The 56,705-nt window shown below is 73.0% G+C and carries 48 protein-coding genes and 2 pseudogenes (2 of these 50 cut by a window edge); 26 read left to right on the forward strand and 24 right to left on the reverse strand.

Features of this window, described 5'->3' with window-relative positions; genetic code table 11:
- Together NI25_RS04770 and NI25_RS04775 are read right to left on the reverse strand one after the other, a co-directional pair.
- A protein-coding gene (locus tag NI25_RS04770; protein WP_061441240.1) for a macro domain-containing protein crosses the window boundary here: on the reverse strand, window positions 1-451 show its 5' portion. Its footprint begins 35 nt before the window's first position; 451 of the gene's 486 nt are visible here — the first part of the coding sequence; its start codon is at window positions 449-451; the stop codon falls past the left edge of the window.
- Window positions 452-493: 42 nt separating this feature from the next.
- A complete protein-coding gene (locus NI25_RS04775) occupies window positions 494-1,963 on the reverse strand; it encodes an amino acid permease (RefSeq protein WP_061441241.1) in 1,470 nt (489 codons plus the stop codon).
- Window positions 1,964-2,222: 259 nt separating this feature from the next.
- Between NI25_RS04775 and NI25_RS04780 the strand changes: the two genes are divergently transcribed.
- Window positions 2,223-2,969, forward strand: coding sequence for a MerR family transcriptional regulator (locus NI25_RS04780; protein ID WP_061441242.1), 747 nt, complete (start codon window positions 2,223-2,225; stop codon window positions 2,967-2,969).
- Between the two features lie 33 nt (window positions 2,970-3,002).
- Here NI25_RS04780 and NI25_RS04785 read toward each other — a convergent pair whose 3' ends face one another.
- The 3 genes from NI25_RS04785 to NI25_RS04795 form a co-directional block, all read right to left on the reverse strand.
- The gene (locus NI25_RS04785; protein ID WP_061441243.1) at window positions 3,003-5,183 is read right to left on the reverse strand and encodes a 3-hydroxyacyl-CoA dehydrogenase NAD-binding domain-containing protein; all 2,181 of its coding nucleotides are present in this window, start codon (window positions 5,181-5,183) and stop codon (window positions 3,003-3,005) included.
- An 88-nt stretch (window positions 5,184-5,271) separates the two neighbouring features.
- Window positions 5,272-6,486, reverse strand: a complete 1,215-nt coding sequence (locus NI25_RS04790) for an acetyl-CoA C-acetyltransferase (RefSeq protein ID WP_061441244.1) — start codon at window positions 6,484-6,486, stop codon at window positions 5,272-5,274.
- Between the two features lie 11 nt (window positions 6,487-6,497).
- Window positions 6,498-7,685 (reverse strand): CaiB/BaiF CoA transferase family protein, encoded by a 1,188-nt coding sequence (locus tag NI25_RS04795; RefSeq protein ID WP_061441245.1) that lies wholly within the window; start codon window positions 7,683-7,685, stop codon window positions 6,498-6,500.
- A 207-nt stretch (window positions 7,686-7,892) separates the two neighbouring features.
- Here NI25_RS04795 and NI25_RS04800 point away from each other — a divergent pair, with 207 nt between their 5' ends.
- The gene (locus NI25_RS04800) at window positions 7,893-9,071 is read left to right on the forward strand and encodes a saccharopine dehydrogenase family protein (protein ID WP_061441246.1); all 1,179 of its coding nucleotides are present in this window, start codon (window positions 7,893-7,895) and stop codon (window positions 9,069-9,071) included.
- Window positions 9,072-9,114: 43 nt separating this feature from the next.
- Here NI25_RS04800 and mmpA read toward each other — a convergent pair whose 3' ends face one another.
- Window positions 9,115-9,261: a morphogenic membrane protein MmpA gene (gene mmpA / locus NI25_RS38285; RefSeq protein ID WP_061446747.1), complete on the reverse strand. Its 147-nt coding sequence runs from the start codon at window positions 9,259-9,261 to the stop codon at window positions 9,115-9,117.
- 169 nt (window positions 9,262-9,430) lie between these two features.
- Here mmpA and NI25_RS04810 point away from each other — a divergent pair, with 169 nt between their 5' ends.
- Window positions 9,431-9,625 carry a hypothetical protein gene (locus NI25_RS04810; RefSeq protein WP_061441247.1) on the forward strand — a complete coding sequence of 65 codons (195 nt, stop codon included), beginning with the start codon at window positions 9,431-9,433 and terminating at the stop codon, window positions 9,623-9,625.
- On the opposite strand, the gene NI25_RS04815 is transcribed toward NI25_RS04810, so the two are convergent.
- On the reverse strand, window positions 9,613-10,314 hold the full coding sequence (locus NI25_RS04815) for an endonuclease V (protein WP_061441248.1): 702 nt from the start codon (window positions 10,312-10,314) through the stop codon (window positions 9,613-9,615). The genes NI25_RS04810 and NI25_RS04815 overlap by 13 nt on opposite strands.
- A gap of 42 nt (window positions 10,315-10,356) precedes the next feature.
- On the opposite strand from NI25_RS04815, the gene NI25_RS04820 reads away from it, so the two are divergent.
- Window positions 10,357-10,656, forward strand: coding sequence for a YciI family protein (locus NI25_RS04820; protein ID WP_061441249.1), 300 nt, complete (start codon window positions 10,357-10,359; stop codon window positions 10,654-10,656).
- A 7-nt stretch (window positions 10,657-10,663) separates the two neighbouring features.
- Here the strand turns inward: NI25_RS04820 and NI25_RS04825 are convergent, their stop codons facing one another.
- The gene (locus NI25_RS04825; RefSeq protein ID WP_052842262.1) at window positions 10,664-10,993 is read right to left on the reverse strand and encodes a hypothetical protein; all 330 of its coding nucleotides are present in this window, start codon (window positions 10,991-10,993) and stop codon (window positions 10,664-10,666) included.
- Window positions 10,994-11,076: 83 nt separating this feature from the next.
- Window positions 11,077-12,123: a WD40/YVTN/BNR-like repeat-containing protein gene (locus NI25_RS04830; protein ID WP_061441250.1), complete on the reverse strand. Its 1,047-nt coding sequence runs from the start codon at window positions 12,121-12,123 to the stop codon at window positions 11,077-11,079.
- A 347-nt stretch (window positions 12,124-12,470) separates the two neighbouring features.
- Between NI25_RS04830 and NI25_RS04835 the strand changes: the two genes are divergently transcribed.
- Window positions 12,471-12,887: an SsgA family sporulation/cell division regulator gene (locus NI25_RS04835; protein WP_061441251.1), complete on the forward strand. Its 417-nt coding sequence runs from the start codon at window positions 12,471-12,473 to the stop codon at window positions 12,885-12,887.
- A 38-nt stretch (window positions 12,888-12,925) separates the two neighbouring features.
- Here the strand turns inward: NI25_RS04835 and NI25_RS04840 are convergent, their stop codons facing one another.
- Window positions 12,926-13,600 (reverse strand): GOLPH3/VPS74 family protein, encoded by a 675-nt coding sequence (locus NI25_RS04840; RefSeq protein ID WP_061441252.1) that lies wholly within the window; start codon window positions 13,598-13,600, stop codon window positions 12,926-12,928.
- Window positions 13,601-13,922: 322 nt separating this feature from the next.
- Between NI25_RS04840 and NI25_RS04845 the strand changes: the two genes are divergently transcribed.
- The 4 genes from NI25_RS04845 (at window position 13,923) to NI25_RS04860 (ending at window position 19,890) form a co-directional block, all read left to right on the forward strand.
- Window positions 13,923-15,557, forward strand: a complete 1,635-nt coding sequence (locus tag NI25_RS04845; RefSeq protein WP_061441253.1) for an ABC-F family ATP-binding cassette domain-containing protein — start codon at window positions 13,923-13,925, stop codon at window positions 15,555-15,557.
- A 10-nt stretch (window positions 15,558-15,567) separates the two neighbouring features.
- A complete protein-coding gene (locus NI25_RS04850) occupies window positions 15,568-17,826 on the forward strand; it encodes an ATP-binding cassette domain-containing protein (RefSeq protein ID WP_061441254.1) in 2,259 nt (752 codons plus the stop codon).
- A 104-nt stretch (window positions 17,827-17,930) separates the two neighbouring features.
- Window positions 17,931-18,707 carry a dimethylargininase gene (gene ddaH, locus NI25_RS04855; RefSeq protein WP_061441255.1) on the forward strand — a complete coding sequence of 259 codons (777 nt, stop codon included), beginning with the start codon at window positions 17,931-17,933 and terminating at the stop codon, window positions 18,705-18,707.
- Window positions 18,708-18,915: 208 nt separating this feature from the next.
- On the forward strand, window positions 18,916-19,890 hold the full coding sequence (locus NI25_RS04860; RefSeq protein ID WP_061441256.1) for an acyl-ACP desaturase: 975 nt from the start codon (window positions 18,916-18,918) through the stop codon (window positions 19,888-19,890).
- Between the two features lie 50 nt (window positions 19,891-19,940).
- Here the strand turns inward: NI25_RS04860 and NI25_RS04865 are convergent, their stop codons facing one another.
- Window positions 19,941-20,186: a WhiB family transcriptional regulator gene (locus tag NI25_RS04865; RefSeq protein WP_061446748.1), complete on the reverse strand. Its 246-nt coding sequence runs from the start codon at window positions 20,184-20,186 to the stop codon at window positions 19,941-19,943.
- A gap of 191 nt (window positions 20,187-20,377) precedes the next feature.
- Between NI25_RS04865 and NI25_RS04870 the strand changes: the two genes are divergently transcribed.
- Window positions 20,378-21,163, forward strand: coding sequence for a VOC family protein (locus NI25_RS04870; RefSeq protein WP_061441257.1), 786 nt, complete (start codon window positions 20,378-20,380; stop codon window positions 21,161-21,163).
- Window positions 21,164-21,350: 187 nt separating this feature from the next.
- Here the strand turns inward: NI25_RS04870 and NI25_RS04875 are convergent, their stop codons facing one another.
- Window positions 21,351-22,406 carry a LacI family DNA-binding transcriptional regulator gene (locus NI25_RS04875; protein WP_061441258.1) on the reverse strand — a complete coding sequence of 352 codons (1,056 nt, stop codon included), beginning with the start codon at window positions 22,404-22,406 and terminating at the stop codon, window positions 21,351-21,353.
- A gap of 125 nt (window positions 22,407-22,531) precedes the next feature.
- Entirely contained in the window at window positions 22,532-23,560 is a 1,029-nt protein-coding gene (locus NI25_RS04880; RefSeq protein WP_061441259.1) for a multicopper oxidase domain-containing protein, read from the reverse strand.
- Window positions 23,561-23,760: 200 nt separating this feature from the next.
- On the opposite strand from NI25_RS04880, the gene NI25_RS04885 reads away from it, so the two are divergent.
- Together NI25_RS04885 and NI25_RS04890 are read left to right on the forward strand one after the other, a co-directional pair.
- Entirely contained in the window at window positions 23,761-26,238 is a 2,478-nt protein-coding gene (locus NI25_RS04885) for a ThuA domain-containing protein (RefSeq protein ID WP_199560823.1), read from the forward strand.
- A 14-nt stretch (window positions 26,239-26,252) separates the two neighbouring features.
- The gene (locus NI25_RS04890) at window positions 26,253-28,442 is read left to right on the forward strand and encodes an OmpL47-type beta-barrel domain-containing protein (RefSeq protein WP_061441261.1); all 2,190 of its coding nucleotides are present in this window, start codon (window positions 26,253-26,255) and stop codon (window positions 28,440-28,442) included.
- 18 nt (window positions 28,443-28,460) lie between these two features.
- Here NI25_RS04890 and ligD read toward each other — a convergent pair whose 3' ends face one another.
- Both ligD and NI25_RS04900 read right to left on the reverse strand, forming a co-directional pair.
- Window positions 28,461-29,486, reverse strand: a complete 1,026-nt coding sequence (gene ligD / locus NI25_RS04895) for a non-homologous end-joining DNA ligase (protein ID WP_061441262.1) — start codon at window positions 29,484-29,486, stop codon at window positions 28,461-28,463.
- 90 nt (window positions 29,487-29,576) lie between these two features.
- Entirely contained in the window at window positions 29,577-29,915 is a 339-nt protein-coding gene (locus NI25_RS04900; protein ID WP_061441263.1) for a hypothetical protein, read from the reverse strand.
- A gap of 209 nt (window positions 29,916-30,124) precedes the next feature.
- On the opposite strand from NI25_RS04900, the gene NI25_RS04905 reads away from it, so the two are divergent.
- Window positions 30,125-31,192 (forward strand): ATP-dependent DNA ligase, encoded by a 1,068-nt coding sequence (locus NI25_RS04905; RefSeq protein ID WP_061441264.1) that lies wholly within the window; start codon window positions 30,125-30,127, stop codon window positions 31,190-31,192.
- Between the two features lie 24 nt (window positions 31,193-31,216).
- Here the strand turns inward: NI25_RS04905 and NI25_RS04910 are convergent, their stop codons facing one another.
- Window positions 31,217-32,407: a zinc-dependent alcohol dehydrogenase gene (locus tag NI25_RS04910; protein WP_061441265.1), complete on the reverse strand. Its 1,191-nt coding sequence runs from the start codon at window positions 32,405-32,407 to the stop codon at window positions 31,217-31,219.
- Between the two features lie 199 nt (window positions 32,408-32,606).
- On the opposite strand from NI25_RS04910, the gene NI25_RS04915 reads away from it, so the two are divergent.
- A complete protein-coding gene (locus NI25_RS04915) occupies window positions 32,607-33,584 on the forward strand; it encodes a DUF3048 domain-containing protein (protein WP_383515337.1) in 978 nt (325 codons plus the stop codon).
- 31 nt (window positions 33,585-33,615) lie between these two features.
- Here NI25_RS04915 and NI25_RS04920 read toward each other — a convergent pair whose 3' ends face one another.
- Complete coding sequence (locus tag NI25_RS04920) at window positions 33,616-34,080, reverse strand: MarR family winged helix-turn-helix transcriptional regulator (RefSeq protein ID WP_061441266.1); 465 nt, start codon at window positions 34,078-34,080, stop codon at window positions 33,616-33,618.
- 209 nt (window positions 34,081-34,289) lie between these two features.
- Between NI25_RS04920 and NI25_RS04925 the strand changes: the two genes are divergently transcribed.
- From NI25_RS04925 to pcaD, 7 genes are read left to right on the forward strand one after another with little or no spacing between them, the layout of a single operon-like run.
- A complete protein-coding gene (locus NI25_RS04925) occupies window positions 34,290-35,072 on the forward strand; it encodes a CoA transferase subunit A (protein WP_061441267.1) in 783 nt (260 codons plus the stop codon).
- Window positions 35,072-35,716 (forward strand): CoA transferase subunit B, encoded by a 645-nt coding sequence (locus NI25_RS04930; RefSeq protein ID WP_061441268.1) that lies wholly within the window; start codon window positions 35,072-35,074, stop codon window positions 35,714-35,716. Before NI25_RS04925 ends, NI25_RS04930 begins: the two co-directional genes overlap by 1 nt.
- Window positions 35,713-36,915, forward strand: a complete 1,203-nt coding sequence (locus NI25_RS04935) for a thiolase family protein (protein ID WP_061441269.1) — start codon at window positions 35,713-35,715, stop codon at window positions 36,913-36,915. The genes NI25_RS04930 and NI25_RS04935 overlap by 4 nt, the downstream gene beginning before the upstream one ends.
- Window positions 36,916-36,933: 18 nt before the next feature.
- The gene (pcaH, locus tag NI25_RS04940; protein WP_061441270.1) at window positions 36,934-37,707 is read left to right on the forward strand and encodes a protocatechuate 3,4-dioxygenase subunit beta; all 774 of its coding nucleotides are present in this window, start codon (window positions 36,934-36,936) and stop codon (window positions 37,705-37,707) included.
- 6 nt (window positions 37,708-37,713) lie between these two features.
- The gene (gene pcaG / locus NI25_RS04945; RefSeq protein ID WP_061441271.1) at window positions 37,714-38,319 is read left to right on the forward strand and encodes a protocatechuate 3,4-dioxygenase subunit alpha; all 606 of its coding nucleotides are present in this window, start codon (window positions 37,714-37,716) and stop codon (window positions 38,317-38,319) included.
- Entirely contained in the window at window positions 38,316-39,668 is a 1,353-nt protein-coding gene (pcaB, locus tag NI25_RS04950; RefSeq protein WP_061441272.1) for a 3-carboxy-cis,cis-muconate cycloisomerase, read from the forward strand. Before pcaG ends, pcaB begins: the two co-directional genes overlap by 4 nt.
- Entirely contained in the window at window positions 39,665-40,792 is a 1,128-nt protein-coding gene (gene pcaD, locus NI25_RS04955; RefSeq protein WP_061441273.1) for a 3-oxoadipate enol-lactonase, read from the forward strand. The genes pcaB and pcaD overlap by 4 nt, the downstream gene beginning before the upstream one ends.
- 27 nt (window positions 40,793-40,819) lie before the next feature.
- Here pcaD and NI25_RS04960 read toward each other — a convergent pair whose 3' ends face one another.
- Window positions 40,820-43,495, reverse strand: coding sequence for an ATP-binding protein (locus NI25_RS04960; protein WP_061441274.1), 2,676 nt, complete (start codon window positions 43,493-43,495; stop codon window positions 40,820-40,822).
- 262 nt (window positions 43,496-43,757) lie between these two features.
- On the opposite strand from NI25_RS04960, the gene NI25_RS04965 reads away from it, so the two are divergent.
- On the forward strand, window positions 43,758-44,798 hold the full coding sequence (locus tag NI25_RS04965; protein WP_061441275.1) for a DUF2510 domain-containing protein: 1,041 nt from the start codon (window positions 43,758-43,760) through the stop codon (window positions 44,796-44,798).
- Between the two features lie 180 nt (window positions 44,799-44,978).
- Here NI25_RS04965 and NI25_RS04970 read toward each other — a convergent pair whose 3' ends face one another.
- Complete coding sequence (locus NI25_RS04970) at window positions 44,979-45,593, reverse strand: TetR/AcrR family transcriptional regulator (protein ID WP_061441276.1); 615 nt, start codon at window positions 45,591-45,593, stop codon at window positions 44,979-44,981.
- A gap of 230 nt (window positions 45,594-45,823) precedes the next feature.
- On the opposite strand from NI25_RS04970, the gene NI25_RS04975 reads away from it, so the two are divergent.
- On the forward strand, window positions 45,824-46,630 hold the full coding sequence (locus NI25_RS04975) for a phosphatase PAP2 family protein (RefSeq protein WP_061441277.1): 807 nt from the start codon (window positions 45,824-45,826) through the stop codon (window positions 46,628-46,630).
- A complete protein-coding gene (locus tag NI25_RS04980) occupies window positions 46,627-47,604 on the forward strand; it encodes a hypothetical protein (protein WP_061441278.1) in 978 nt (325 codons plus the stop codon). Before NI25_RS04975 ends, NI25_RS04980 begins: the two co-directional genes overlap by 4 nt.
- A gap of 19 nt (window positions 47,605-47,623) precedes the next feature.
- On the opposite strand, the gene NI25_RS04985 is transcribed toward NI25_RS04980, so the two are convergent.
- The gene (locus tag NI25_RS04985; RefSeq protein ID WP_061441279.1) at window positions 47,624-49,687 is read right to left on the reverse strand and encodes a phosphocholine-specific phospholipase C; all 2,064 of its coding nucleotides are present in this window, start codon (window positions 49,685-49,687) and stop codon (window positions 47,624-47,626) included.
- A 172-nt stretch (window positions 49,688-49,859) separates the two neighbouring features.
- Between NI25_RS04985 and NI25_RS04990 the strand changes: the two genes are divergently transcribed.
- The gene (locus NI25_RS04990; RefSeq protein WP_061441280.1) at window positions 49,860-51,161 is read left to right on the forward strand and encodes an MFS transporter; all 1,302 of its coding nucleotides are present in this window, start codon (window positions 49,860-49,862) and stop codon (window positions 51,159-51,161) included.
- Window positions 51,162-51,206: 45 nt separating this feature from the next.
- Here NI25_RS04990 and NI25_RS37230 read toward each other — a convergent pair.
- Both NI25_RS37230 and NI25_RS04995 read right to left on the reverse strand, forming a co-directional pair.
- Window positions 51,207-51,587 (reverse strand): annotated as a pseudogene (locus NI25_RS37230) (hypothetical protein); the annotation flags it as partial.
- A gap of 59 nt (window positions 51,588-51,646) precedes the next feature.
- Window positions 51,647-52,045, reverse strand: a pseudogene (locus tag NI25_RS04995) (DUF4132 domain-containing protein); the annotation flags it as partial.
- A gap of 534 nt (window positions 52,046-52,579) precedes the next feature.
- Here NI25_RS04995 and NI25_RS05000 point away from each other — a divergent pair.
- On the forward strand, window positions 52,580-53,185 hold the full coding sequence (locus NI25_RS05000; RefSeq protein ID WP_158508434.1) for a response regulator transcription factor: 606 nt from the start codon (window positions 52,580-52,582) through the stop codon (window positions 53,183-53,185).
- 137 nt (window positions 53,186-53,322) lie between these two features.
- Here the strand turns inward: NI25_RS05000 and NI25_RS05005 are convergent, their stop codons facing one another.
- Together NI25_RS05005 and NI25_RS05010 are read right to left on the reverse strand one after the other, a co-directional pair.
- Window positions 53,323-55,176 carry an ATP-binding cassette domain-containing protein gene (locus tag NI25_RS05005; protein ID WP_061441282.1) on the reverse strand — a complete coding sequence of 618 codons (1,854 nt, stop codon included), beginning with the start codon at window positions 55,174-55,176 and terminating at the stop codon, window positions 53,323-53,325.
- Window positions 55,173-56,705, reverse strand: the 3' portion of a protein-coding gene (locus NI25_RS05010) for an ATP-binding cassette domain-containing protein (RefSeq protein WP_061441283.1). 243 nt of this gene lie beyond the right edge of the window; the window shows 1,533 of its 1,776 coding nt (coding positions 244-1,776); the start codon falls outside the window, past its right edge; the stop codon is at window positions 55,173-55,175. Before NI25_RS05010 ends, NI25_RS05005 begins: the two co-directional genes overlap by 4 nt.

Genomic DNA, 56,705 nt, shown 5'->3' on the forward strand with positions numbered 1-56,705 from the left:
GGATGCCGCGCCGGACGAGGCGGTCGGATATGAGCGGCTCGACGCGGGACCACTTGCCCCCGGCCAGGCCGCAGCCTATGCGGGGCATGTGCACGGACGCGTCCAGCTCGGCCGCCTTGCCGGCGATGCGGCCGAGGGCCGTGCCGATGGCCTCGTAGCGCACGGGCGCGCCCTTGCTGCCGTGCCTCGTGCCGCGCTGGCCGATCATGTTGGCCACCCACACGTACGGCTCGACCCGGACGAACTGGACGGCGCCCAGTGCGAAGTCGTTGGACGCGCGGCCGCGGTGCCAGGCGCGGTAGGCCGCCTCCGGCTCGGGCCAGCGGCGGGAGACGGCCAGGACGAAGCCCTTGCCCCAGCCGCCCAGGTCGTTGCAGACGTGGGCGATCACCTTGACGCCCTTGACCGACGGCGCGGTGGCGTCACCCCGGACATACCTGATCTCCGACATGACGCCACCGTACGGGCCACCACTGACAGTGACGCCGGGGCGCTACTTCCGCAGTGCCGACAGCTCCTGCCCGGCGTTGCGTGCCACCCGGCGCCGGACGCCGAACCAGCCGGCCACCAGCATCACCGCGATGACGGGCACCAGCAGCACGGTCTTGCGGCCGACCTCCTCGTCGTTCCACATCAGGCCGATCACGGCCAGCAGGAAGGCGATCGTGACGATCTCCGTGACGGGGCTGCCCGGCAGCCGGAAGTGCGGCCGCTCGACCAGGCCCGCGCGCGCCCGGCGCACGAAGACCAGGTGGCAGATCATGATGATCACCCAGGTGCTGATGATGCCCAGGGAGGCGACGTTCAGGACGATCTCGAAGGCCTTGTTCGGCACCAGGTAGTTCAGCCCGACGCCGAGGACGCAGACGGCGCAGGTCAGCAGGATGCCGCCGTAGGGAACCTGGCTGCGGCTCATCACACCGGTGAACTTGGGCGCGGAGCCCGCCATCGCCATGGAGCGCAGGATGCGGCCGGTGGAGTACAGGCCGGAGTTCAGGGACGACATCGCGGCGGTGAGCACGACGAGGTTCATCACGTCACCGGCGGCCGGTACCCCGATGCCCGACAGCACCGTGACGAAGGGGCTCTCGTCGCCCGAGTACAGCGAGCTCGGCAGCAGCAGCGCCAGGAGGACGACGGAGCCGACGTAGAACAGGGCGACCCGCCACATGATCGAGTTCACCGCGCGGGGCACGATCTTGTGCGGCTCGGCGGTCTCGCCGGCGGCGACGCCGACCAGCTCCAGGGCCGCGTAGGAGAAGATCACGCCCTGCATCACGAGGACCACGGGCATCACACCGTGCGGGAGGACGCCGCCGTGATCGGTGATCATGCCGATGCCCGGGGTCTGCCCGCTCACCTCGTGCTGGGTGGCCAGCAGGAAGATGCCGATCAGCATGAAGGCGACGAGGGTGGCGACCTTGACGATCGCGAACCAGAACTCCATCTCGCCGAAGATCTTCACCGAGATGAGGTTCACGGCCAGGACCACCGCCAGGGCGATCAGGGCGAGCACCCATTGGGGGATGCTCGTGAACATGCTCCAGTAGTGCGTGTAGAGCGCGATGGCGGTGATGTCGGCGATGCCGGTGGTCGACCAGTTCAGGAAGTACATCCAGCCGGCGACGTAGGCGCCCTTCTCGCCGAGGAATTCGCGCGCGTACGACACGAAGGACCCGGAGGAGGGCCGGTAGAGCACCAGCTCACCGAGGGCCTTGACGACGAAGAAGGCGAAGACGCCGGCGACGAGGTAGGCGATGGCGAGCGCCGGGCCCGCGTCGCGCAGGCGGCCGCCGGCGCCGAGGAAGAGCCCGGTGCCGATCGCGCCGCCGATGGCGATCATGTTGACGTGGCGGGCCTTGAGGCCCTTGCTGTATCCGGCGTCGCCCGCGTCCGCGGGGATGGTGTCGGCCGCCTGGGGGTGGGTGGCGGCCTGTGCCGTGTCGACGGCGTCCTTGCTCACGGGTGGTTCCACTCTCTGGTGCGCTCGGGCGGGGTGCGCCCGAGTCGTCCGTACGTGTGTCTCGGGCCCGCACCACCCAATGACGCGGCACAGACCAAGACGGCACCTTCCCACGACACAGCGTGGGCATGCGGTGGTTCATGTCACACAGCGTGACTTCTCACAAGATCCGCCGACGGTCTGCACCAGGTGGGCAAAAGGCCTGCGACCGGTGCGGGAGAGGTTTCACAGTATTGGTGAGACAGCGATACTGCTGCACATGACGACGACCGACACCGGGGAGCCGACCCTCACGATCGACGAGCTGGCCGCGCGGGCCGGCGTCACGGTGCGCACGGTCCGCTTCTACGGCACCAGAGGACTGCTGCCGCCACCGGTGCTCGGCCCGCGCCGCGTGGGGCACTACGGCCGGGAGCACGTGGCCCGGCTGGCGCTGATCGAGGAGCTGCAGCACCAGGGCATGACGCTGGCGGCCATCGAGCGGTACCTGAAGCGGCTGCCGGACGACCTGAGCCCCCACGATTTGGCGCTGCACCGCGCGGTGGTGGCCTCCTGGGCGCCGGAGACGGTGGAGCGGGTCACCCGCGAGGAACTGGGCCGGCGGGCGGGCCGCCCGCTGACCGACGAGGAGGTGGACCGCCTGGCGGCGATGGACGTCGTCGTCCGCGACGCCGGAACGGAGGGCGGCGACGGGGAGGACGGGAGCGCCTACCGGGTGGACGCCGGGCTGCTGCGGCTCGGCGTCGAACTGCTCGACGTGCCCTTCTCCCCCGAGACGGTCCTCGCCGCCCGCACGGCGCTCCTGGAGCACTCCCGTGCCGCCGCGCGCGACCTGTCGCGGCTGCTGCGCGACGCGGTCGCCGAGCGGGACGCGCCGGACGTGCGGTCCCTGTCGGCGCACATGCACCCGCTGGTGGTGCAGGCGCTGCTGACCACGTTCCAGCGGTCGCTGCGCGAGGAGCTGCGGGAGTGGCTCGACGAGGGCGGCGCGTGCGGCGAGGACTGAGGCGCGGCCCCGGTCCCCGCCGCGGGCACCGCCTCAGCGTCCGTCGGTGAAGATCTCCCCCTTCTCGGCCTTCTCCACCAGCAGCGCGGGCGGCGTGAACCGCTCGCCGTAGCGGTCTGCCAGCTCGCGGGCGCGGGCCACGAAGCCGGGCAGGCCCCCTTCGTAGCCGTTGATGTACTGGAGGACTCCGCCGGTCCAGCCGGGGAAGCCGATGCCGAAGATCGAGCCGATGTTGGCGTCGGCGACGGAGGTCAGGACGCCTTCCTCGAGGAGCTTGACGGTGTCGAGCGCCTCCGAGAAGAGCATGCGCTCCTGCATGTCCCGGAACGGGATCTCGCGTCCGGGCTCGGTGAAGTGCTCGCGCAGGCCCGGCCAGAGTCCTGCCCGCTTCCCGTCCTCGCCGTACTCGTAGAACCCGGCGCCGCCGCTGCGCCCGGGGCGCTGGAACTCGTCGACCATGCGGTCGATGACGGCGTCGGCGGGGTGCGCGGTCCAGGTGCCGCCCGCCTCCTCCACGGCGCGCCTGGTCTCGGCCCGGATCTTCCGCGGGAGGGTGAGGGTCAGCTCGTCCATGAGGGAGAGCACCTTGGCCGGGTAGCCCGCCTGGGCCGCCGCCTGCTCCACGGACGCCGGCTCGATGCCCTCCCCCACCATGGCGACGCCCTCGTTGATGAAGTGGCCGATGACCCGGGAGGTGAAGAACCCGCGCGAGTCGTTGACCACGATCGGCGTCTTCTTGATCTGCCGGACCAGGTCGAAGGCCCGCGCCAGCGCCTCCTCCCCGGTCCGCTCGCCCTTGATGATCTCCACGAGCGGCATCTTGTCCACGGGGGAGAAGAAGTGCAGCCCGATGAAGTCGCCCTGCCGCTCGACGCCCTCGGCCAGCGCCGTGATCGGCAGGGTCGAGGTGTTGGAGCACAGCAGCGCGTCCGGGGCGACGACGTGCTCGATCTCCTGGAACACCTTGTGCTTGAGCGAGGTGTCCTCGAAGACCGCCTCGATCACCGCGTCGCACCCCGCCAGGTCGGCGACCTCGGCGGTCGGCGTGATCCGGGCGAGCAGCGCGTCGGCCTGCTCCTGACTCGTACGGCCCCTCGACACGGCCTTGGCGCACAGCTTCTCCGAGTACGCCTTGCCCTTGAGCGCCGACTCCAGCGAGACGTCCTTCAGCACGACGTCGATGCCCGCGCGGGCGCACGAGTAGGCGATGCCCGCGCCCATCATCCCCGCGCCCAGCACCGCGACCTTGGTGACCTTGCGGGGCTCGACGCCCTTGGGCCGGTTGGCGCCGGAGTTGACGGCCTGGAGGTCGAAGAAGAACGCCTGGATCATGTTCTTCGAGGTCTGCCCGGCGGCCAGTTCGACGAAGTAGCGGGCCTCGATGACCTGGGCCGTCTCGAAGTCGACCTGGGAGCCCTCGACGGCGGCGGCCATGATGTTGCGCGGGGCCGGATAGGGAGCGCCGTTGGTCTGCTTGCGCAGGTTGGCCGGGAAGGCGGGCAGGTTGGCCGCGAACTTCGGGTGGGACGGGGTGCCGCCCGGGATGCGGTAGCCGGGCCGGTCCCAGGGCTGGGCGGACTCCGGGTGGGCGTCGATGAAGGCGCGGGCCCTGGCGAGCATGTCCTCGGGGCTGTCGGCGACCTCGTCGACCAGGCCGTTCTCCTGGGCGCGGCGGGGGTTGTACTGGGTGCCCTGGAGGAGGACCTTCAGCAGCGCGTCGGTGATGCCGAGCATCCGGACGGTGCGCACGACGCCGCCGCCCCCGGGGAGCAGGCCGAGGGTGACCTCGGGGCAGCCGATCTTGGAGCCGGGGGCGTCCAGGGCGACGCGGTGGTGGCAGGCCAGCGCGATCTCGTAGCCGCCGCCGAGGGCTGCGCCGTTCAGGGCGGCGACGACGGGCTTGCCGAGGGTCTCGATGCGGCGCAGGTTCCGCTTGATGGCCATGCCGCCGTCGAAGAGGTCCTGGGCGGTCTCGGGGGTGACGCGGATGAGGTCGCGCAGGTCGCCGCCGGCGAAGAAGGTCTTCTTGGCGGAGGTGACGATGATGCCGCGGATGGCGTCCTTCTCGGCCTCCAGGCGGTCGGTGACCGCGGCCAGGGAGTCGCGGAACGCCTGGTTCATGGTGTTCGCGGACTGGTCGGGGTCGTCGAGGACGAGGGTGACGACGCCGGTGTCGTCCTGCTCCCAGCGGATGGTGGTGGGCTCGGTGCTCATGAGGTGTGCTCCAGGTGGTCCGTCGTGGCCGTCGCAGCCGTCGTGGCCGAGGCAGCCGTCGTGGCCGTCGTATCCGTCGGGAGGGGGGTCAGATGCGCTCGACGACGGTGGCGATGCCCATGCCGCCGCCCACGCACAGGGTGGCCAGGCCGTAGCGCTTGTCCTGGCGCTCGAGTTCGTCGACGAGGGTGCCGAGGATCATCGCGCCGGTGGCGCCGAGGGGGTGGCCGAGAGCGATGGCGCCGCCGTTGACGTTCACCTTGTCCAGGGACAGGCCCATGTCCTTGACGAAACGCAGGACGACCGCGGCGAACGCCTCGTTGATCTCGACCAGGTCGATGTCGTCGATGGTCAGACCGGCCTTGGCGAGGGCCTTGCGGGTGGCCGGGGCCGGGCCGGTGAGCATGATGGTGGGCTCGGAGCCGGAGACGGCGGCGGAGACGATCCGGGCGCGCGGCCGCAGACCGTAGCGGTCACCGACCTCCTTCGAACCGATGGCGACCAGGGAGGCGCCGTCGACGATGCCGGAGGAGTTGCCCGCGTGGTGGACGTGGTCGATCTTCTCGACCCAGTGGTACTTCTGCAGCGCGACGGCGTCGAACCCGCCCAGCTCGCCGATGTCGGCGAAGGACGGCTTGAGCTTCCCCAGCGAGTCCGCGGTGGTGCCGGGACGCGGGTGCTCGTCGCGGTCGAGGACGGTGAGACCGGCGCGGTCCCTCACCGGCACGACGGAGCGCTCGAAACGGCCCTCCTTCCAGGCGGTGGCCGCGCGCTCCTGGGACAGGGCCGCGTACTCGTCGACGTCGCGGCGCGAGAAGCCCTCGATGGTGGCGATCAGGTCGGCGCCGATGCCCTGCGGGACGAAGTTGGTGGCGAGGTTGGTCATCGGGTCGTTGAACCAGGCGCCGCCGTCGGAGGCCATCGGGACGCGGGACATGGACTCGACGCCGCCCGCGAGCACCAGGTCCTCCCAGCCGGAGCGGACCTTCGCGGCGGCCAGGTTGACGGCCTCCAGGCCCGAGGCGCAGAAGCGGTTCTCCTGGACGCCGGCCACGGTGTCCGGCAGCCCGGCGGCGATGGCCGCGATGCGCGCGATGTCGGAGCCCTGGTCGCCGACCGGGCCGACGACGCCGAGCACGATGTCGTCGACGGCGGCCGGGTCCAGGTCCGGGAAGCGGGCGCGGATCTCGTGGATGAGGCCGACGACCAGGTCGACGGGCTTGGTGCCGTGCAGGGCGCCGTTCGCCTTGCCGCGTCCGCGCGGGGTGCGGATCGCGTCGTACACGTACGCTTCGGTGCTCACTGGCAGGCCTTTCACTGAGGGTTGTGCACTGCGGGGTTCGGGAGGGACGCCCGGGGCGGGTCCTGCTCGCGGGGCAGGTCCCAGTCGCGGGCCACGGACTCGGCGCCGGCGCCGGGCAGGGCCGGCCCGGTGCGTACGGCGGTGGGGGTCGCGGAGAAGCGGGGCGCGGGGGCCGGCTGGGTGATGCCGCCGTGGTCGGTGAAGGTGGAGCGGGCGGCGAGGTGCGGATGGTGCGGGGCCTCGCGCAGCGACAGGACGGGCGCCGTGCAGGCGTCGGAGCCGGCGAAGACGGCCGTCCACTCGTCCCGGGTACGGGACTTGAACCGGGCTGCGACGGCCTCGCGCAGCTCGGGCCAGCGGGACACGTCGTCGCGGGCCGGTGCGAGGCCGGGGATGCCGAGCAGCCGCATGAACTCGGCGTAGAACTGCGGCTCGAGCGCGCCGACCGCCATGTGGCGGCCGTCGGCGGTCTCGTAGGTGCCGTAGAAGGGGCAGCCGCCGTCGAGGAGGTTGGCGCCGCGCCGGTCCTGCCAGCCGCCCGCCGCGAGCATGCCGTGGATCATCGAGGAGAGGTGGGCGGTGCCGTCGACGATCGCGGCGTCCACGACCTGGCCGGTGCCGCTCGCGCGCGCGTGGTGCAGGGCGGCGAGGACGCCGACGACCAGGTAGAGGGAGCCGCCGGCGTAGTCGCCGAGGAGGTTGGCGGGGGCGGGCGGCGGTGCGTCGGGGGCGCCGATCATGCCGAGGGCGCCGGTGAGGGCGATGTACCCGATGTCGTGCCCGGCGCGCTGGGCGAGCGGGCCTTCCTGGCCCCAGCCGGTCATGCGGCCGTAGACGAGGCGGGGGTTGCGGGCGTGGCAGTCCCCCGGGCCCACGCCGAGCCGTTCGGCGACGCCGGGGCGGTAGCCCTCGATCAGGACGTCGGCGCGTTCGGCGAGGTCGAGGACGCGGGCGGGGCCGTCCGGCGCCTTGAGGTCGACGACGACGGAGCGCTTGTTGCGGTTGGTGACGTCGTGGGCGGGATCGATCCCGAGTCCGGGACCGCCGGGACGGTCGACGCGCACGACGTCGGCGCCCAGGTCGCCCAGGAGCATGGCGGCGAAGGGTCCGGGACCGATGCCGGCCAGTTCCACCACGCGCACGCCGGTGAGCGGGCCGTCGGCGCCCGGCGTCCGCGTCGGGGTCTTCGCTTGCGGCATGCAGCCCCCAGCTCTGTGACACAACCGATGTAACACCAGTGATGCTAAGAACGTGTTCCACTGGACACAAGACCCGGGCGAGCAAGCGCTTAGCCAATTGTGGTCGAGGCGCCTCGCCGGGCCGCGCGCTCCTCACGCTAGCCTCAGCCACCGGCAACGGCGCGTGCTGCGGGCCCAGGGGTTGCCGACGGGTGACGGAGGGATGTCATGAGCAGGCTGAAGGCGGCCGACCGGCCGTACGACATCGTGCTGTTCGGGGCCACGGGTTTCGTCGGCGAACTGACGGCGGAGTACCTCGCCGCGCACGCGCCCGAGGGGCTGCGCTGGGCGATCGCCGGCCGCGGCGAGGACAAGCTGCGCCGCCTGCGCGACCGGTTGCCGGCCGCGGCGGACGTCGGCGTACTGCTCGCGGACGTGGCCGATCCGGACTCGCTGCGCGAACTCGCCGCGCAGGCGCGCGTGGTCGCCACGACCGTCGGCCCCTACGTCCGCCACGGCGACGCTCTGGTCGCCGCCTGCGCGGACGCCGGGACGGACTACCTCGACCTCACCGGGGAGCCCGAGTTCGTGGACCTGACGTACGTGCGCCACGACGCCCGCGCACGGGAGACCGGCGCCCGGCTGGTGCACGCCTGCGGCTTCGACTCCGTCCCGCACGACCTCGGCGTGCACTTCACCGTGGGGCAGCTGCCGGAGGGAGTGCCGCTGACCGTGGACGGTTTCGTGCGCGTCGGCGCCGCCTTCTCGGGCGGAACGCTCGCCTCCGCGCTGGGCCAGTTCGCGCGGGGGCGCCAACTGCGGGCCGCCGCGCTGGAACGCCGGCGGCACGAGCCGCGGCTGGTGGGCCGCCGCGTGGCGACGCCGACGGGGGCGCCGCGGTTCGCCGGGGAGGTCGGCGCGTGGGCGCTGCCGCTGCCGACCGTGGACGCGCAGATCGTGCGCCGGTCCGCGAAGGCCCTGGACCGCTACGGACCGGACTTCCGCTACCGCCACTACGCGGCCGTGCGGCGGCTGCCCGTCGCGGTGGGCGGGGTGGCGGCGGTGGCCGCGCTGGTGGCGGCGGCCCAGGTGCCGCCGGTACGGCGCCGGCTGTCCGGCCGGCTCGCGCCGGGCGAGGGACCGAGCGCCGAACGGCGGGCGCGGAGCTGGTTCTCGGTCCGCTTCGTGGGCGAGGGCGGCGGCCGGAAGGTGTTCACCGAGGTGTCCGGCGGCGATCCCGGGTACGACGAGACGGCCAAGATGTTCGCCGAGGCGGCGCTGTGCCTGGCCCTCGACACCCTGCCGGTGACGGCCGGGCAGGTCACGACGGCCGTGGCGATGGGCGAGGCGCTGACCGAGCGGCTGCGGGCGGCGGGCATCGGGTTCCGGGTGGCCGCGAGCCGCTGAAGGACCCCGCGAGGCGGTCGGAGGCCGGGTCCACAGGCCGTGTCTACCCGGCCCACGCGGCGATCGTGCAGATCATCCCGCCCATCCAGGCCAGCCCCGCACCCACCGCCAGCACGAGGCCCGCGACCACGGCCCGCTCGACGGGCCGGCCGGGATCGCCCGAGTTCTTGGGTGCACGGTGTGTCGTCATGCCGCCCACCCTGCCGGTGCGGCGGGATGCGGCACATCCGTACGGGTACTCAGACCCGGCTGAGCCCCCGAACCGCACGATTTGAGACTTCTCGTGCACTCCCCTCCACGCGAGCAGGCCCAGTGTGCGGCGAAGTGCCAAATAGGACTTCAATGAAACCCTTGAAGGCATGAAGTTCCTTCTCGAAGTCACCATGGACGACGGCGCGCTCGCCGAGGACCCCGCGGGTGAACTGCAGCGGATCCTGCGGTACTGGGGCGGCAACCTGAAGCACTACGGCATGAGGCCCGGAGACGGCTCCGCGGTCTACGACTCGGCCTACCGGGAGGTGGGCCGCTGGAGCATCGAGGGTCAGGCCGGATAGGCGGCCGTCCGCAGGGCCGCGCGGCACAGCGCGTCGGCCCTGCGGGTGGTCTCCGGCAGCCGGTAGGCGGGCGTCAGGGCCAGCGTGTGGGCGCAGGCGTTGCCGAGGCTCACCCGGTGCCCGACGGAGACGAACACCGGCTTCACGGCGTCGCGGGTCCGCACCGCACGCCCGACCTCCTCGGTGCCGGCGAGCAGCGGGGAGGTACTGCCGCGCGGGGCGTCCGGGTCGTCGTACGTGAAGGTGAACGGGTTCTTGGCCACGCCGATCGTGGGCAGGCCGGTGAGGACGCCCAGGTGGCTCGCGAGGCCGAAGCGGCGCGGGTGGGCCAGGCCGTACCCGTCGCACACCACCAGGCCGGGCGGGCAGGGCAGCGCCTCCAGGGCGGCGAGCACGGTCGGGATCTCCCGGAAGGCGAGCAGACCGGGCACGTAGGGGAAGGAGATCCGCCCGACGGCCGTGGCCTCGGCGACGACGGCGAGGGTCGCGGCGTCCAGCACGACGGCGGCCGCCGCGACGACGTCGCGTTCGTCGTCGTAAGCGACGTCCACGCCGGTCACCCGGCCGGTGCCGGGCGGCGGTCCGGGCTCGTCGAGCACCACGCGGGCGCGCAGTTCGTCCTGGACTGCGCGGGCCCGTTCCTCGGTCGCCGGCCAGTCGGCGGGGATCTGCACGGTCGCGGTCGTCATGGTGGCCGCAAGCCTACGGCAGCCCCGAGTAGGCTCACGATCATGTTCGTACTGGAGCTGTCCTACACCGCCCCGCTCGAAGCCGTCGACGCCGTGCTGGAGGAGCACGTGGCCTGGCTCGACGGACTGTACGAGGAAGGCGTGTTCCTGGCGTCCGGGCGCAAGGAGCCCCGCGACGGCGGGGTGATCCTCGCCGTCGCGGGGGACCGTGCGCGGATCGAGGAGATCACCGCGGGCGACCCGTTCGTCAGGGCCGGCGTGTGCGCGTACCGCGTCACCGAGTTCGTCGCCACGAAGACGGCGCCCGCGCTGGAACGCTACCGGGAAACGCTCGCCCGGTAGCCCCGGCTCACTTGCCGAGCGCCTGGCGCAGCTCGCCCTTGTTCATGCTGGAACGGCCGTGGACGTCACGGCGCTTGGCCTCCTGGTACAGCTGGTCGTAGGTGGGTCCCTGAGGCCCCTGCCGGTTCCCGGACCGCTGGCCGCCACGCTTGCTCGGCGACTTGTCCTGCGTGGACGTGCGGCTGGCGGTCTTCGACTCGCCGGACTGCGCGCGCTCCTTGTTCACCGTGCGCGCCGCGATCTCCTTGGCGCGGCCGGTGCTCTCGCCGCGGTCCTTCGCGCTCTTCTTGATGTGCTCGTACTGCCGCTCCCGTTTGGAGCTGGAACCGCTCGGCATGTCCGCTCACTTCCTCTCGCGTACGGCTCACGTACAGCGAACGGTTACCCACGTTACGGACAAACACCCCGCCCCGCCCGGCGTCAGCGCTCCAGCCGGGCGACCCGGCCCTGCTCGCCCGCGGCCCAACAGCCCAGGTCCGGGGTGCAGTCCACGGTGTCGTAGGACCCGGTGTCGACGGTGCGCCAGGTGCGGCCGCCGTCCGTGGTGAGGTCGGTGCCGGCGGGGCCCACGGTGAGGGCGGCGGTGCGGCTGTGCGGGAGCCAGGCGACGCCGGAGCGGTAGGCCGGCGGCGGCCGGTCGGCGGGGCGCCAGGTGCGGCCGGCGTCGGCGGTCCGGGCGGCGGCCCGCGGGGAGGCCTGCTCGGGGCGGTAGTCGCCGCCGACGGCGAGGCCGTGGGCGCGGTCGCGGAAGGCGAGGGCGAAGACGCCGCGGGCGGGGTCGCCGGCCGGGATCGGGGCGTCGGCGGCCGTCCAGGTGAGCCCGCGGTCGGCGGAGTGCAGCACGCGCGCGTGGGCGGCCCCGCCGGTGGCGAGCCACACGTCCCTCGGCCCGGCCGAGACCAGGCACTGGCCGCTGGCCGCGAACCCGGCCTCCCCCGGCTGAGCGGCCGGCATCCCGGCGTCGGGCAGCACCTTCCACGAGCGGCCGCCGTCACTCGTCGACAGGATGCGGAACTTCCCGTCCACCGGGTCGCTCATGGCGAGGCCGTGCCGGCGGTCGAAGAAGGTGAGGCAGTCGTAGAAGGCCCGCGCGTCGGTGTTGCGGAAGGACTCGGTCCAGGTCGCCCCGCCGTCGTCGGTGCGGTACACCCGGGACGCCTCGCCCTCGCCGATGGACAGGGCGACGGCCCGGCGGGCGTCGAAGGCCTCGATGTCCCTGAACTCCAGTTCGCCGGCGCCGGGCGGGGAGACGTCGCGCCAGGTGTCGCCGCCGTCGGTGGTGCGCAGGACCGTGCCCCCGGTGCCGGCCACCCAGGCGGTGTGCCGGCTGACGGCGGCCAGCCCGCGGAACCGGACGTCGGAGACCCCGGTGTCCTTCACGTCCCACTGCGGCCGCTGGTGCGCCTGGGCGGGTACGGCCGTCAGCGCGGCCAGCGCCGCCGCGCAGACCGCCCCCGCGAGCGCCACCCGCCCCGTACGCCTGCCGCCGGCTCGAACGGGCCGTACCGTGCGTCGCGTGCTTCCCAAGCGCCTCATGGCGGGCGAAGCTAGCCCACCGTCCGGACGCCGTCCAGAGGGCGCCGGCCGGCGCCGGCCGGTGCCGCCCGCCACGCGCGCGTGGCACACGAGTGCCGCAAGTGCCCTTCGGGGCACGCGGGGAGAGCCGTGTCACTCCCGGGTCGCCCCGGGCATGAACGCGGTGACAGAGGTCACTCGCTCGTCGTGTGCACGGATGGGCTGATTCCGACGTCTCTTCCAGTGCCCGGCCCGCACCACCTCCGAAGCCCGTCCAGCCGTCACGAGGGAGCAAGGCGTTGTCCACCGTCATCGAGCAGCCCGTCGAGGCGCGTCTCGTCGCCGCCGCGCCGCGTATGCCGAGCATCCCCGCCACCCTGCGCTACGACCGCACCGACCCGTTCGCGGTCCGCATGACCTTCCCCGCCCCGGCCACCCTCGAGGGCGTGGAGGTCTGCTGGACCTTCTCCCGCGAGCTGCTGATCGCCGGGATGCGGGAGCCGAACGGCCACGGCGACGTCCGGGTGCGCCCGTACGGGTACGACCGCACCGTGCTGGAGTTCCACGCGCCCGAGGGCACCGCCGTGATCCATGTGCGCTCGGGCGAGCTGCGCCGGTTCCTGAGTGCCACCGGCGAGCTGGTGCCGGTGGGTCTGGAGCATCTTCAACTGGATCTGGACCACGACCTGGCGGAGCTGATGCGCGGGAGCTGCTGACCGGCCGGCCGCCCGGCCGGATCCGCGGCGGCGGACCCTCAGCCCGCCGACGCCGGCGCCTGCGCCCGCGTGGTCTCGTCGCTCACCGCGCCCCGGAGTTCGCCCACGATCTTCCGCATGCCGGGGGCCGCGCTCCCGCACCGCGCGGTCAGCTCCGCGATCCGGTCCCGGCCGCGCGCTCCGCTCCCCCAGCCCTCCGGGACGCCCAGCCCGGCGGCGGCCGCCAGCACCGCCATGGCCGCGTCCCGCTCGGACACCTCCCCGGCCGGCCGCGGCCCCTGCACGACCTGCCGTGCCTCCTCGCGCAGCGCCCGCGCCACGGCGGCCCGCGCGAGCACGTGGTCCACGGACGGGAACACGCCGAGCACGCGCCTCTTCTCGGCCCTCACGTACCCCTCGGCGACGAGTTGCTCCCGCACGGCGTCGTAGGTGACCCGGGCGTACAGCCGCACCCATGTGCGCCACCGGCGCGGCATCGACTCGCGGACGAGCTCCAGCAGGCCGTCGAGGACCGCGTCCCCGGTGCGGGAGTCCAGGTCGGCGGGCGTGGCGATGCCCTCGTCGTCGGTGAGCAGACCGCGCCGGGCCAGTTCGGTGAGCGCGCCGGCGCGCACCAGGTGGTGGACCCGGCCGGAGTCGGCGGCCGTGGACCGCGCGGGGTCCCAGGCCAGCAGGCAGAGCCGGGCCGGCAGTGAGAGCGAGCCGTTGGGCACGGGGGCCTCCTCGGGCCGTGGAGCGAGTCGGTGTCCGGGTCCCGGGTAAACGCGTTGACAGGCCACCGGGTCTCTCTTAAGTTCAATACCGCTTCTGTTGCCGCCGATTGGAGAAGGACGTTGCTCGTCTGAGGTCCTGAGACACCGCGTCACACGTATCTCACGTGTGGGCGCCGCGTGCGACCTCGGCGTTCGAGCCGTCCGTGCCTCCTTGCGGAGCAGGGCTTCTTCCATGCCCTCCCTCGTCCGACGGTGGCCGCCCGCTTCCGGTGTCTCGATACGCGTTTGCCCCTGACCGCTTCGAGCAACCGCGGAGACCCGTATGTCTACTTCCCCCGCTTCCCTCACCTGTACGTCCCTGTCCTTCGCCTGGCCCGACGGCACCGCCGTCTTCGAGGGACTCGACGTCGCCTTCGGCCCCGGCAGGACCGGGCTCGTCGGCGTCAACGGCGCCGGGAAGTCCACCCTGTTGAAGCTGATCGCCGGGCAGCTCACCCCCACCGACGGCACCGTCCGGGCGGCCGGCGAGGTGGGCCATCTGCCGCAGAACGTCACACTCGACACCGCGCTGCGCGTCGACGAGGCGCTCGGCGTCGCCGACCGGCGGGCCGCGCTGCACGCCATCGAGGCGGGTGACGCGAGCGTGGAGCACTTCGAGACCCTCGGCGACGACTGGGACGTCGAGGAACGCGCGCTGGCCACCCTCGGCGAGCTGGGGCTGGGCCACCTCGGGCTCGACCGCACCGTCGGGGAGATCTCGGGCGGCGAGTCGGTGCTGCTGCGCCTGGCCGCGCTGCTGCTGCGCCGCCCCGACGCCCTGCTGCTGGACGAGCCCACCAACAACCTCGACGTGTACGCGCGCAGGCGGCTGTACGCGGCCGTCCGGTCCTGGCCGGGCGTCCTGGTCGTGGTCAGCCACGACCGCGAGCTGCTGGAGCTGGTCGACCAGATCGCCGACCTGCGCTCCGGCACGGTCACCTGGTACGGCGGCAACCTCACGGCCTACGAGGAGGCACTGGCCGTGGAGCAGGAGGCCGCCGAACGCATGGTGCGGGTCGCCGAGTCGGACCTGCGCAGGCAGAAGCGGGAGCTGGCCGACGCGCAGGTGGTGCTGGCCCGGCGCAAGCGGTACGGGCAGAAGATGTACGACACCAAGCGCGAGCCGCGGGCGGTGATGAAGCTGCGCGCCCGCACGGCGCAGCAGTCGGCCGGCAAGTACCGCGTCACGCACGAGGAGAAGCTCGCCGAGGCCAGGGAGCGGCTCGACAACGCGGTGGAGGCCGTTCGGGACGACGACGAGATCCGCGTCGACCTGCCGTACACGGCCGTGCCGCCGGGCCGGACCGTGCTCACCCTGCGCGACCTGGAGCTAGCCCACGGCGCCCGGGTCAAGGGCGGTCTGGATCTGCACGGCCCCGAGCGGATCGCGCTGGTCGGCCGCAACGGCGCGGGCAAGACCACGCTGCTGCGCACCGTCGCGGGGGAGCTGGCGCCGGTGGCCGGCGAGGCGACGGCGCACGTGCCGCTCCGGTTCCTGCCGCAGCGGCTCGACGTCCTCGACGACGAGCTGAGCGTCGCCGAGAACGTGGCCCGGTACGCGCCGGGTGCCACCGACAACCGGATCCGGGCGCGGCTGGCACGCTTCCTGTTCCGGGGCGCCCGTGCCGACCAGCAGGCGGCGACGCTGTCCGGCGGCGAACGCTTCCGGGCGGCGCTGGCGGCGCTGATGCTGGCCGAGCCCGCGCCGCAGTTGCTGATGCTGGACGAGCCGACCAACAACCTGGACATGGCGAGCGTCCGGCAGCTCACCACCGCGCTGGAGGCCTACGAGGGGGCGCTGATCGTGGCCGGCCACGACCTGCCGTTCCTGAAGTCGCTCGGCATCACGCGGTGGCTGCTGCTGGAGGAGGGGGAACTGAGGGAAATCACGCCGGAAGCTGTCGGGTATCGCGCCTAGCGTCCGTTGGATGAGCGCATTCATCAGCATCACCGGGGCCAGGGAGAACAACCTCCAGGACGTCACGCTCCGCATCCCGAAGGGCCGGCTGACCGTGTTCACCGGCGTTTCGGGATCGGGGAAGTCGTCGGTCGTGTTCGACACGATCGCGGTGGAGTCGCGGCGCCAGCTGAACGAGACGTTCACCTGGTTCGTGCGCAACCGGCTGCCCAAGTACGAGCGGCCGCACGCGGACGCCCTGGAGGATCTGACCCCCGCCATCGTCGTCGACCAGCGGCCGGTCGGCGGCCACTCCCGCTCCACGGTCGGCACGATGACCGACATCCACTCCGTGCTGCGGGTGCTGTTCTCCCGGCACGGCACCCCCAGTGCGGGAGGGGCGACGGCGTACTCCTTCAACGACCCGTCGGGCATGTGCCCCGGCTGCGACGGGCTGGGCCGCAGGGTGCAGCCCGACTGGGACCGGATCCTCGACCCGGCGCGGTCGCTGGCGGGCGGGGCGGTCCGCTTCCCGCCGTTCGCGGCCGGGACCTGGCAGGGGCAGACGTACACCAACACGGATGAGCTGGACGGGGACAAGCCGGTCGGCGACTTCACCGACGCCGAGCGCGCCTTCCTGATGCGCGGGCGGCCCGGCAGCAAGGTCACCGTCAGCGGCTCGGGCGGGACGTGGAGCACCGACTACGAGGGCCTCGCCGACCGGTTCGAACGGCTGTACCTCAAACGGGACCTGTCCGGCATGAGCGAGAAGACACGGGATCTGGTGCGCGGCTTCCTGGTCGAGGCCCGCTGCCCCGACTGCGGCGGCGCCCGGCTGAACGCGGCCGCGCTCGCGTCCCGGATCGGCGGGCGCTCCATCGCCGACTGCTCGCGGATGCAGATCACCGACCTGATCGCCGTACTGCGGGAGATCGACGACCCGGTGGCCCTGCCGGTGGCGGCCGCCGCGGTGGCCGCGCTGGAGCGGGTGGAGGCCATCGGCCTCGGCTATCTCAGCCTGGACCGGGAGACCGCCACGCTCTCCGGCGGCGAGGGGCAGCGGCTGAAGACCGTGCGGCACCTCGGGTCCAGCCTGACCGGGATGACGTACATCTTCGACGAGCCCAGCGTCGGACTGCACCCGCGTGACGTGGGGCGTCTCGGCGACCTGCTGCTGCGGCTGCGCGACAAGGGAAACACCGTGCTGGTGGTCGAGCACGACCCGGACGTCATCGCGCTGGCGGACCACGTCGTCGACATGGGGCCGGGGGCCGGCGCCGACGGCGGCCGGGTGGTGTTCGAGGGGACGCCGGACCGGCTGGCCGCCTCGGACACGCTCACCGGGCGGTGCCTGGGACGGCGTACGGCGGTGAAGGAGACCGTGCGCACGCCCACCGGCGAACTGTGGGTCAAGGGCGCGGACCGGCACAACCTGCGGGAGGTGACGGTGGCGTTCGCGACCGGGGTGCTCACCGCGGTCACCGGGGTCGCCGGGTCGGGCAAGAGCACGCTGGTCGCGGAGCTGACCGCCGCCCACCCGGACGCCGTGGTCGTCGACCAGTCGGCCATCGGCATCTCGGCCCGCTCCACCCCGGCGACGTACCTCGGGATCATGGACACGGTGCGGAAGGTCTTCGCCCGGGAGACCGGTGCCGAGCCGGGGTTCTTCAGCTTCAACTCGGCGGGGGCGTGCGGCACCTGCGAGGGGCGCGGGATCATCCACACCGACCTCGCCTTCATGGACCCGGTGACGACCACCTGTCACGACTGCGAGGGGCGCCGCTTCCGGGAGGAGGTGCTGCGGCTGACGGTGGACGGCCGGTCCGTGGCCGACGTGCTCGCGATGACCGCCGACCAGGCCCTCGGCTTCTTCGCCGACACCGGCGTACGCCGCAGGCTGCACGCCCTGCGCGACGTGGGCCTGACCTACCTCACCCTCGGGCAGCCGCTGTCCACGCTCTCCGGGGGTGAGCGGCAGCGGATCAAGCTGGCGACCCGGCTGCACCGCACCGGCGCGGTCTACGTCCTGGACGAGCCGACCACCGGACTGCACATGTCGGACGTCCAGGGCCTGCTGTCCCTGCTGGACCGGCTGGTGGACAGCGGCAACACGGTCGTGGTCGTCGAGCACAACCTGGACGTGGTGGCGCACGCCGACCGCGTGATCGACCTCGGTCCGGACGGAGGGCGGGACGGCGGCCGGGTGATCTTCGAGGGCACCCCGCGCGAGCTGCTCTCGGCCCGCGGCTCCAGCACCGCGGAGCATCTCAGGAGGGCCACGAGGGGCTGACGGGGGTTCCGTCCGCCCAGCTCCCCGCTGCATGATGGCGAACCGGCGCCGATACGTGGCGCCGGAGCAGCCAGCGCCGATTCGGAGACCCCGGAGAGCCCCTCGTGCCCAGCAAGAAGGCCCTCGTCCGCCGCCCCAGCCCGAAGCTCGCCGAAGGGCTGGTGACGCACATCGAGCGGGAGGAGGTGGACCACGGCCGTGCCGTCGAGCAGTGGGACGCCTATGTCGAGGCCCTCGGTGCGCACGGCTGGGAGACGCTGGAGGTGGACCCGGCCGACGACTGCCCGGACTCGGTCTTCGTCGAGGACATCGTCGTCGTGTACCGCAACGTCGCCCTGCTCACGCGGCCCGGCGCCGAGTCGCGGCGCGCGGAGACGGCCGGTGTCGAGGAGGCCGTGGCCCGGCTCGGCTGCTCGGTCAACTGGGTCTGGGAGCCCGGCACGCTGGACGGCGGCGACGTGCTGAAGGTCGGCGACACGATCTACGTGGGCCGCGGCGGGCGCACCAACGCGGCCGGTGTCCAGCAGGTGCGGGCGGCGTTCGAGCCGCTGGGCGCCCGGGTCGTCGCCGTGCCGGTGAGCAGGGTGCTGCACCTGAAGTCGGCGGTCACCGCGCTGCCGGACGGGACGGTGATCGGGCACATCCCGATGACCGACGTGCCCTCGCTGTTCCCCCGCTTCCTGCCCGTGCCGGAGGAGTCGGGGGCGCACGTGGTGCTGCTCGGCGGCGCCAAGCTGCTGATGGCGGCGAGCGCGCCGAAGACGGCGGAGCTGCTCGCCGACCTCGGTCACGAGCCGGTGCTCGTCGACATCGGGGAGTTCGAGAAGCTGGAGGGCTGTGTGACGTGCCTCTCGGTGCGGCTGCGGGAGCTGTACGCCTGAGCACGGCGCCGGGGACGACCGTACGGCCCCGGACCTGCGGGTCTCGGGGCCTTGTCGTACTCCGCCGGACGGTGGCTGATCAGCGGCCTTTACAGTGTGTTTAACCTACGCCCTCGTAACCTACGGTTTCGTAGCCTACGATCCCGTAGGTTCCCCGGCACCGCTCGCCGGCCGCACCGCACTGTCGTACGTCCCCATGGAGTTATTCGTGACGATCGTCTCCCCGCACCTCGGCACTTCCGCAGAATGGACCGACGCCCGGCTGCTGTACGCGCTGGAGGAAGTGGTCGAGAAGGAGCTCAACCGGCATCTGAAGGTCGCCAAGGACTGGATGCCGCACGAGTACGTGCCGTGGAGCGACGCGCGGAACTTCCCGGGGATCTTCGAGGACGGCGAGGCCTGGGAGAAGGGGCAGTCCAAGGTCACCGAGATCGGCCGGATCGCCCTCGTGGTGAACCTGCTGACGGAGGACAACCTCCCCAGCTACCACCACGAGATCGCCAGCCTCTTCGGCCGCGACGGCGCCTGGGGCACCTGGGTGCACCGCTGGACCGCGGAGGAGGGCCGGCACGGCATCGTGATGCGCGACTACCTGCTCGCCTCGCGCGCGGTGGACCCGGACCAGCTGGAGCAGTTCCGCATGGCCCACATGAGCGAGGGCTTCGAGTCGGACAACCGGCACTCGATGCTGCACTCGGTGGCGTACGTGGCCTTCCAGGAGCTGGCCACGCGCATCTCGCACCGCAACACGGGCCACCAGTCCGGCGACCCGGTCTGCGACCGCATGCTGGCCCGCATCGCGACCGACGAGAACCTGCACATGGTCTTCTACCGGAACCTGCTCAAGGCGGCCTTCGAGCTGGCGCCCGACCTGACGATGCAGGCGGTCCGGGACGTGGTGGTCAACTTCCGGATGCCGGGTCACGGCATGCCCGGCTTCGAGCGGGCCGCCGCGCAGATGGCGATCGGCGAGGTCTACAACCTGCGCATCCACCACGACGACGTGATCCAGCCCGTGCTGCGCTTCCTGAAGATCATGGAGATCGACGGCCTCGGCCCCGAGGGGCAGCAGGCGCAGGAGGAACTCGGCCTGTACATGGGCGGTCTGGACGCCGAGGCCGCCAAGTTCGACGAGAAGCTGGCGGCGCGCAAGGCCCGGATGGCGGCCCGGGCGGCGGGCTGACCGCTCCGGTTCCGGTCCGCACGGGCTCCCCGCGCCCGTGCGGACCGCGTTCAGGGAGTGGTGCGCCGCAGGGCCAGCCGCTCCTTCTCCGACAGGCCGCCCCAGACGCCGAAGCGCTCGTCGTTGCGCATGGCGAACTCCAGGCAGGTCGAGCGGATCGGGCACAGGGCGCAGATCCGCTTCGCGTCCCGTACCGAGCTGCCGGGCTCGGGGAAGAAGAAGTCTCCCCCGGTCTGCGCGCACAACGCCTGCTCCTGCCAGCTGAGGTCGGGCGTCGCGGTCGTCTCGATGTGCATGGCCAGCAGCGTGCCGGGGGACGAAAAACGTTCGATCAACGCGGCATCAACGCCGCGCGTCCGCCACCCCCAGCCGATCAGATCGTCCTTTGCCGCGCACGGCGGCGCACGGCGGCGCGCGGAAGCGGTTGCCAGTGGTCGGTGGAAGACTCGTCAGTGCAGGCAACGGGACCCTTCCGAGGAGGGCGATCATGCTCACCACCCGTTATGTCACCGGCGCCCCGAACTGGCTCGACGTCGGCACCCCGGACCTCGACGGCGCCGTGTCCTTCTACGGCGGTCTCTTCGGCTGGCGGTTCCGGTCGGCGGGACCGGAGGCCGGCGGCTACGGCTTCTTCGAGCTGGACGGCCGGATCGTGGCCGGCGGCATGCGTACGACCGAGGAGCAGGGCCCGCCGTCGTGGACCGTGTACTTCCAGGCGCCGGACGCCGGGGCCGCCGCGAAGGCCTCCGGGGAGGCCCGCGGCGGAGTTCTCGTGCAGCCGATGGACGTCATGGACCAGGGCACCATGGCGATCCTCGCCGACCGGGCCGGGGTGCCGTTCGGCATCTGGCAGCCGGGGCAGCGCAAAGGCCTGGACGTGGCCGGCGAGACCGGCGCCCTGTGCTGGGTCGAGCTGCACACGGCGGACGTCGCGGCCGCCGCCGCGTACTACCGTGCGGTGCTCGGCCTGGAGACCTCGGCCGTCTCCTTCCCCGGCGGCTCCTACACGTGCCTCAATCCGGCCGGGGAGGGCGAGGAGGCCATGTTCGGCGGCGTCGTCCCGCTCGCCGAGGACCCGGCGGACACCGGTGCCGGCTGGCTGCCCTACATCGCGGTCGACGACGCCGACGCCACGGTCGCCCGGGCCTCCGAGCTGGGCGGCTCGGTGGGGATGCCCGCGACGGACATCGAGGGCGTCGGCCGCGTGGCACGGCTCGCCGACCCCTACGGCGCCCGGTTCGCGATCCTCAGGCCGGCCCCGCGCCAGGGGTAGGGAGCGGGGGCGTGTCCGGCGCGCCCCAGGTCGCGGCCCGGCACCGGGGTACGCGCACCGGCGCGTCCCGCTCGTGCGCCCGGTCCGGTGCCCGCACGCACGGGACGGTGCCCGGCTCGCGCGCGGGCGTGCCCCGCCCGCGTCCGAGCCGGGAGCGCGGCCCGGGCGGCGCGGCGGCGCGAACGGCTCACGCCGTGGCGCGGCGCACGAGGGTGGTCGGCAGGACCACGCCGGGCGCCGTGGTGGCCGCGGCCCGGGGGGCGTCGGTGTCATCGGCGGCCGGCCCGCCGTCCAGGCCGCGCAGCAGCAGGCGGGCCATCAGCCGGCCCATGCCCTCGATGTCCTGACGGACGGTGGTCAGCGGCGGGTCGGTCTCCTCGGCGACGGGCAGCATGTCGTCGAAGCCGACGACGGCCACGTCGTCCGGCACCCGCCGCCCGCGTTCGCGCAGCACTCGCAGGGCGCCCGCCGCGGTGAGGTCGTTGGCCGCGAACACGGCGTCCAGGTCGGGGCACCGGTCGAGCAGTTCGCGCATCGCCCGTTCCCCGCCGCCCGAGGTGAAGTCGCCCCGGGCGGTCAGCTCCGCACCGGCGCCGGACCGGACGTCGCGGAAGCCCGTCAGCCGGTCGGCGGCGGAGGTCTGGTCGAGCGGGCCGGTGATGTGGGCGATCCGGGTGCGGCCGAGCCCGGCCAGGTGCCGGACGGCGGAGCGGGCGCCGCCCCGGTTGTCGCTGTCCACGTAGACCACGTCGTCCCGCCCGTCGTCCCAGTGGGGGCGTCCCCCGAAGACGGTCGGCAGGCCGGCGCCGCGGACCAGGCCGGGCAGCGGGTCGTCCAGGTGCAGGGAGAAGACGAGCGCGCCGTCGACGTGCCCGCCGGCCAGGTAGCGGCCGACGCGCGCGTGGTCCTCGCGGCCCTCGGTGAGCAGCAGCACGAGCTGGTTGTCGTGGGCCGTCAGTTCCTTGCTGATGCCGCGCAGTTGCTGGGCGAAGTAGGGGTCGGCGAAGACCCGGGTCTCCGGTTCGGCGGCGACGACGGCGACGGCCTGGTGTCGCCGGGTCACCAGGGAGCGGGCGGCCTGGTTGGGCACGTATCCCAGTTCCTCCACGGCGCGCCGGACCCGCTCGGCCAGCGCTTCCCGCACCCCGTGGGCGCCGTTGACGACGCGGGACACGGTGGCCCTGGAGACCCCGGCGCGCTCGGCCACGGCCTCGAGCGTGGGGCGCGGCGCGGTCTCGGTCACGGACGGTTCCTCCTCGGCGGCTGCGGCTCAGGATAGCGGCAGCCACCGGGCGGGAGGACGCGTGCCCGGGGTGGGGAAGGTGCTGGTGCGCGGCCGGGACGGGCTGCCCGGCCGCGGGCGCCGGCTCAGTGCTCGTGCCGGTGTTCCTGCGCCGGTGCCTCCGCATCCGGCGCCGCGCTCTTCGCGGCCGTCCCGCCGTGGTCGTGCGGCTCGTATCCGGGGATCGTGCCGTCCGGTTTCTTCACGAGGAACAGGCCCACCATCCCCATGTCGGAGTGGCTCTGCACGTGGCAGTGGTACATCCACGCCCCGGCGCCCACCCCCTCCCCCGCGATGATCTGGAAGCCGAAGGAGTCCGCCGGGCCGGTGATCTTGTTGTCGATGACGCGGGACGGGTCGTCGGGCCCGGTGAGGATGCCCGTGCGGTTGTCCGCCCAGCGGTGACCGTGCATGTGGAAGGTGTGGTAGTACTCGCCGTGCGTGATCATGACGATCTCGACGCGGTCGCCCACGGTGGCCTCGAAGTCGGGACCGGTGTGCGGGGCGCGGTTGTTGATGGTCATGTCGTTGAAGACGATCGTGTGCGTGGCGTCCGGCAGCACGTCTCCCTTGCGACGCACGATCACCGGGCCGTAGAGGCCCTTGCGGATGCCTCCGGTGCCGTGTTCGGTGCCGACCACGTGGTCGTGGTAGTGCCAGTAGCCCGCGCTGCCCGGCCGGTAGGTGCCGTCGCTGCGGCGTCCGGGTTTGTGGGTGCGCCAGGTGTACGTGCGGGTGCCGCCGGGCTCGACGTCGCTCTTGTTCATCGCGGTGCCGTCGCTGGAGATCTCGTAGTCCAGGCCGTGGACGTGCAGACTGGCCCGCACGTCCATGGTGTTGGTGAACTCGATGTGCAGCGTGTCGCCCTCGTTGAGCTCGATCAGCGGGCCGGGGACGGACGCCTTGCCCTTCTCGAAGCCGTAGCCCATCTGCCCGTCGGGCAGCTTCTCGGCGTACATCTTGAGGTGTCTCACCTCGCCCCCGGCCGGCGCCGTCCTCGCGGTGATCCCCTTGGCCGCGGGCGGCGCGCCCACGGCCTCCGGGGCGATGGACAACGATGTCGCCGCGGCCGCGCCGCCCAGCAGTACCCGTCGGTTGAAGCCTCGCCTGTCCATGCCCAACTCCCCACGCCGATACGGAATGTGCGCGCACCCAGGACCTGATTGGCTGTGACGAACCTGTGGGACCGTACCGGTTGCCGACGTGTTTATCCACACTCAGGACAAAGTTCGTTCGATCCCGGTCATACCTATTGGCGTATCGCGCAAAGAGGTCTAGCTTCCTTGGCGCTGCTGCCGTGACCGAGGAGGTGCCCATGCCCTTAAACGGGTTGAGCGCGAGAAGAAGAGGCTGGGCGGCGTGCGCCACCGCCGCTTTCGTCGCCGCGGGACTGCTGGCCGGCCCTGCCGCCAGCGCACGTCCGGCGCCGGACCCATCTCTGACAACGATGTCGATCAAGTCGCCTCCGGGCGGCGCGAACGTACGGGTGCTGATCTTCTACGGATCCGCCGCGGCCGGGGACGAGTCGCCGGTCGTGAACGCCGGGATCGCGGCCATCGAGCGGATCGGGCTCTCCGGGCCGGCCAGGGAGCGTTTCAAGGTCGAGGCCACGGACAACGCCGATGTCTTCACCAACGGGAAGAAGCTCGGCCGGTTCAACGCGGTCGTGTTCCTGACCGGCGGCGGCGACGTCCTGACGCCCGCCCAGGAGGCGGGGCTGGAGGCGTACATGGAGGCCGGGGGCGGGTTCCTCGGCATCCATGACGCGGCCCGCGCTGAGCCGTACTCGGACTGGTTCACCGGTCTGGTCGGCGCGCGTCCGGCCGCCGACAGTCCGGCGAAGGTCCAGCGGGCCACGGTCGAGGTCGGTGACCGGCGGCATCCGGCCACCAAGGACCTGCCGATGGAGTGGAAGCGCCCCGACCAGTGGCTGAACTGGAAGGAGAACCCGTCCGGCGAGGTGCACACCGTGGCCCGGGTGCGCGAGTCGACGTACGCGCCCGGGGCGAGCGCCAACGGTTGGGACCACCCGGTCAGCTGGTGCCGTGACTACGACGGCGGCCGGTCCTTCTACACCGGCATGGGCGGCACGGTGTCGTCGTACGACGAGACCGACTTCCGCAGCCATCTGCGCGGCGCCCTGATGTGGACGACCCGGCTGTCCCAGGCCGACTGCAAGGCGACCATCAACGCCAACTACAAGGCCGAGCGGCTCACCGAGCCCAACCAGCCCGGCCAGAACGACCAGATCGGCGAACCGCACGGCCTGGTCACCGCCCCCGACGGCCGCGTCCTCTACATCGGCCGCGGCGGCGCGGACTCGTCCCAGCCCGTGGTGACCGACTGGAACGACCCGGACGTCGGCAAGGGCAAGGGCCAGGTCCACGTCTGGGACCCGAAGACCGACAAGGTCACCCTCGCCGGTGAGCTGACCGTCTTCGGCAACAAGGGCGGCGGCGACGAGCTGACCAAGGTCGAGGAGGGCCTGCTCGGCATCGAACTGGACCCGGACTTCGAGGAGAACGGGTGGGTGTACCTGCACTACACCCCGCACTCCGGGATTGACCGGGACACGCACATGGCCGAGCGGCGGGTCTCCCGCTTCACGCTGGACCTCGCGACCAACAAGCTGGACCTGGGCAGCGAGAAGGTGCTGCTGAAGTGGCCGGTGCAGATCCACAGCTGCTGCCACGCGGGCGGCGGGATGGCCTGGGACTCCAAGGGGAACCTGTACATCGCCACCGGTGACAACAACTCCAGCGGCTTCAGCGACGGCTACTCCGGCAACAACCCGGAGCCCAACTTCAAGGGCGTCTCCTTCGCCGACGCGCGCCGCACGGCCGGCAACACCAACAACCTCAACGGCAAGATCCTGCGCATCCACCCGGAGCCCGACGGGACGTACACGCTCCCGGAGGGCAATCTCTTCACCGGGAAGGAGACCGCCGAGGGCGGTGGCAAGACGCGGGGCGAGATCTACGTGATGGGTGTGCGCAACCCGGCGCGCATCTCCGTCGACAAGAAGACCGACACCCTGTACGCCGGCTGGGTCGGCCCGGACGCCGGCGCCCCGTCGCCGACGTGGGGTCCGGCCAAGTACGACACGTTCGCCGTGATCACCGAGGCGAGCAACCGCGGCTGGCCGTACTGCATGGGCAACAAGCAGCCGTACCGGGACCGGAACCTGCCGGACCCGTCGAAGCCGCTGGGCTGGTACGACTGCGACCACCCGAAGAACGAGTCGCCGAACAACGACGGCCTGGTCAACCTGCCGCCGGTGACCGGCAACAACATCTGGTACTCGCCGCAGGGCGGCGGCCCCGACTACCCGCGCGACGAGAACGGCGTCCCGTCGTACCAGCAGGACGAGGCCACCTACCGGCTGCCCTGGCTCAAGGGCGGCGGCCAGGCCGCGATGAACGGCCCGGTCTACCGCTACGACGCCGACAGCACCAGTGACACCAAGTGGCCCGCGTACTGGGACGGCAAGTGGTTCGTCGGCGACTTCTACGACGCCGACCAGCCGCGCAACGCGGTGCTGATGGACCCGAAGACGCAGGGCGACGGCGGTCTGCCGGTGCACTCGGAGTCCCTGAAGAAGATCGTGCCGGTGGGCAACGACGGCATCAAGAACCTGATGGGCTGGAAGTTCGGCCCGGACGGCGCGCTGTACGTCCTGGACTACGGCCGCGGCTTCTTCACCTCGGACTCCAAGTCGGCGCTGTGGAGGGTCACCTACGAGGGCGGCGGGCCGACCCCGGCCGCCAACCAGCTTGCGAGGGGGTCCGAGTGATACGCCAACGAAGAATGTGGGCCGCGCTGTTGGCCGGCCTGCTGATGGTGCTCGGTCTGCAGGCGACGTCCGCCTCCGGACAGCCCGCGGCGGCGCCCGCCGCGGCCGCCGCCGACCAGGTGCTGACCTGGACCGCGGGCGACGACATCACCAAGTACACGTCGGCGCCCGAGACGGCGGTGGCCGGTCCCGCCACGATCGTCTTCGAGAACAGTGAGGCCACCGGCAACACCACCGGCATGCCGCACACGCTGACGTTCGTGACCGGCGATCCCGAGTACAACAGCGACGTCCAGCTGAACATCCTGGCCAACCCGTTCGACGACCAGGGCGGCAAGCACACCGCCGAAGTCACCCTCACCCCGGGCAAGTACATGTACCACTGCACGATCCCGGGCCACGGCCAGATGACGGGCGTGCTCGTGGTCACCGAGGGCGGCGGCGGCGAGGACACCACGGCGCCGGAGACCTCGGCCGAGGTGGGCGGCACGCAGAACGCCGACGGCGCGTACGTCGGTTCCGCGACGGTGACGCTCGCCGCGTCCGACGAGGGCGGCTCCGGGGTCGAGCGGATCGAGTACGCGATCGGTGCCGACGGCGCCTGGCAGCCGTACACCACGCCGGTCGTCGTCGACCAGGTCGGCGAGCACACGGTGCGCTACCGGGCGTTCGACAAGGCGGGCAACGCCGCCGAGGAGAAGAGCGTCACGTTCGCGGTGGCCGCGCCGGACACCGACGACACGACCGCGCCGGAGACCTCGGCGACGGTCAGCGGCGAGAAGAACGCCGACGGCGCCTACATCGACATGGCGACGGTGACCGTCACCGCCTCCGACACCGGTTCCGGCGTCAACACCATCGAGTACGCGGTCGGCGACGGCGCCTGGACGGCGTACACGGCGCCGGTCATGGTGCACGAGGTCGGCGAGCACACCGTGCGCTACCGGGCCACCGACAAGGCGGGCAACGTCGCGGCGGAGAAGAGCGTCGCCTTCACCGTGGCCGCCGCTCCCCCGCAGGACACCACCCCGCCGGTGACCGGCGCGACCGTGGACGGCACCAGGAACTCCGACGGCGCCTACGTCGGCAGTGCGACGGTGACCGTGAACGCCGCGGACGAGGGCGGTTCCGGCGTCGCCGGTGTGGAGTACTCGCTGGACGCCGGGCCCTACCTGGCGTACACCGACCCGGTGGTCGTGGACCGCGTGGGCCGGCACACCGTGGCGTACCGGGCCAGCGACAAGGCGGGCAACACCTCCGAGCCGCTGACCGTGAGCTTCACGGTGGTGGCGGGACAGGTGCCGCCGCCGCCCTGCCCGGAGTACGACGAGCGCCAGACGGTGATCGTCGGCACGGTCGACTCGGGGGTGCCGAACCGGGTCACCGACAACCGGTGCCGGATCGGCGAGATGATCGAGGACGAGAAGGAGTGGACGTCCCAGGCGCTCTTCCTCAAGCACGTCCGTGAGGTGCTGGACGGCCTCCTGGACGAGGGCGTCATAGACAAGCGCGAGTACCGCGCGATCAACAAGGCCGCCCGCCAGTCCAAGATCGGCAGGCCCGGACAGACCGAGGGCTACCGCACGATCCTCGACGGCAGTCAGGATTCCTTCGCCAAGTGGGAACAGGTGGGCGGCGGTTCGTTCGCGCTGAACGAGGACGGGTCGATCACCTCCAGCACCAGCACGCCCGGCATGGGCATGCTGTGGTTCCCCGAGCGCAAGTACGGGGACTTCTCGCTGAAGCTCCAGTGGCGTGACGACGCGGCGGGTACGGCGAACACCAACGGCGGCGTCTTCGTGCGCTTCCCGCAGGTGCACGACCACCCGGAGGAGTCGCGGCCGGAGTGGGTCGCCATCAAGTACGGGCACGAGATCCAGGTGTTCGACAGCCCGACCGGCGACATGTACAAGACGGGCTCCGTCTACGGCTTCGACCGGGTCGGCCTGGCCGGCGCGGGTGTGACGGAGAAGGGGACCTGGAACGACTACGAGATCCGTGTGGTGGACCAGCACTTCTCGGTCTACCGCAACGGCGTGCTGATCAACGAGTTCGACAACTTCGGCGGCCAGACCTTCTACCCCGAGCGCTCGGACGACCCGGGCACGGACGGGCGGCGGTTCGCGGCCGGCTACATCGGGCTCCAGGTGCACAGCACGTCGGACGTGGTCTCGTACCGGGACGTCCGGATCAAGGAGCTGTAGCCATCCGGTAGTCGTGGCTCAGTCCGGGCCGGGAGCCTTCTTCCTGGCCCGGCTGGGCTGGACCCGGCTCGGCTCGCCCGGCATCTTCGGATACTCGGGCGGGTAGGGCAGATCGCCGAGCCCGTGGTCGTGTTCGTCCTTCGTCGCCAGCTCCAGCAGCGCGTCGAGGGAGTGTCTCGTGTCGTCCATGCCCGCGTGCACGTCGCCGAGTTCGGCGAAGCGCGCGGGCATCGTCGTGATGTCGAAGTCCCGCGGGTGCGCGACGCCCACCTCGTCCCAGGTCAGCGGCGCGGAGACCGGCGCGCCCGGGCGGGGCCGCACGGAGTAGGCGGAGGCGATGGTGCGGTCGCGGGCGGTCTGGTTGTAGTCGATGAAGATGCGCTCGCCGCGCTCCTCCTTCCACCACTTGATGGTGACCCGGTCGGGCATCCGCCGTTCCATCTCGCGGCCGACGGCGATCGCGGCACGCCGCACCTGGGTGAAGGTCCAGCGCGGCTCGATCGGCACGAAGACGTGGATGCCGCGCCCGCCGGAGGTCTTGGGCCAGCCGCGCAGCCCGCCGAACTCCTCCAGCACGGCGCGCAGTTCGTGGGCGGCGCGGGCGGCGTCGTCGTAGTCGGTGCCGGGCTGCGGGTCGAGGTCGATGCGCAGCTCGTCGGGATGGTCGACGTCGTCGCGGCGCACCGGCCAGGGGTGGAAGGTGAGGGTGCCGTACTGGGCGGCCCACAGCACGGCCGCCTCCTCGGTGGGACACATCTCGTCGGCGCTGCGCCCGCTGGGGAAAGTGATGTGCGCGGTCGGGATCCAGTCGGGCATGCCCTTGGGAGCGCGCTTCTGGTAGAACCACTCGCCGGTGATGCCGTCCGGGTAGCGCTGCAGGGTGGTGGGCCGGTCCCTCAGGGCGCGCAGGATGCCGGGTGCGACGGCCTGGTAGTACCGGGCCACGTCGAGCTTGGTGTACCCGTGCTCCGGGAAGAACACCTTCCCCGGGCTGGACAGCCGCACGGTCCGGCCGCCCGCCTCCAGTTCCACCGCTTCCGCCATGCGAGCCACGGTAGGCGCAGCGTCTTTGCTCCGCATATCGGACGTCAGGAAGGGGGCACGCAGACCACGGCCGGCGCGACCGGCAGGTACCTACTTGCCGATGCTGATCCTCTCGCTGTCGAGGAGCGCGGTGTGCGTGGCAGCAGTGATGATCAACAGGACCATGAGGAATCCCGGGACGGGGTTGGTGTCGTCGGCGCCGGGGCTGATCGCCATGGCGACGGAGAAGACGGCGATTTCCCCGACGATGTACACCCCCGCCAGCCAGGGCTTCACTACACCCTTGACAGCCGCCACGACGAACGGAACGGCGGCGGCGAGTCCCAGGGTGACGATCGGGACGAGCGTCCAGACCACCTTGGCCGGGATCGATGCGTACATGCGCGGGCGGGCGGGCGTGAGCGGGGCGTTGATGTAGGGACTGGCCACGGGTTCTTCCTCTGTGTCGACAACGTGTAGGAAGTGTGAGGCCAAGGTGTCGTACTGTCCGTCGATTCGACAGGATGGACCCGTTCGAGTGATTGGGTGGGAAAGTGGCTCCGATCAAGCGGCACGAGACGCGATCGATCCCCTGATGCCGACGTCCAGGCGTCGGTTCGACAGGCGGAGTGCCACCAGCGGCGTACAGAATCGGACCCATGGACCTCCCCGTCATGCCGCCCGTGAAGCCGATGCTCGCCAAGTCCGTGGCGAAGATCCCGCCGGGGATGCACTACGAGGCGAAGTGGGACGGGTTTCGGGCGATCGTGTTCCGCGACGGGGACGAGGTGGAGCTGGGGAGTCGGACCGGGAAGCCGTTGACCAGGTATTTCCCGGAGCTGGTGGCTGCGGTGCGGGAGCGGCTGCCCGAGCGGTGCGTGGTGGACGGGGAGATCGTGATCGCGCGGGACGGGCATCTCGACTTCGACGCGCTGACCGAGCGGATCCATCCGGCGGACTCCCGGGTGCGGACCCTGGCGGAACGCACGCCGGCCTCGCTGGTCGCCTTCGATCTGCTGGCGCTGGACGACGAGTCCCTGCTCGACGTGGGGCTGGCCGACCGGCGGGCGTTGCTGGTGCGGGCGCTGGGCGGGGTGACGCCGCCGGTGCACGTGGCACCGGCGACGGACGACATCGAGGTGGCCCGGCAGTGGTTCGAGCAGTACGAGGGCGCGGGGCTCGACGGGGTCGTCGCCAAGCCGCTCGACCTGCGGTACCGGCAGGACGAGCGGGCCATGTTCAAGATCAAGCACGAGCGCACGGCGGACGTCGTGGTCGCCGGGTATCGCTTCCACAAGAGCGGGCCCGTGGTCGGCTCGCTGCTGCTCGGCCTGTACGACGACCGGGGCACCCTCCAGCACGTGGGGGTGTGCGCGGCCTTCACCATGAAGCGCCGGGCCGAGCTGGTGGAGGAGCTGGAGCCGCTGCGCATGGACGATGCGGGCGGCCATCCGTGGGCGAAGTGGGCCGAGGAGGCCGCGCACGCGTCGGCGAGGCTGCCGGGCGCGCCGAGCCGCTGGTCGGGCAAGAAGGACCTGTCCTGGGTTCCCCTGCGTCCCGAGCGGGTCGTCGAAGTGGCGTACGACCACATGGAGAACGGGGCGCGCTTCCGGCACACGGCCCGTTTCCGCCGCTGGCGCCCGGACCGGACCCCCGAGAGCTGCACCTACGCGCAGTTGGAGGAGCCGGTCCGCTACGACCTGGCGGAGATCCTGGGCGGAGCCTGAGCGTCGGGGGCCGAGCCCCGGTCGCTACGGCTTCATCAGGACCTTGACCGCGCCGTCCCGCTTCTTCTGGAACATCTCGTACGCCTGCGGCGCCTGCGACAGCGGCACGTGGTGGGTGGCGAAGCCGTCGACGCCGAGGGGGTCCTCGTCGGTCAGGTACGGGACGATCTCGTCGCTCCAGCGGCGTACGTTGGCCTGGCCCATGCGCAGCTGGATCTGCTTGTCGAACATGGTGAGCATCGGCATCGGGTCGGCCATGCCGCCGTACACGCCGGACAGCGAGATGGTGCCGCCGCGGCGGACCAGGTCGATCGCCGTGTAGAGGGCGGCGAGCCGGTCGATGCTGAACCGCTCCGCCAGGGGGCTGCCGATGGCCCTGGGCATCACCGCGGCGGCCTGCTGCACCAGCTTGGCCACGGCACCGCCGTGCGCCTCGGTGCCGACCGCGTCGACCACGGCGTCGGGGCCGCGGCCGCCCGTGCGGTCCTGGATCGCGGCGACGAGTTCCTTCTCGTTGTCGAAGGACCGCAGGTCGAACGTCTCCACGCCCCGTGCGCGGGCCCGCTCGAGCCGCTCCGGAACGAGGTCGACGCCGAACACCTTGTCGACCCCCTTGAGCCGGGCGATCCGGCACGCCATGTCGCCGATCGGGCCGAGGCCCAGCACGGCGAGGCTGCCGCCCTGCGGTACGGCGGCGTACTCGACCGCCTGCCAGGCGGTGGGCAGGACGTCGGAGAGGTAGACGAAACGGTCGTCGGCCGGACCCTCGGGCACCTTGATGGGGCCGTACTGGGCCTGCGGCACGCGCAGGTATTCCGCCTGGCCGCCGGGGATCGCGCCGTACAGGCGGGTGTAACCGAACAGAGGGGCGCCCATGCCCTCACCGGTGACCTGGGTGGTCTCGCACTGGGTCGGCAGCCCGGTGTCGCACATGTAGCAGTGTCCGCACGCGATCTGGAACGGCACCACGACCCGGTCGCCGGGTTTCAGACCGGTGACTTCCGGACCGACCTCCTCGACGATGCCCATCGGCTCGTGGCCGAGGATGTCGCCCGGCGTCATGAACGGCGTGAGCACCTCGTAAAGGTGCAGGTCGGAGCCGCACAGTCCGGACGAGGTGACGCGGATGACGGCATCCGTCGGCTCCTGAATCCTCGGATCGGGCACCTCCTCGACCCGCACGTCCCGCTTGCCCTGCCACGTCACTGCCTTCATCGCCCGCGCTCCCTCCGTCGCCGTGCGCGTCGTTCTGCGTGACGGCCGGGTACCCCGGGGCTCCCGTCGCCGAACCCGGCGGTCGTTTCGGCCGAACAGCGGATTATCTGCCTCGTTCCGTGTGCCATATCGGATTCATTCAGGTATGGCACTAAATGCTTCAAGAAGCGCACAATCAATGACACGGGATGGTGGACGGATGGCCGGATTGCGAAGAGGGACGCGCAGGGGGCGCTGCGCCGCACTGCTGACGGCGGCGGTGGCGGTCTCGCTGGCCGCGGCGGGCTGCACGGCGGGCCCCGGCACGAAGGACGACGGGCGGGCGACGGAACCGGAGCGGTCGCACAGCGCGGCCCCCGCGTCCGGACCGGTGCTCGCCGTGAAGGTCGACAACGTACGCGCGGCCCGTCCCCAGACGGGACTGGAGGACGCGGACGTCGTCTACGCCGAGCCGGTGGAGGCCGGGCTGAGCCGCCTCATGGCGATGTACGCCACCGAGCTGCCCGAGTCGGTGGGGCCGGTGCGCAGCGCCCGCGAGTCCGACCTGGAACTGCTCGGCCAGTTCGACCGGCCGGTGCTGGCGTTCTCCGGTGCGCAGAGCAAGCTGCTGCCGCTCATCGACAAGGCGCCGCTGCGCGCCGAGCCCGCGGACGAGGACTCCGCGGCCTACGTGCGCGACCGGAACCGGCAGGCTCCGCACAACCTCTACCTGCGACCGGACGAACTGCTCCCGAAGCCGTCGGGGGCCGCGGCCCTCACGACCGGGTTCACCTACGGCAAGGCGCCCGCGGGCGGGCGTGCCGAGTCCTCGCACACGGTGCGCTACCCCTCGGCGAGCTTCACCTTCACCTGGTCCGACAGCCGGGACCGGTGGCTGGTCGCCATGGACGGCAGCCCCGCCCGCACGACCGACGGCGGCCGGCTGGCCCCGGCCACGGTCGTCGTGCAGCACGTGACGGTGCGCGAGTCGGACTTCCGCGACTTCCGCGGCAGCAACTCGCCCTACGTCGAGTCGGTGGGCTCGGGGCACGCGGAGGTGCTGCGCGACGGGCGCGCCTACGACGCGACCTGGAAGCGCGGGGCGGCCGAGGACGGCACGACCTTCACGACCGAGGACGGCAAGCCGCTGAACTTCGCCGAGGGGCAGGTCTGGGTGGTCTTCGCGGGCCGGTCCTGAGCCGCGTACGCACTGATCCGCGAGTCCCCGGTCAGCCAGGCGCCGTCGTCGGCTCGGCCGGGTTGCGGAGCCCTTCCGCGGCGTCCGCGACCCGGCGCACGAGGTCGATGAAGACCGCCTGCTCGTCGGGGGCGAGCGGGGCGAGGAAGACCTGGTTCATGCGCGCGATGCGCACGCCCAGCCTCCGGTGGACGCGCAGGCCCTCGCCGGTGAGCCGGAGCAGGGACCGGCGGCCGTCCTGCGGGTCACGGACCTTGTCGAGCAGCCCGCGGCGGCCGAGGCGGCTGACCACCTCCGCGATGGTGGAGCGGTCCAGCCCCACCCGCTCCCCCACGGTGCGCTGATCCAGGCCCGGCTCGGCGACCAGTGCGTTGAGGACGGCGTACTGCGGCGAGGTGGTCTCCTCGGAGACCATCGTGTTCCACAGCAGGTAGTGCGCCTGCTGCAGCCGCCTGGCCAGGTGGCCGGGGTGGGTGGTCAGATCGACCGCTGCCATGCGCGCACTCCCGTGGTCATGTTCGTCGGTGCACTGACGATACACGGAACGAACACCGACCGCCCGGAGCGACCTCATACGATCTACCTCGCGTTTTCCGGGTCTTGACGCCCCGCCCGTCCGATGGCAGCGTGTGGAAAACCTCGCTGAAATACTCAGTGCCCTGACTATCTGATCCCGGGGCGCGTGGCAGAGATGGGGCTTCTCGGATGGACAAGGTGGTGGCCACGGCCGGTGAGGCGGTGGCCGACGTGCCCGACGGCGCGTCGCTCGCGGTGGGCGGTTTCGGGCTGAGCGGCGTGCCGAACGTGCTGATCCAGGCGCTGTACGAGCGCGGGACCGGCGGGCTGTCGGTGGTCTCCAACAACTGCGGGGCGATGGACTCCGGGCTGGCCGTCCTGCTGGCCGCCGGACGCATCGCCCGCGTGACCGGGTCATACATCGGCGCGAACAAGGAGTTCGCACGCCAGTACCTGGGCGGGGAACTGGAGGTCGAGATGATCCCGCAGGGCACCCTGGCCGAGCGGCTGCGGGCCGGCGGCGCAGGCATCCCCGCCTTCTACACCCCCGCCGGGGTCGGCACCCAGGTCGCCGACGGCGGGCTGCCGTGGCGGTACGACGGTTCCGGCGGCGTGGCGCTGGCCTCGCCGCCGAAGGAGGTCCGCGAGTTCGACGGGACGGAGTACGTCCTGGAGCGCGGCATCCGCACCGACTTCGCACTGGTCCGCGCGGCGAAGGGCGACCGGCACGGCAACCTGGTCTTCGCGAAGTCGTCCCGGAACTTCAACCCGCTGGCCGCGATGGCCGGACGGGTGACGATCGCCGAGGTGGAGGAACTGGTCGAGCCCGGCGAGATCGACCCGGACGCGGTGCACCTGCCGGGGATCTTCGTCCAGCGGGTGGTGGCGCTCACCCCGGAGCAGGCCGGCGACAAGAAGATCGAGCGGCAGACGATTTCCGCGCCTCCGGCACGAGGGACGGTGAGTTCCTGATGCCCTGGACGCGTGAACAGATGGCCGCGCGGGCCGCGCTGGAGCTGAAGGACGGCCAGTACGTCAACCTCGGCATAGGCCTGCCCACCCTGATCCCGAACTACCTCCCCGAGGGCGTCGAGGTCACCCTGGAGTCGGAGAACGGCATCCTGGGCACCGGCAGGTACCCGACCGAGGCCGAGGTGGACCCCGACCTGATCAACGCGGGCAAGGAGACGGTCACGGTCCGCCCGGGCGCCGCCTTCTTCGACTCGGCCCTCTCGTTCGGCATGATCCGGGGCGGGCACATCGACGTGGCGGTGCTCGGCGCGATGCAGGTCTCGGCTGCCGGCGACCTCGCGAACTGGGCCATTCCCGGGAAGATGATCACCGGGATCGGCGGCGCGATGGACCTCGTCCACGGCGCCCGCACGGTCATCGTGGTCATGACGCACACCGCCAAGGACGGCTCCCCCAAGATCCTCGGGGAGTGCGCCCTGCCGCTCACCGGCAAGGCGTGCGTCAACCGCGTCATCACCGACCTCGGCGTCCTCGACGTCACCGCCGACGGCCTGCTCCTGGCGGAGACCGCGCCGGGCGTGGACGTCGACGAGGTCGTCGCCAAGACGGACGCCGATCTCGTCGTAGCGGAGGGACTGAAGTGAAGGACGTCTACATCGTCGACGCGGTGCGCACCCCGTTCGGCAAGTACAACGGAGGCCTGGCGGGCGTACGCCCGGACGACCTGGCCGCGCACGCGATCCGTGAACTCCTCGGCCGCACCCCCGGCCTGGACCCGTCCCGGATCGACGACGTGTACTTCGGAAACGCCAACGGCGCCGGCGAGGAGAACCGCAACGTCGCCCGCATGGCCGCGCTCCTGGCCGGCCTGCCCACCACCGTCCCCGGCGTCACCGTGAACCGGCTGTGCGCGTCCGGCCTCGAAGCGGTGGTCCAGGCGGCCCGTGCCATCGCGGTCGGCGACGCGTCGGTAGCGCTCGCGGGCGGCGTCGAGTCGATGACCCGGGCGCCGTACGTACTGCCCAAGCCGGACCGTCCCTTCCCCGCCGGGCACACCGAGATGTACTCCACCACCCTGGGCTGGCGCATGGTCAACCCGGCGATGGACCCGCAGTGGACGATCCCGCTCGGCGAGTCGGCGGAGCTGATCGCCGACAAGCACGGGATCACCCGCGAGCGGCAGGACGAGTACGCCCTCGCCTCCCACCGCAAGGCCGCCCGCGCCCAGGCCGACGGCCTCTTGGACGCCGAGCTGGCGCCCGTCCCGGTGCCGCGCCGCAAGGGCGACCCGGTCGGCTTCGCCGCCGACGAGTGCGTACGCCCGGACGCCTCCCCGGAGGCGATGGCCAAGCTCGGGCCGTCCTTCCGGAAGACCGACGGCACGGTGACCGCCGGGAACGCCTCGCCGCTCAACGACGGTGCCGCGGCGCTGCTCCTGGCCGACGAGGAGGGCCTGCGGGCCACCGGGCGAGAGCCGCTGGCCCGGGTCTCGGCGACCGGCGTCTCGGCGACCGACCCGCAGTACTTCGGACTCGCCCCCGTCGAGGCCGTGAACCGCGCGCTGGCCAGGGCCGGCCGGAGCTTCGCCGACCTGGACGTGCTCGAACTCAACGAGGCCTTCGCCGCCCAGGTGCTCGGCTGTGTCGCCCAGTGGCCCGAGTTCGACCCCGCGATCCTCAACCCGCAGGGCGGCGCCATCGCCCTCGGCCACCCGCTCGGCGCCTCGGGCGCCCGCCTCGCCGGCACCGTCGCCCACCAGCTCGCCCGCAAGGGGAGCGGCACCGGCATCGCCACCCTCTGCATCGGCGTCGGCCAGGGCCTCGCCCTGGTCCTCGACCGCTAGTCACCCACGGGATCCCCCATGACTCTCACCCAGCACGACATCGACGCGGAGATCGCGGCCGAGCACGCGGCCTACGAGAAGCGGGTCGCCGACGGCGCGCCCGTCGAACACCACCCGCGCCGCGACTACGCCCCGTACCGCTCCTCGGTGCTGCGCCACCCGAAGCAGCCGCCGATCGCCATCGACGTCACCAAGGACCCGGAGCTGGTGGAGCTGTCCTCCCCCGCCTTCGGCGAACGGGACATCACCGAGACCGACAACGACCTGACCCGGCAGCACACCGGGGAGCCGGTCGGCGAGCGCATCACCGTCTCCGGCCGCCTCCTCGACCGGCACGGCAGGCCGGTGCGCGGTCAGCTCGTGGAGATATGGCAGGCCAACTCGGCCGGGCGCTACGCCCACCAGCGCGAGCAGCACGACGCGCCGCTGGACCCGAACTTCACGGGCGTCGGCCGCACCCTGTCCGACGACGACGGCTTCTACCGCTTCACCACCGTGCAGCCCGGCCCCTACCCGTGGCGCAACCACGTCAACGCCTGGCGGCCGGCGCACATCCACTTCTCCGTGTTCGGCTCGGCGTTCACGCAGCGCCTGGTCACGCAGATGTACTTCCCGAACGACCCGCTGTTCCCGTACGACCCGATCCTGCAGTCGGTGACGGACGACGCGGCGCGCCAGCGGCTGATCGCGACGTACGACCACAGCCTGTCGGTGCCGGAGTTCTCGCTCGGCTACCACTGGGACATCGTGCTCGACGGCCCGAACGCCACCTGGATCGAAGAAGGACGCTGATCCGCCATGACGAAGATCGACACCAGCAGCCCGGAGCAGGTGCTGCCCACGCCGTCGCACACGGTCGGCCCCTTCTACGGGTACGCGCTGCCCTTCCGCGGCGGCGAGGACATCGCGCCCGCCGGGCACCCGGACACGGTCACCGTGCACGGGTACGTCTACGACGGCGGGGGCGACCCGCTGCCGGACGCCCTGCTGGAGCTGTGGGGGCCGGACAGTGAGGGCAACGTACCGACCGCCGACGGCTCGATGCGGCGCGACCCGGCCTCCGGCGGCTTCCTGGGCCGCAACGGCGTGGAGTTCACCGGTTTCGGGCGCATACAGACCGACGCGAACGGCCACTGGTACGCGCGGACGCTGCGGCCGGGGGCGCGTGGGCGGAGCGCGCCGTACCTGAGCGTGTGCGTCTTCGCGCGCGGGCTGCTCGTGCACCTGTTCACCCGGATCTACCTGCCGGGCGACGAGTCGGCGCTCGCCGCCGACCCGCTGCTGGCCCGGGTGCCGGCCGGGCGCCGCGACACGCTGATCGCGGCGGACGAGGGCCACGGGACGTACCGTTTCGACATCCGCCTTCAGGGCGAGGGCGAGACGGTCTTCCTGGAGTTCCGGTGACACCACCTGCCGAACCCGCCGGCACCGACGCCGGCACGAGCCTGCTCGCCCCCGGGTGGGCCGACTCGCCGGCCGCGTCCGCGACCGGTGACCGTGCGTATCTGCGGGCCCTGCTCGACGCGGAGGCGGCGCTGACCCGCGCCCAGGCCGCGCTCGGGCTCGTCCCGGCCGAGGCCGCGGACGCGGTGAGCGCGGCCGCGGCCGACCCCGGCGCCTTCGACGCGCGCTCCCTGGCCGAGCGGGCGAGGGGCGGCGGGAATCCGGTCATCCCCCTGGTGGCCGACCTGACGAAGGCGGTCGGCGACCCGTACGGACCGTGTGTGCACCGGGGCGCGACCAGCCAGGACATCCTGGACACGGCGACGATGCTGGTCGCCGCCCGCACCCTGGACCTGCTGCTGCCCGATCTCGCCCGTACGGAACGCGCGCTGGCGCGGCTGGCCGCCGAGCACCGGGACACCCCGATGCCGGGCCGGACCCTCACGCAGCACGCCGTGCCGACGTCCTTCGGGCTGAAGGCGGCCGGATGGCGTGCGCTGGTGCTGGACGCACGGGACCGGGTCACGGCGGTGAGGGACGCGCTGCCCGCTCAGCTCGGCGGTGCGGCGGGCACCCTGGCCGCCTTCGAGGCGTACGGCGCGACGGACCCGGTCGGACTGCCTGCGGCGTACGCGCGTGAACTGGGCCTGCGGGAACCCCTGTTGCCCTGGCACACGCTGCGCACTCCGGTCGCCGACCTGGCCGGCGCGCTCGCCTTCACCGCCGGGGCGCTCGGGAAGGTCGCCGTGGACGTGCTCACCCTGTCCCGCACCGAGATCGGCGAGGTCGCCGAGGGCAGCGGCGGCGGCTCGTCGGCGATGCCGCACAAGGCCAATCCGGTGCGGTCCACGCTGATCGCGGCGGCCGCCCGGCGCGCGCCGCAGCTCGCGGCCACGCTGTACGGCTCGCTGGCCGCCGAGGACGAGCGCCCCGCCGGGGCCTGGCACGCCGAGTGGGAGCCGCTGCGGGATCTGCTGCGGCTGACCGGCGGCGCCGCCCGTGACGCCGCCGAGCTGACCGAGGGGCTGCGGGTGCGCCCGGACGTGATGCGCGCCCACCTCGGTCTCACGCACGGGCTGATCGTGTCGGAGCGGCTCTCGGCCGAACTGGCGCCGGTGCTCGGCCGGGCCCGCGCCAAGGAGCTGCTCACCGAGCTGGCCGCGCGTACGTACGCCGAGGACCGACTCCTGGGCGAACTGCTGGCCGAGGTACCGGAGTTGCGCGACCTCGATCTGACCTCCCCGACCGACCCCGCTCGTTACACGGGTGCCGCCGGCGCCCTCACCGACCGTGCTCTGGAGCGACGTTGACGACCCTGCTCAACCACCTGTCCGAAGGCCCCGGCTCCGCTCCCCCGCTGCTGCTGGGCCCCTCGCTGGGCACCTCGTACGCGCTGTGGGACGCGGTGGCGCCCGAGCTGTCCGTCGGGCACCGGGTGATCCGCTGGGACCTGCCGGGTCACGGGGGTTCGCCGGCGGACCTGATCGGGCCCGGCGCCACCGTCGGGGACCTGGCCGAGCTGGTGCTCGCGCTCGCCGACTCGCTCGGGGTGGAGCGTTTCGCCTACGCCGGGGTGTCCCTGGGCGGCGCGGTGGGCCTGCACCTGGCCGTGCACCACCCGGAGCGGGTGTCCTCGCTGGCGGTCGTCTGCTCGTCGGCGCACTTCAACGGCGCGCGGCCGTGGCGGGAGCGGGCCGCGCAGGTGCGCGAGGAGGGGCTGGCACGGCTCGCCCGGAGCGCGGACGCGCGGTGGTTCACCCCGGGGTTCAGGGTGCCGCGGCTGGTCCGGGACCACCGGGAGGCCGACCCGGGCGCGTATGCCGCCTGCTGCGACGCGCTCGCCGCCTTCGACCTGCGGGGCCGGGTCGGGGAGATATCCGCGCCGACGCTGCTGATCGCCGGGCGCGAGGACCCGGCCACGCCGCCCGCGCATCTGCGGGAGCTGGCCGACGCGGTGCCGGGCTCGACGCTGACCGAGATCCCGGGTGCCTCGCATCTGGCGCCGGCCGAGCGGCCGGAGGCGGTGCTCACGGCGCTGCGGGCCCACTTCGGCGGCGGGGCCGGGCGGGGCATGGCGGTGCGGCGCGAGGTGCTGGGCGACGCGCACGTGGACCGGGCGCAGGAACGGCAGACGCCGTTCACGGCCCGCTTCCAGGACTTCATCTCCCGCTACGCCTGGGGCGAGATCTGGACCGACGAGACGCTGTCGCGCCGTGAGCGCAGCATGGTCACGCTGACGGCGCTGGTCGCGCACGGCCACTACGAGGAGCTGGCCATGCACGTGCGGGCGGCGCGGCGCAACGGGCTGACGCCGGACGAGATCGGTGCGGTGCTGCTCCAGACGGCGGTGTACTGCGGGGTCCCCGCCGCGAACTCGGCGTTCGCGACGGCCCAGCGGGTGCTGGCCGAGGAGGCGGACGGCGCCGGGCGGTGAAACCCCCCGGCGTGCCCGGGCCGGTCCTCAGCCCGCGTGTCCCACCGCCAGGGCCTCGCGGGCGCGGGCCACGAGCCCGTCGGCGCCGCACGAGTCGGCCAGCGCCAGTCCCCGGTTCAGCTCGGCGGCCGAGCGGGCGGCGATGCCGTACTCCACGCGGGCGGCGGCGTGCTCGTACTGGCAGGGCGAGGCCTCCAGGTAGGTGACGGCCTGGGCGGCCAGCCGGACCGCACGCTGGCCGGTCTCCAGGGCGGCGGCGCAGCGCAGGGCCTCTCCTATCGCCGTGTCCGTGCCGAAGCGCTCGGCCTGGCGGCGGGCGTCGGTGGCCAGCCGGGCGGCGCGGCCGGGGTCCTCGCCGGCCAGCGCCCGGGCCAGTTCGGTCGCCCAGGGGACCACCACCGGGTTGTGCCGGCCACGGGCGGCCGCCGCCTTCTCCGCGGCCTCCAGTTCGTTGACGCCCTCCTTGGTGCGGCCGGTGGCGATCAACAGGCGCCCGCGGACGGGGCGCGGGTCGGGCAGCACGATCGTCGACGGGTACGGCGGTGCGAAGCCGTACTGTTCGGCGACGGTCCGGGCCTCTTCGACATGGCCGCGGGCGAGCAGGGTGTCGACCAGGTTGCAGGTCGCCGACCAGTACAGCGGCAGCCCGCGGCCCACGCGTTCGGCGATGCGCAGGGACTCGCGCAGCGACTGCTCGGCCTCCCTGAGGCGGCCCCTCCTGCGGTGGCCGAGGCCGACGTAGGCGTGCGCGAGGGCGAGGTGGCCGCCGCTCCAGCCGGCGCTTTCGTAGGCGCGCAGGGCCTCCGTGAACAGGGCCTCGGCGCGGTCCAGCCGGTCGGTGTAGGCGTAGGAACTGGCCAGCATCATGGGCAGTTCCAGGCCCCACTCGGTGTCGGTCCAGCCGAGCCCGGGAGCGAGGCGGCCGTTGACGAGGGCGCGGTCGCACAGCTCGACGACCTCTTCGGCACTCTCGCCGTGGGTCATGGCGTCGAAGCCGCGCAGGATGAGCAGGGCCCGTTCGGCGTTGTCGCGGCCGGTGCAGCCGGCGGCGAGTTCGGCCAGGCGGGCGGAGCGGTGGGGCGAGGAGGTCTCGCCCGCGTGGATGCCCTCCCACATGTACTGGGCGGCCTGGAGCCGCAGCCGCGCGGAGGGGTCGGGGGTGCGGGCGGCCTCCGCCTCGACGGTGCGGACGGCCTCCTCCAGCTGGTCGTTGTGAAGCAGGGCCTGGGAGAGCCGGAACACGGCGTCGACCCGCTGCTCGCCGTCGAGTCCCGGCATGGCGAGCGCGGTGCGCAGGTGACCGATGGTGGTGGCGGGCGCGGTGAGGAGCGTGGCGCAGCCCAGTTCGAACAGCACGCGCGCGTGGGATGCCGGCAACGGCGGTTCCTGCAGGGCGCGTTCGAGGCAGCGGCGGGCCGCGTCGGGGGCTCCGACGGCGAGGTGTTCGCGGGCGGCCTCGCGCAGCTGGGCCACGACCTCCTGGTCGTCGTCGGGGTGCACCTTGAGCAGATGGCGGGAGGCGGCCGCGGCGCCGAGTCCCGAGTCGGTGACCAGCTGGGCCGCTATGCCGTGCATCGCCGTGCGCAGGGCGTCGGGGATGGAGTTGTAGACGGCGGTGGCGATGAGCGGGTGGACGAACTCCAGCTCGTCGGCGCCCGGTTGCCCGGCGTCGTCCGGTACGGACAGGATCCGGGCGCCCCGGAGCAGTTCGGCGCAGCGGGCGGCGTCGGCGCGGTCGAGGGTGGCGAGCCTGGCCACCATGTCGACGGTGATGCCGCCGCCGAGGATGGCCGCCGCCCAGGCGAACCGGGTGGAGTCGACGCCGAGTTGCTCCAGGCGGGCGACGAGGCCACCGCCGCGGGCGGAGCGGTTCAGGTCGCGCAGTTCGGCGGCTTCCGCCTCGACGGGTTGCAGTTCGCTGTCCTGGACCTTGGCGAGGAGTTCGACGGTCTCGTAGGGGTTGCCGCCGGTGACGGCCCACACCTCGCGGCAGAACGCGGCCTCGGCGTGCTCGCCCAGGGTGGCGCGGGTGAGTCCGGCCGTCGCGTCGGGAGTGAGGGCGTTGAGCGGGCCGAGCGGCCGGCCCATGGCGCCGGCCGCGTCCAGGTGGCGGGCGTTGTCACCGCTGACGTCGCCGGGGCGGCGGGCGACGACGACCAGGACGGAGGTCTCGTCGAGCCGTTCGGCGAGCGCGGCGAGCCAGCGCAGGGTCTCCTGGTCGGCCCAGTGGGCGTCGTCGATCATCAGCACCAGCGGCCACTCACGGCGGGCGAGCCGGCGTACGGCGGCGACCAGGCCGTCGCACACGCCCTGCGGGTCGGCCTGCCGCTCCCCGGGGTCCGCTATGCCGAGGGCGGGTCCGGCGATGTCGTACCAGTCGCCGAGGTACTCGCGGGCCTCCTCGGGGAGCATGGACACCAGGGCCGGCTGGAGGAGTTGGCGCACCACGTTGAAGGGGACGGACCTCAGGGTCTCGCCGCCGCGGGCCGACCAGACGGTGCAGCCCCGGGCCTCGGCGATGCGGCGGGCCTCCGCGAGCAGCGCCGTCTTTCCCACTCCGGCCTCGCCACGAGCCTCCAGCAGGGTGCCGGGCGACGAGCGGTCCGCGCACAGGGTGTCCACCGCGCGCGTGATGGTGGCGACCTCCTCGTCGCGCTCCCAGAGGGAGGCCGAGGCGGTGCCCGCCCGCCGTACCTCCGTCATCCCGCTACCTCCCCGAGTCGCCCGAATGACGTACAGAGCCTGAGCCTAGCCCTCGGATCGCGCAAGTGGTGGGTGCTGTGCCGACCAGTTGCCGTGACGGGTGACATGCGGTAAAGCGCGAACGACGCGGCGGGCCCGTCATCTGCGGCGGTGCGGTCGGGTGCCCGTCAACCCCCCGCGGCACGGGGTGCCGTACCGGCCGGTCCGGTGGTACGGGCGGGCCTCTCATCCGGCTTTCACCGACGCCTCATACGGTGGGCACATGACGCAGGCGACTCCTCCCGGGTGGTACCCCGACCCCGGACAGAAGAATGACGGTCCCGCCACCGAGCGCTGGTGGGACGGCACCGCGTGGACCGACCAGGTGCGCCCGGCGGGAGCGGCCGCCGCATGGACTCCGCCCGCGCAGCCGCCGTTCCAGCCGCCGGTGCAGAACGCCGCGCCCGGGCCGTATCCCGTGCACCCGGGGTATGCGGGCTTTCCGGTCCAGCCGCCGCCGTCGGCGCGACGGCGGCGGCTGCGTACCGGCATAGCCGTCGCGGCGGCCGTGGCGGTGCTGGCCGGTATCGGGGTCGGCGTGTACGCGCTCACCGACGACGGTTCGGGCGGCGACAGCGCGGCCGGCGCGCAGCAGGACCGGCCCGGTCCCGGCGACCGGAACGACCCCTTCGGCGACTCGGGCGGGGGCAACGGCGACAAGGACGGCGGCGAGGACAACCCGTGGCCCTCGCCCTCGTCCCCAGACTCCTCGGAGCCGCCCGAGGTGGACAGCGGCTCGGTGACGGACCCGCTCAGCGGGATCAGCCTGCCCATTCCGGACGGCTGGTACGGGCAGGAACTGGAGATCGGCGCGCAGATCACGTCGGACGACTCCTACAAGTGCCCCGGCGACACCTCCAAGACCTGCACCAAGGGCGGCGCCTACTCGGCTCCGGCGAGGCTGCTTCAGTCCGGGGGCGACACCGCCGAGGAGGTCGCGAAGGCCGACATCGCGGCGAACGCCGAGCAGTCCTACGGCCAGGACTCCTACGGCAAGATCACCTCGCACGACGAGCTGGCCTCCAAGACGGTCACGGTCGCCGGGCAGAAGGGCTACCTGGTCCGCTGGAGGGTGGTCACCGCCAAGGGCTCCGACGGTTTCGTCGAGTCGCTGGCGTTCCCCTCGCCCGCACGGCCCTCGCAGATCGTCCTCGTCCGTTTCGGTGTCGACGTCGACCAGAAGCAGGCGGTCATCGACGAGATCACCGAGGGCATCGAGGTGGACACCTCCGGCGGCGGGGGTGGCAGCGGCCAGGACGTCTGACGCGTCGGCCCCGGCCCGCGGCCCCGTCCGAGGCCGCGGGCCGGAAAGCTGTCGGCCGGGCGGGGCGCCCTTCCGCTCAAAGGGTGCCCCGCCCGGCCGGGGGTGCGCGCCGCCCCCGTCCCCACGGTGCGGCGCGGGCAGGTCACCGTCCAGTCATCCCGTGGACGGCGACCTGGGTCTTCAGGGGAGGCCGAGCGCCGGCAGCACGACGGCCTCCACGAACCGGACGAGGTACGCCGCGTCGGCCTGCTTGCCCTCCAGGACGGGGCGCATCCGCAGCATTCCGAAGAGCTGCGCGGGCACGTACTCCAGCGCCGGATGGCCGGCCGGGACCTCCCCCCGGTCCACGCCGCGCGCGAGGATCCCCCGGAGCGCGGCGATCTCCGGCTCGACGAGCGCCTCGCGCAGCGCGCACTTGAGCTCCGGGTCCTCCATGACCGCGTGGCCGAGCGCCTGGAGCAGCCCGGTGTCCTTGCCCGCCCCCTCGCCCGCGGCGGCGGCCGCCCGGCGCAGGTCCTCGGCGAGCGACCCGGTGTCGATGCCGGCGAAGCGCACCCGGCTGTTGGAGCGCAGGGCGGCGGCGACGAACTGGGGCTTGGTCTTCCACTGCCGGTAGAGCGTGGACTTGCTGCACCGGGTGCTGGCGGCGATGCCCTCCATGGTCACGGCGTCGTAGCCGCAGGAGCGGAGCTGGTCGAGCACGGCGTCGAAGAACTCCTGCTCACGCTCCGGCGTGATCTTGGAGCGGCGCGAGGTGCCGACCGTTTCCGGTCGGTCCGCGTCCTGCGACGTCATCGGCTCCGCTCCTTCTCTCCCACTCGCGCCGTCTCGCGCTTCTCCCGCGCACGCAAGCCGTGATCCGGCCCCGCACCCGGTGTGTCGCATGTCTATCGATACGCCAGTGTACCGGTACACCACCGTATCGGTACACTGGCGTATCGGAACGAGGTCGTATCGATGAGAACCGTCACACGCCCCCGTACCCGATGAGCCGCACGCACCACCGTCAGCGAAGGGGCCGGGGGATGAATGCCCGCAGCGAGCCTGCAGAAGCGGGGCCGGACGCGCCCGCGCGCCCACCGCTCGTCCGTGAGCTCCTGCTCGTGGCCGGGCTCTTCCTCGTGTACAAGTTCGGCCGCCGGCTGGCGACGGGCCACACCGCGGAGGCCTTCCGCAACGCCCATCACGTGTGGGACTGGGAGCGCGTGCTCCGCCTGCCGGACGAGGGCACGGTGCAGGACCTGCTCCTGCACGGCGACACGCTGATCCACGTGGCGAACACGTACTACGCGGCCGTCCACTTCCCGGCCACCCTGGCCTTCCTCGTCTGGCTCTACCTGCGCCGGCCCGCGCACTACGTCTGGGCCCGCCGGGCCCTGGCCGCCGTGACCGGCGCCGCGCTCGTGCTGCACCTGCTTTTCCCGCTGGCCCCGCCGCGCATGCTGGGCGCCACCGGCCTGCTCGACACGGCCAGGGCCTTCGGCCCCTCGGTGTACGGCCCGCCGCGCACGGACTCGTTGTCGAACCAGTTCGCGGCGATGCCCTCCCTGCACTTCGGCTGGGCCCTGATGCTGGCGATCGGTCTGATCGTCGCGACGCGCACGCGGTGGCGGTGGCTGTGGCTGCTGCATCCCCTGGTGACGCTGCTGGTGATCGTGGGAACGGCGAACCACTACTGGCTCGACGTGATCGTGGCCGCGGCCCTGCTCGGCCTCGCGCTCGCGGTGCATCGGGTGCCGCAGCGCCCGGGGTGCGCCCTGCCCCGTCGCCGGCCCGAGGCCCGGCGGCGGTCCTCGGCCGACCGGCCGGAGCTGGTCGGGGCGGGCCGGTGAACGCCGCGCTCGTCGCCGTACTGCTCTCGCTCGTCTCCGCCTGCGCCTACGCCGCCGCGGCCGTGGCCCAGGAACGGCTGGCCTCGCGCGCCTCCGGCGCCGGTCCGCTGCGGATGCTGGCCTCCGGTGCCTGGTGGTGGGCGGTCGCGCTCAACGCCTCGGCCGCGCTGCTGCACGTCGTGGCGCTCAAGTACGGCCCCCTCACCGTGGTCCAGCCGCTCGGCGCCCTCACGCTGGTCGCGGCGGTGCCCCTGGGGGCGCGGCTGGCGGGCCGGCGGGTGAGCGCGATCGAGTGGCGGGGCACCGGGCTGACGCTGCTGGGTCTCGGCGCGCTACTGCTCACCGCGTCCGGGCCCGCGCCGGAGGACGTCCTGAGCGTGCCGGAGGCGCTGACGGTGTCCGGCGCGACGGCGGCCCTGATCGGCATGCTGTCGTGGCCCGGCACCCGGCCGGGACTGCGCCACGCGACGGCGTCCGGCATCGCGTCCGGCGTCGCCTCGGCACTCACCCAGACCGTGACGGTCGCCGTCACCGACCGGTCGGGTCCGCTGCTGAGCGTCCAGGTGATCGGCGTGGCCGTACTGGTGGCCGCCTTCGCCGCGGGCGGGCTGCTGCTGTCCCAGACCGCGTACCGGGGTGGTCTGGGCGCCCCGCTCGCGGTGGTGACCCTGGCCAATCCGGTGGCCGCCGCGGTGATCGGCCTCTCCCTGCTCGGCGAGCGACTCAGGGGCGGCGCGGGCGGCGTGCTCCTCGCGCTGACCGGTGCTGCGCTGGCCGCCTGGGGAGTCCTCCAGCTCAGCCGGGCGACGCCGGTCCCGGACCGGCCCGAGCCGGCCGGCGCACGGCCCGCACCCGCCGGGCCGGCGCGCGGCGCGCCGACACCGGAACCGGAACCGGAGCGACCCGGGCGGGTGGGTGCCGTGCCGGCGCCCCGGCGGCCGGGATCGAAGCCGGGGCACCTCACACGGCTCTGACGCCTGTTCCGGGCCCGCCTCAGTCCGTGACGATCGCCGGGTCGCTGACCCCCGGCCGGCCGTTCTCCACGTGCCCGGCGAAGCGGCGCAGGAAGGCGGGGTCGGCCTCGGAGGTCACCGTCACGTCGTACCAGCGGCGGCTGCGCGCGAGGTCGACGGTGTGGTGCACGGTGGCACCGGGGCGGACGGCGACGGTCCGGGAGCGGCCGTCGTGGGCGTCTGCGATCCGGAGGCGCACGGTGCCGCTGCCGGGGTTGGTGAGGGTGAGCCGGAGGTCGTCGCCGCGGTGCCGGGCGGTGGCCTCGGGACCGGCGGGACCGGCGGGCTCGTTCGAGCCCCGGAAGACCCGCAGGAAGCCGGCCGGACCGTGCACGGTCAGGTCGTAGGAGCCGGCGGAGTACGCCGAGTTCCAGGTGTCGGCGAGGCTCTTGCCGGCCTCGGTGGTGTACGTCCAGGGACCGTCGGTGCGGTTGCCGGAGGTGACGAGGAAGGCGGCCCCGGCCCGGGCCCCGGAGGCGAAGGCCAGCGTGAACTTCCCGGCTTCCGTGTCGACGGCTCCGTCCACGTACGGGTCGTACCGCAGCGGGCGGGTCGGTCGCGTCCCGCGCTCCTGCCGGGGCATGCCGGGCTCCGCGGGCGGCGTCGGACGGTAGTCCGGGTGGCGGTCGCGGTCCGGCGGCTCGTAGGCGTCGGTGTCCGGCAGCCGGGCCGGCCGGCTGTCCGTGCGGGAGAAGTCGAAGGCGGAGGTCAGGTCGCCGCAGACGGTACGGCGCCAGGGTGAGATGTTCGGCTCGTGGACGCCGAAGCGGCGCTCCATGAAGCGGATCACCGAGGTGTGGTCGAAGGTCTCGGAGCAGACGAAGCCGCCCTTGCTCCACGGCGAGACGACCAGCATGGGCACGCGCGGACCCAGCCCGTAGAAACCCTCGCGGTGGGTGGCGCTGCCCTCGAAGACGTCCAGGGAGACGTCGACGGTGGAGCGGCCCTGCGCGGCGGACTTCGGCGGCAGCGGCGGCACCACGTGGTCGAAGAAGCCGTCGTTCTCGTCGTACGTGATGAACAGGGCCGTCTTCGCCCACACCGCGGGGTTGGAGGTGAGCGCGTCCAGGACCTGGGAGATGTACCAGGCGCCGTAGTTCGAGGGCCAGTTGGAGTGCTCGGAGAAGGCCTCGGGGGCGGCTATCCAGGAGATCTTCGGCAGCTTGCCCGCCCTGACGTCGGCACGGAGCCGGTCGAAGTAGCCCTCGCCGCTCTTCGCGTCGGTGCCGGTGCGGGCCTTGTCGTACAGCGGGTCGCCGGGCTTCGCGTTCCGGTACTTGTTGAAGTACAGCAGGGAGTTGTCGCCGTAGTTGCCGCGGTAGGCGTCGTCGATCCAGCCCCAGTGGCCGGCCGCGTCGAGGCCGTCGCCGACGTCCTGGTAGATCTTCCAGGAGATCCCGGCCTTCTCCAGCCGCTCGGGGTACGTCGTCCAGTCGTAGCCGAGTTCGTCGTTGCCGAGGACCGGGCCGCCGCCCGCGCCGTCGTTGCCGGTGTGACCGGACCACAGGTAGTAGCGGTTGGGGTCGGTGGAGCCGATGAAGGAGCAGTGGTAGGCGTCGCAGACGGTGAAGGTGTCGGCGAGCGCGTAGTGGAAGGGGATGTCCTCGCGGGTCAGGTAGGCCATGGTGGTGGTGCCCTTGGCAGGCAGCCAGCGGTCGTACTTGGCGTTGTGGTAGGCCTCCTGGCCGTCGGACCAGCCGTGCGGGAGCCCTTCGAGGAACTGCATGCCGAGGTCGTCGGCCTCCGGGTGGAACGGCAGCACCTCCGTGCCGTCGCCCTTGCGCTGGTGCCACACGGACCGGCCGTCGTCCAGCCGCACCGGGTGCGGGTCGCCGAAGCCGCGGACGCCGCGCAGCCGGCCGAAGTAGTGGTCGAACGAACGGTTCTCCTGCATCAGGACGACGATGTGCTCGACGTCCTCGATCGACCCCGAGCGGTGGTTCGCCGGGAGCGCGGCGGCCCGGTCGATGCTCGCGGACAGGGCGCTGAACGCCGTGGTGGCGCCCGCGAGTTGGAGGAATCTGCGCCGGTTCACTTCGGCCATGGGAGTGAGGGACCTCTCGCCTTGGGGGGGTTCAACCGGCCGGACGGTGCCGGGTGATGACGGATTGCGCGCGAAAGGAGTGTTCCAGGAGCAGCAAACGTCAGGGAAGGGTCCGGTGGCGCTCGTGTGAAAGTCACCGGTACGCGAGGTGTGCCGGGCCCGCCGTACGGGGATGGTCGCGATCATGACAGGCATGGACACGGACGCACCGCCAACCCCGACCCGCCGGCCCGTACGCCAGCTCCTCGCCGCCTCGGTGGGCAACGCCGTGGAGTGGTACGACTGGTACGCCTACACCTTCCTCGCCACCTACATCGCCGACCAGGTCTTCCCCGACAGCGCGGACAACTCCCTGGTGCCGCTGCTGTCGACGTTCGCCGTGTTCGCGGTGGGCTTCTTCATGCGGCCCGTCGGCGGGCTGCTCATGGGCGCGATCGCGGACCGTCGGGGGCGGCGCGCCGCCCTGACCGTCACCATCCTGCTGATGGGCGGCAGCAGTCTGCTGGTCGGGCTGACCCCGACGTACACGGCGGCCGGCCTGCTGGCCCCGGTGGTCCTCGTGGTCGCGCGGCTGCTCCAGGGACTGTCGGTGGGCGGTGAGTTCGCGGCCTCGACGACCTTCCTGGTGGAGTCGGCGGGGCCGGGCCGGCGCGGGCTGTTCTCCAGCTTCCAGTACGTCTCGACCACGGCGGGGCAGCTGGTGGCGTCCGGGATCGCGACGCTGCTGGTGGACACGCTGAGCGAGGACAGGATGAACGGCTGGGGGTGGCGGATCCCCTTCGTGTTCGGCGCCGTCCTGAGCCTGGTCGGGTTCTGGATCCGGCAGGGCGCGCAGGAGACCCGCAGCACCGAGCAGCAACGGGCGCCGCGCCCCGGCCTGTTCGAGGCGCTGCGCCGCCATCCGCGCGAATCCCTGCTGATCTGCGGCATCACCGCGGGCGGCACCATCGCCTATTACACGTGGACGTCGTACCTGCCGACGTACGCCGAACTCAACGCGGGCGTCGCCAAGTCGGACGCGCTGCTCGCGGGGACGGTCTCGCTGGCCTTCTTCGGGCTGCTCCAGCCGCTCGGCGGCATGCTCTCCGACCGGTTCGGGCGCCGTCCCCCGCTGCTCTTCTTCGGCGTGGGGTTCGCGCTGCTGAGCGTGCCGCTGCTGCACTCCCTGCGCGACTCCTTCGCGGTGCTGCTGCTCGTGCAGTGCGCCGGAATGGTCCTCCTGACCGGCTTCACCTCCATCAGCGCCGCCGTGAACGCCGAGGTCTTCCCGCCCCGGGTGCGGGCGGCAGGCATCGGCTTCCCCTACTCCCTCACGGTGGCGCTGTTCGGCGGCACGGCGCCGTACGTGGGCACGCTTTTCAAGGACCTGGGGCATGCGGGGCTCTTCCCCTGGTACGTCGCCGTGCTGTGCCTGCTGTCCTCACTGGTGTACCTGAGGCTGCCGGAGACGGCGCACAAGGAACTGGAGCGCTGACGGCCCGGGACGGCCGTGGCGTCGGCCGTCCCCTCCGCGCACACGTCAGCGGCGACGCTTGCGCGGTCGCGGCACCTCCAGTGCCTCCAGGCGCGGCCCCCGGCCGTCCCGGACGCGCTGCCAGGCCTCGCGGTACAGCCCGGCGACGGGCCGGGTGGGCACGATCACTCCCAGGACGGGTGACTCGCCCTCCGGCAGGCCGTACAGCGGCAGCTTCCACCGCTCCAGCGGAAGGTGCCGGATCGGCGGCTGGGTCCAGCCGCCGGGCAGGAACAGCGTGCGGCCGGCCTTGGAGCGGCTGCCCTCGACCACGAGGTCGGTGGCGGCGGGCTCGGCGCGGGCGGCACGCAGCCTGGCCGTTCCTCCCCGCCGGGTGCCCTAGCCGGTCCAGCGGGCGGTGTCGCGGTCGGCGGGGTCGGGCAGGGCGCCCCGGTGGGCCTTCCACCAGCCGGGCGGCGCCTCGAGGGTGCCGGGCAGCGGCAGCATCTCGCGCAGGCGCCGTGCGGGTTCACCACCCGCAGCTCGTCCGTCTCGTCGGCGGCGCGCAGGAAGCCGACCTCGCCGGGGCCCGCACCGGCCACGACGAGGTCACGCAGTGCCGCCCGCCAGGCCTCGTCGGGCCAGACCCGCACGAGCAGCCCGGTCGGCACGGGCAGTGAGGACACCATCCAGTTGGTCACCTGTGCCGCGCAGTCGGCGGCGTGCCGGTCCAGCCACTCGGCGAGGCGCTGGCGTTCGACCGCCTCGGGACGGTCCCGCGTCTCCGCGGGCAGGGTCCGTTCCGGCTTGCCCTCCGCCGGGGACGTCGGCGACGCGGCCCGCGCCACCACCCGGCCCTCCACCAGAGCGACTTCACAGGTGCGGCCCACTGCCAGCCAGCCCATCCGCGTCTCGCCTCTCCCCGCCACCAGGCCGCCAGGACCAACGGCACGGCATGCGGAACCCTGAATCGACACGCTCTGCCGTGCGTTGGCCAAAGGCTGGGGGCACCCGCTGACAGCGCCCGCACCGGACGGCGCGGTGCGTTTCGCGCCAGATTGGGCGACGGCGTTTTTCGGCCGGGCCCGACAGCGGCCCCACTCCGGTCGGTTCGGCCCGGGCCGGCGGGCGCTCCGGGTCGCGGGGGACGGCACCGGCCCTGGCCAGGACGCCAGGGCTCGGGACGCGGGACGGCCGCGCGTCACCGGCGCCCGCACACGTCGGCACCGTCCGCGGATTGGTGTGTTATCCGCCCTTCTTCGCTCCGGCCCGGGTCCCGTCCGTGCGCCGAACAGGGCCCTGACGACGGCGGATTGACTCCGATGCGGTTCGCACGCGCGTACGCGTCGTGTTCCACCGACCCGGATGGGGGCACATGGCCGGTGGCGCGGGGGTGCGCGGAGAGCCCGGCGGTCCGAACGGACCGCCGCTGACAAGGGGTGGGGGAGATGGTTCGCATTGTCGTGGTGCACGACGAGAAGCTGCTGCGGTCGGCACTGGTGCAACTGCTCAGGTCGGACAGCACGCTGGAGGTGTCCCCGCAGTGCGCCGACGCGACGAGGCCGGAGGGTGACGCGTTGCCGGCCGACGCCTGTGTCGTGGACGGAGAGTGCCTGACGGGACCGGAGGACGGACGCGCCGCGCTCCTGCGCGACCGGTACGGAGACCGGCTGGTCGTCCTGGCCACCGCCAAGCGGCCCGGAGTGCTGCGCCGGGCGTTCGACGGGGGTGCCCTCGGGCTGGTCGACAAGAACGCCCCGGCCGACCGGCTGATCACGGCGGTGCACACGGTCGCCAAGGGTGAGCGCTTCCTCGACGAGACGCTCACCGTGGCCCTGCTGAAGGGTGCGCAGATGCCGCTGACGACGAGGGAGCTGGGCGTGCTGGCCCTGGCCTCGCAGGGGGCGCCGATCGCCGAGATCGCGGCGCGCCTGCACCTGTCCCGGGGGACGGTCCGCAACTACCTGGCCACGGCGGTGCGGAAGGTGGGGGCGCGCAACCGGGTCGACGCGATCCGGATCGTCCAGAGCGCGGGCTGGACCTGACGCGGGCACGTCCCCGTCCACGGGGCACGCGGCGCCGGCCCGCGGTCGCGGCCGGCGCGGGGGTCACGCGCGCCGGTGGCCGTCGGGCTCGCGCGGTCCAGGACCCCTCAGAGGCACCCGTACCGGGCCCGGCACGGTCACGCGTGCCAGTGGCCCGTCAGGTCCCGGTAGAGGGGCGACCGGGCCAGGAGTTCGTCGTGCGTGCCGCACTCCGCCCGCTCGCCGTCCAGCACCAGGGTGCGGTCGGCGCGGACCGCCGAGGACAGGCGGTGCGCCACCACGAGCAGTGTGCCGGGCCGTCCCGCGAGGACCTCCTCCGCGCGGGCCTCGGAGGCCGGGTCGAGATGGCAGGTGGCCTCGTCGAGCAGCAGCAGGGGGGCCGGTGAGAGGTACGCGCGGACCAGCGCGACCAGCTGCCGCTCCGCCGGCGAGAGTTCGGCGGGCCGCACCGGGCCGTCCGGTCCGCCCAGGCGCTCGACCAGGGGGCCCAGGCCGAACGCCTCGACCGCCGCCTCGAGTTCCGCCCGGCACACGTCCGCGTTCAGGTAGGCGAGGTTGTCGCCGACGGTGCCGGAGAACACGTAGGCCTCCTGGGGGACGAGCACCCGCAGGGTGGCCAGCTCGACGGCGGGGCGCCCCGTCACCACCCTTCCGGCCACGCGCACCTCTCCCCGGCTCGGCGCGAGCGTCCCCGCGACGAGGCGGGTGAGCGTCGACTTGCCAATGCCGCTCGGCCCGACGACGGCCAGGTGTTCACCGGGGGCGACGCGCAGGTCGAGCGAGTCGAGTACGGGTTCGGCCCGGACACCGTAGGACAGGGTGACGGACCGCAGGTCCACAGCCGGGACCGCTGCCCGTGGCACCGGGGGCTCGCCGCCGGCCGGTGCACGGACGCCGGTGTCATGCCCCTGGACCGGGCCGCGGTTCCCGGCGGTGCTCCCTTCGTAAGCCGCCGCCGGTGGGCCCGTGGCGCCCTGCCGCGCGCCCAGGATCCGGTCGAGGACCACCAGCAGCCGGGCTCCGGCCGCGCCCAGCGCGGTCATCAGCGTGTGCAGGGCCGGCAGGAGGGACTGGACGAGGTAGGTGAAGGCGCCCAGCAGCGCGCCGGCGCTCACCCCTCGGCCGCGCAGCCACGGCACGGCGACCAGCAGCGCGAGCAGGGGCAGATGGCCCGCGACACCGAGCGCCGCCGTGCGCGCCGCCGTCCATCCGGCCAGTGTCCGTGCCTGGGCCGCCGCTTCGGCGACCAGGTCCTCGCCGCGCCGCTCCGCCGCGGGTCCGGTCCCGCAGGCGGCGAGGTCCCGCAACGCCGCACTCGAGCGCGCCGCGTGGTCGCCCAGTGCTTCGTCGGCCGCGAGCGCGCGGCGTTGGGCGGCCGCCATGGGCCGCAGCGTGCCGAGGAACAGCGCGAGACCGGCCACCAGCGGGGGCAGGACCACCACGAGCAGGGCCGGGTGCAGGGACAGCAGCCCGAGCAGGGCGCCGACGGCGGTGAAGACGAACGAACGCAGGGTGAGGACGAGTCCGGCGAAGCTGTCCCGGGCGATCTCGGCCTGGTTCGTCAGCCGCGAGACGGCCGCCCGGTCCGTCCCGCCGGGCGTGCCCCGGAGCGCCCGGGCCATCGAGCGGTCGACCGCGTGCCGCACCAGCGCGTCGCGCAACGGCTCCGTCAGCCCGGAGAGCTGCGCGAACACGCCCCGGACGACCGGGGCGCCGGACAGTACGGCGACCAGGGCGACCGCGAGCCACAGCAGCCCCCGGCGCGGATCACCGGCGAGGAACCCGTCGTCGACGGAGCGGGCGACCGCGTGGCCCACCAGGAACGCCTGCCCGGACTCGGCCAGCGACCAGAGCGCGAGGCGCACCAGCACGCCCTTGCGGTGGGCGAGGAAGCGACCCGCGGGCGGCGCGAGGCGGCGCAGCGCGCCCGCCCCGGTGTCAGGGGAAGCGTCGTCGGGGGCCTGCGCAGGGGGGTGGCCGGCGGACGTCACGGACGTGCCTGTTCGGGCTCGGGCCGGCGTGCGCTCTCCGCGCCCGGCGTCTCGGCCCCGGGGCCGCCGGTGACCGCGCCGAAGACCGCGCGGTAGTCGGCCGTGCGCCACAGGTCGCGGTGTGTGCCGACCGCGCGCAGGCGCCCCCGCTCCAGCCAGAGCACCAGGTCGGCCCGGTCCGCCACCGAGGGGCGGTGCGCGACCACGAGCCTGGTCCCGGGGCGTACCGAGTGGCGCAGTGCCAGGTTCACCTCGTACTCCGTGGCGGTGTCCAGACTGGACGTCGCGTCGTCCATCACCAGCAGACGCCCGGCGTGCGCGAACGCCCTCGCCAGTCCGAGACGCTGGTGTTCCCCGCCCGACAGGGGGGCCTGCGCCAGCGGGGTGCCGTAGCCGTGCGGCAGCCGCCGTACGAAGCCGTCGGCGCCCGCCGCGCGGGCCGCTCGGCGCACCTGCTCCCCCGTCGGCCGCCGCGCCCCGGTGGCGACCGCTTCGGCGACCGTGCCCTCACCGAGCACGGGGCGTTCGAAGGCGTAGGTCACCTCGGTGCGCAGCGCCTCGCGCGTCAGCCGGTCGAGCCGGACGCCGTCCAGCAGCACATGTCCCTCGTCCGGGTCGGTCAGCCGCCCCGCTACGGCCGCGAGGACGGACTTGCCCGATCCGCTGCGGCCGACCACGGCGACGGTGCTGCCGCCCGGCACGCGTACGCGGTCGACGCTCAGGACCAGCCTGCCGTCACGCACCACGCGCACCCCGCGCAGTTCCAGCTCCCCCGGGCCGTCCGGGGGCAGTGACCGCGTCCCGTACCCCTGCGCGGGCATCCGTTCCAGCTCCAGGGTCCGGTGCCGTGCCCGACGGGCTCGTACGATCGCCCCGAGCAGTGACGCGGCACCGCCGACGCCGGCGGTCAGCTGCGCGTACCGGCCGACGGCGAGCAGGTCGCCCACGCTGAGTTCACCGGCCGTCAGGCGCAGTCCGCCGACGGCGGTGGCGGTCAGTGTCAGCGCCGGGAGCAGGACGGCGCTCCTGCCGAGGGCCCGTCCGTGCAGTGCCCACATGTGCCGGCCCTGGGCGGCCAGTTCCGTCAACGGGGCCAGAACGCGGGCGCGTTCCCGGTCCGCGGTCCCCGCGGCAGCGATCGTGGCCGTGCCTTCCAGGGTTTCGAGCAGCCGGGACGCGATCAGGGCCTGGGTGCGCTGGTAGGCGGCGACCGTGGCGCCCGTGTCGCGGGCGAAGGAACGCAGCACCAGCGCCAGGGCGGGCAGACCGGCCAGCACGCAGAGCGCCACCCACACGTCGACGAAGGCCAGCGCCGCGAGAGCGCCCAGCGGGGTGATCAGCGAGGCGGCCAGCGCCGCACGGGCCGCCGGGGCGCCGCCCGCGTCGGCGGCGTTGAGGGTCAGCCGGGTGCCGACGTCCCCCGGCGGGTGGGGCCGGGCGTGCTCGGGTACGGCACGCAGCAGTCCGTGCAGGGCGCGGGAGCGGACGGACGCCGTCCACGTGGCGTTGCAGCGGCCGGTGAACAGTGA

This window comes from Streptomyces sp. CCM_MD2014, from assembly GCF_000772045.1.
GTDB classification, from domain to species: Bacteria; Actinomycetota; Actinomycetes; order Streptomycetales; family Streptomycetaceae; genus Streptomyces; species Streptomyces salinarius.

Coding starts and splice junctions, on each gene's coding strand:
- NI25_RS04985 (WP_061441279.1), bottom strand. CDS start 49,687: ATGGCCGAAGTGAACCGGCGCAGATTCCTCCAACTCGCGGGCGCCACC.
- NI25_RS04825 (WP_052842262.1), bottom strand. CDS start 10,993: ATGCCGAGCGGTTCCAGCTCCAAACGGGAGCGGCAGTACGAGCACATC.
- NI25_RS04880 (WP_061441259.1), bottom strand. CDS start 23,560: ATGGACAGGCGAGGCTTCAACCGACGGGTACTGCTGGGCGGCGCGGCC.
- ligD (WP_061441262.1), bottom strand. CDS start 29,486: ATGGCGGAAGCGGTGGAACTGGAGGCGGGCGGCCGGACCGTGCGGCTG.
- NI25_RS04920 (WP_061441266.1), bottom strand. CDS start 34,080: ATGGCAGCGGTCGATCTGACCACCCACCCCGGCCACCTGGCCAGGCGG.
- NI25_RS04845 (WP_061441253.1), top strand. CDS start 13,923: ATGTCTACTTCCCCCGCTTCCCTCACCTGTACGTCCCTGTCCTTCGCC.
- NI25_RS04910 (WP_061441265.1), bottom strand. CDS start 32,407: ATGAAGGCAGTGACGTGGCAGGGCAAGCGGGACGTGCGGGTCGAGGAG.
- NI25_RS04990 (WP_061441280.1), top strand. CDS start 49,860: ATGGTCGCGATCATGACAGGCATGGACACGGACGCACCGCCAACCCCG.
- NI25_RS04850 (WP_061441254.1), top strand. CDS start 15,568: ATGAGCGCATTCATCAGCATCACCGGGGCCAGGGAGAACAACCTCCAG.
- NI25_RS04890 (WP_061441261.1), top strand. CDS start 26,253: ATGTGGGCCGCGCTGTTGGCCGGCCTGCTGATGGTGCTCGGTCTGCAG.
- NI25_RS04795 (WP_061441245.1), bottom strand. CDS start 7,685: ATGCCGCAAGCGAAGACCCCGACGCGGACGCCGGGCGCCGACGGCCCG.
- NI25_RS04815 (WP_061441248.1), bottom strand. CDS start 10,314: ATGACGACCGCGACCGTGCAGATCCCCGCCGACTGGCCGGCGACCGAG.
- NI25_RS04930 (WP_061441268.1), top strand. CDS start 35,072: ATGCCCTGGACGCGTGAACAGATGGCCGCGCGGGCCGCGCTGGAGCTG.
- NI25_RS04870 (WP_061441257.1), top strand. CDS start 20,378: ATGCTCACCACCCGTTATGTCACCGGCGCCCCGAACTGGCTCGACGTC.
- NI25_RS04865 (WP_061446748.1), bottom strand. CDS start 20,186: ATGCACATCGAGACGACCGCGACGCCCGACCTCAGCTGGCAGGAGCAG.
- NI25_RS04925 (WP_061441267.1), top strand. CDS start 34,290: ATGGACAAGGTGGTGGCCACGGCCGGTGAGGCGGTGGCCGACGTGCCC.
- pcaH (WP_061441270.1), top strand. CDS start 36,934: ATGACTCTCACCCAGCACGACATCGACGCGGAGATCGCGGCCGAGCAC.
- NI25_RS04780 (WP_061441242.1), top strand. CDS start 2,223: ATGACGACGACCGACACCGGGGAGCCGACCCTCACGATCGACGAGCTG.
- NI25_RS04915 (WP_383515337.1), top strand. CDS start 32,607: ATGGCCGGATTGCGAAGAGGGACGCGCAGGGGGCGCTGCGCCGCACTG.
- NI25_RS04970 (WP_061441276.1), bottom strand. CDS start 45,593: ATGACGTCGCAGGACGCGGACCGACCGGAAACGGTCGGCACCTCGCGC.
- NI25_RS04975 (WP_061441277.1), top strand. CDS start 45,824: ATGAATGCCCGCAGCGAGCCTGCAGAAGCGGGGCCGGACGCGCCCGCG.
- NI25_RS04965 (WP_061441275.1), top strand. CDS start 43,758: ATGACGCAGGCGACTCCTCCCGGGTGGTACCCCGACCCCGGACAGAAG.
- NI25_RS04960 (WP_061441274.1), bottom strand. CDS start 43,495: ATGACGGAGGTACGGCGGGCGGGCACCGCCTCGGCCTCCCTCTGGGAG.
- NI25_RS04810 (WP_061441247.1), top strand. CDS start 9,431: ATGAAGTTCCTTCTCGAAGTCACCATGGACGACGGCGCGCTCGCCGAG.
- NI25_RS04905 (WP_061441264.1), top strand. CDS start 30,125: ATGGACCTCCCCGTCATGCCGCCCGTGAAGCCGATGCTCGCCAAGTCC.
- NI25_RS04820 (WP_061441249.1), top strand. CDS start 10,357: ATGTTCGTACTGGAGCTGTCCTACACCGCCCCGCTCGAAGCCGTCGAC.
- NI25_RS04885 (WP_199560823.1), top strand. CDS start 23,761: ATGCCCTTAAACGGGTTGAGCGCGAGAAGAAGAGGCTGGGCGGCGTGC.
- NI25_RS04800 (WP_061441246.1), top strand. CDS start 7,893: ATGAGCAGGCTGAAGGCGGCCGACCGGCCGTACGACATCGTGCTGTTC.
- NI25_RS04785 (WP_061441243.1), bottom strand. CDS start 5,183: ATGAGCACCGAGCCCACCACCATCCGCTGGGAGCAGGACGACACCGGC.
- pcaG (WP_061441271.1), top strand. CDS start 37,714: ATGACGAAGATCGACACCAGCAGCCCGGAGCAGGTGCTGCCCACGCCG.
- mmpA (WP_061446747.1), bottom strand. CDS start 9,261: ATGACGACACACCGTGCACCCAAGAACTCGGGCGATCCCGGCCGGCCC.